The organism is Orientia tsutsugamushi str. Boryong, assembly GCF_000063545.1.
Lineage (GTDB): Bacteria > Pseudomonadota > Alphaproteobacteria > Rickettsiales > Rickettsiaceae > Orientia > Orientia tsutsugamushi_C.
On record NC_009488.1, the window covers coordinates 519,044 to 576,714 of the forward strand.

General features: G+C 30.0%; 45 protein-coding genes, 2 tRNA genes and 9 pseudogenes (2 of these 56 running past the window's edge). 18 read left to right on the forward strand and 38 right to left on the reverse strand.

Translation table 11 applies throughout. From position 1 onward, the window contains the following. The 4 genes from OTBS_RS02540 to rpsF form a co-directional block, all read right to left on the reverse strand. Positions 1 to 117, reverse strand: partial view of an Npt1/Npt2 family nucleotide transporter gene (locus tag OTBS_RS02540; protein ID WP_041621135.1) — the beginning only. It extends 1,359 nt beyond the left edge of the window; 117 of the gene's 1,476 nt are visible here — the first part of the coding sequence; the start codon lies at positions 115 to 117; its stop codon lies off the left edge, out of view. 153 nt (positions 118 to 270) lie between these two features. Next, entirely contained in the window at positions 271 to 798 is a 528-nt protein-coding gene (gene rplI, locus OTBS_RS02545) for a 50S ribosomal protein L9 (protein WP_011944535.1), read from the reverse strand. 42 nt (positions 799 to 840) lie between these two features. Then, positions 841 to 1,149: a 30S ribosomal protein S18 gene (rpsR, locus tag OTBS_RS02550; RefSeq protein WP_011944536.1), complete on the reverse strand. Its 309-nt coding sequence runs from the start codon at positions 1,147 to 1,149 to the stop codon at positions 841 to 843. Positions 1,150 to 1,196: 47 nt separating this feature from the next. Next, the gene (gene rpsF, locus OTBS_RS02555) at positions 1,197 to 1,553 is read right to left on the reverse strand and encodes a 30S ribosomal protein S6 (protein ID WP_011944537.1); all 357 of its coding nucleotides are present in this window, start codon (positions 1,551 to 1,553) and stop codon (positions 1,197 to 1,199) included. A 292-nt stretch (positions 1,554 to 1,845) separates the two neighbouring features. Here rpsF and OTBS_RS02560 point away from each other — a divergent pair, with 292 nt between their 5' ends. From OTBS_RS02560 to OTBS_RS15970, 3 genes and pseudogenes are all read left to right on the forward strand, one after another. After that, positions 1,846 to 2,595 carry a winged helix-turn-helix domain-containing protein gene (locus OTBS_RS02560; RefSeq protein ID WP_011944538.1) on the forward strand — a complete coding sequence of 250 codons (750 nt, stop codon included), beginning with the start codon at positions 1,846 to 1,848 and terminating at the stop codon, positions 2,593 to 2,595. 105 nt (positions 2,596 to 2,700) lie between these two features. Beyond that, complete coding sequence (locus tag OTBS_RS02565) at positions 2,701 to 4,371, forward strand: ABC transporter ATP-binding protein (RefSeq protein WP_011944539.1); 1,671 nt, start codon at positions 2,701 to 2,703, stop codon at positions 4,369 to 4,371. Between the two features lie 132 nt (positions 4,372 to 4,503). Further along, a pseudogene (locus OTBS_RS15970) lies at positions 4,504 to 4,674 on the forward strand (IS110 family transposase); the annotation flags it as partial. A gap of 197 nt (positions 4,675 to 4,871) precedes the next feature. Here OTBS_RS15970 and tig read toward each other — a convergent pair. From tig to htpG, 4 genes are all read right to left on the reverse strand, one after another. Further along, the gene (tig, locus tag OTBS_RS02575) at positions 4,872 to 6,362 is read right to left on the reverse strand and encodes a trigger factor (RefSeq protein ID WP_011944540.1); all 1,491 of its coding nucleotides are present in this window, start codon (positions 6,360 to 6,362) and stop codon (positions 4,872 to 4,874) included. Positions 6,363 to 6,411: 49 nt separating this feature from the next. Continuing rightward, positions 6,412 to 6,496, reverse strand: a tRNA-Leu gene (locus tag OTBS_RS02580). A gap of 17 nt (positions 6,497 to 6,513) precedes the next feature. Continuing rightward, complete coding sequence (gene dapE, locus OTBS_RS02585; protein WP_011944541.1) at positions 6,514 to 7,680, reverse strand: succinyl-diaminopimelate desuccinylase; 1,167 nt, start codon at positions 7,678 to 7,680, stop codon at positions 6,514 to 6,516. 162 nt (positions 7,681 to 7,842) lie between these two features. Further along, positions 7,843 to 9,735, reverse strand: a complete 1,893-nt coding sequence (gene htpG / locus OTBS_RS02590; RefSeq protein WP_011944542.1) for a molecular chaperone HtpG — start codon at positions 9,733 to 9,735, stop codon at positions 7,843 to 7,845. Between the two features lie 445 nt (positions 9,736 to 10,180). Here htpG and rpmI point away from each other — a divergent pair, with 445 nt between their 5' ends. Together rpmI and rplT are read left to right on the forward strand one after the other, a co-directional pair. Continuing rightward, complete coding sequence (rpmI, locus tag OTBS_RS02595; RefSeq protein ID WP_011944543.1) at positions 10,181 to 10,387, forward strand: 50S ribosomal protein L35; 207 nt, start codon at positions 10,181 to 10,183, stop codon at positions 10,385 to 10,387. 19 nt (positions 10,388 to 10,406) lie between these two features. Continuing rightward, positions 10,407 to 10,772, forward strand: coding sequence for a 50S ribosomal protein L20 (gene rplT, locus OTBS_RS02600; RefSeq protein WP_011944544.1), 366 nt, complete (start codon positions 10,407 to 10,409; stop codon positions 10,770 to 10,772). A gap of 507 nt (positions 10,773 to 11,279) precedes the next feature. Here rplT and OTBS_RS13875 read toward each other — a convergent pair. The 4 genes and pseudogenes from OTBS_RS13875 to OTBS_RS02615 form a co-directional block, all read right to left on the reverse strand. After that, positions 11,280 to 11,426: a hypothetical protein gene (locus tag OTBS_RS13875; protein ID WP_157866321.1), complete on the reverse strand. Its 147-nt coding sequence runs from the start codon at positions 11,424 to 11,426 to the stop codon at positions 11,280 to 11,282. Between the two features lie 1,219 nt (positions 11,427 to 12,645). Further along, positions 12,646 to 13,001, reverse strand: a pseudogene (locus OTBS_RS11375) (transposase); the annotation flags it as partial. 30 nt (positions 13,002 to 13,031) lie between these two features. Continuing rightward, positions 13,032 to 13,855, reverse strand: a protein-coding gene (locus OTBS_RS11380; protein WP_157866281.1) for an IS5-like element ISOt6 family transposase whose coding sequence is annotated in 2 segments (ribosomal slippage) — positions 13,032 to 13,468 and positions 13,468 to 13,855 — 825 coding nt in all. Because the reading frame shifts where the segments join, the coding sequence is not laid out codon by codon here. 77 nt (positions 13,856 to 13,932) lie between these two features. After that, positions 13,933 to 14,325 (reverse strand): annotated as a pseudogene (locus OTBS_RS02615) (transposase family protein); the annotation flags it as partial. A 70-nt stretch (positions 14,326 to 14,395) separates the two neighbouring features. Between OTBS_RS02615 and OTBS_RS15975 the strand changes: the two are divergent. Beyond that, positions 14,396 to 14,569: a transposase gene (locus OTBS_RS15975; protein ID WP_269763929.1), complete on the forward strand. Its 174-nt coding sequence runs from the start codon at positions 14,396 to 14,398 to the stop codon at positions 14,567 to 14,569. Positions 14,570 to 16,589: 2,020 nt separating this feature from the next. Here the strand turns inward: OTBS_RS15975 and OTBS_RS02630 are convergent. The 4 genes from OTBS_RS02630 to OTBS_RS02645 form a co-directional block, all read right to left on the reverse strand. Beyond that, positions 16,590 to 16,664 (reverse strand) — tRNA-Thr (locus tag OTBS_RS02630). Positions 16,665 to 16,769: 105 nt separating this feature from the next. Further along, positions 16,770 to 17,096, reverse strand: coding sequence for a 30S ribosomal protein S16 (gene rpsP / locus OTBS_RS02635; RefSeq protein WP_011944546.1), 327 nt, complete (start codon positions 17,094 to 17,096; stop codon positions 16,770 to 16,772). Positions 17,097 to 17,104: 8 nt separating this feature from the next. Beyond that, entirely contained in the window at positions 17,105 to 17,272 is a 168-nt protein-coding gene (gene rpmG / locus OTBS_RS02640; RefSeq protein ID WP_011944547.1) for a 50S ribosomal protein L33, read from the reverse strand. An 890-nt stretch (positions 17,273 to 18,162) separates the two neighbouring features. Next, on the reverse strand, positions 18,163 to 19,329 hold the full coding sequence (locus tag OTBS_RS02645; RefSeq protein ID WP_080571808.1) for a reverse transcriptase domain-containing protein: 1,167 nt from the start codon (positions 19,327 to 19,329) through the stop codon (positions 18,163 to 18,165). A 1,110-nt stretch (positions 19,330 to 20,439) separates the two neighbouring features. Between OTBS_RS02645 and OTBS_RS02650 the strand changes: the two genes are divergently transcribed. Next, on the forward strand, positions 20,440 to 21,201 hold the full coding sequence (locus tag OTBS_RS02650) for an IS982 family transposase (protein ID WP_011944548.1): 762 nt from the start codon (positions 20,440 to 20,442) through the stop codon (positions 21,199 to 21,201). A 204-nt stretch (positions 21,202 to 21,405) separates the two neighbouring features. Here the strand turns inward: OTBS_RS02650 and OTBS_RS02655 are convergent, their stop codons facing one another. Both OTBS_RS02655 and argS read right to left on the reverse strand, forming a co-directional pair. Beyond that, positions 21,406 to 22,185, reverse strand: a complete 780-nt coding sequence (locus OTBS_RS02655; protein ID WP_011944549.1) for an SPOR domain-containing protein — start codon at positions 22,183 to 22,185, stop codon at positions 21,406 to 21,408. Further along, positions 22,182 to 23,954, reverse strand: coding sequence for an arginine--tRNA ligase (gene argS, locus OTBS_RS02660; RefSeq protein ID WP_011944550.1), 1,773 nt, complete (start codon positions 23,952 to 23,954; stop codon positions 22,182 to 22,184). The genes OTBS_RS02655 and argS overlap by 4 nt, the downstream gene beginning before the upstream one ends. Positions 23,955 to 24,119: 165 nt before the next feature. Between argS and OTBS_RS02665 the strand changes: the two genes are divergently transcribed. After that, entirely contained in the window at positions 24,120 to 24,464 is a 345-nt protein-coding gene (locus OTBS_RS02665) for a HesB/IscA family protein (protein WP_011944551.1), read from the forward strand. Here the strand turns inward: OTBS_RS02665 and gltX are convergent, their stop codons facing one another. Next, positions 24,465 to 25,901, reverse strand: coding sequence for a glutamate--tRNA ligase (gltX, locus tag OTBS_RS02670; RefSeq protein WP_041621140.1), 1,437 nt, complete (start codon positions 25,899 to 25,901; stop codon positions 24,465 to 24,467). It lies immediately after the preceding gene. Positions 25,902 to 26,240: 339 nt separating this feature from the next. Continuing rightward, the gene (alaS, locus tag OTBS_RS02675; RefSeq protein ID WP_041621141.1) at positions 26,241 to 28,910 is read right to left on the reverse strand and encodes an alanine--tRNA ligase; all 2,670 of its coding nucleotides are present in this window, start codon (positions 28,908 to 28,910) and stop codon (positions 26,241 to 26,243) included. A gap of 261 nt (positions 28,911 to 29,171) precedes the next feature. Here alaS and OTBS_RS02680 point away from each other — a divergent pair, with 261 nt between their 5' ends. Together OTBS_RS02680 and OTBS_RS02685 are read left to right on the forward strand one after the other, a co-directional pair. Then, a complete protein-coding gene (locus OTBS_RS02680) occupies positions 29,172 to 30,656 on the forward strand; it encodes a hypothetical protein (protein ID WP_232488876.1) in 1,485 nt (494 codons plus the stop codon). Between the two features lies 1 nt (position 30,657). Continuing rightward, positions 30,658 to 31,287, forward strand: a complete 630-nt coding sequence (locus OTBS_RS02685; RefSeq protein WP_011944555.1) for a hypothetical protein — start codon at positions 30,658 to 30,660, stop codon at positions 31,285 to 31,287. A gap of 10 nt (positions 31,288 to 31,297) precedes the next feature. Here the strand turns inward: OTBS_RS02685 and OTBS_RS02690 are convergent, their stop codons facing one another. The 4 genes from OTBS_RS02690 to dut all read right to left on the reverse strand — a co-directional run bounded on the left by OTBS_RS02690 (position 31,298) and on the right by dut (position 34,870). Then, positions 31,298 to 32,188, reverse strand: coding sequence for a F0F1 ATP synthase subunit gamma (locus tag OTBS_RS02690; protein WP_041621142.1), 891 nt, complete (start codon positions 32,186 to 32,188; stop codon positions 31,298 to 31,300). A gap of 14 nt (positions 32,189 to 32,202) precedes the next feature. Continuing rightward, positions 32,203 to 33,741, reverse strand: a complete 1,539-nt coding sequence (atpA, locus tag OTBS_RS02695) for a F0F1 ATP synthase subunit alpha (RefSeq protein WP_011944557.1) — start codon at positions 33,739 to 33,741, stop codon at positions 32,203 to 32,205. 42 nt (positions 33,742 to 33,783) lie between these two features. Beyond that, entirely contained in the window at positions 33,784 to 34,329 is a 546-nt protein-coding gene (atpH, locus tag OTBS_RS02700) for an ATP synthase F1 subunit delta (protein ID WP_011944558.1), read from the reverse strand. Positions 34,330 to 34,423: 94 nt separating this feature from the next. Beyond that, entirely contained in the window at positions 34,424 to 34,870 is a 447-nt protein-coding gene (gene dut / locus OTBS_RS02705; protein ID WP_011944559.1) for a dUTP diphosphatase, read from the reverse strand. Between the two features lie 99 nt (positions 34,871 to 34,969). Here dut and OTBS_RS13885 point away from each other — a divergent pair. Continuing rightward, positions 34,970 to 35,065, forward strand: a pseudogene (locus OTBS_RS13885) (IS5/IS1182 family transposase); the annotation flags it as partial. A gap of 117 nt (positions 35,066 to 35,182) precedes the next feature. On the opposite strand, the gene infC reads toward OTBS_RS13885, so the two are convergent. Together infC and thrS are read right to left on the reverse strand one after the other, a co-directional pair. Further along, positions 35,183 to 35,725 (reverse strand): translation initiation factor IF-3, encoded by a 543-nt coding sequence (infC, locus tag OTBS_RS02710; RefSeq protein ID WP_011944560.1) that lies wholly within the window; start codon positions 35,723 to 35,725, stop codon positions 35,183 to 35,185. A gap of 13 nt (positions 35,726 to 35,738) precedes the next feature. Next, complete coding sequence (gene thrS / locus OTBS_RS02715) at positions 35,739 to 37,685, reverse strand: threonine--tRNA ligase (RefSeq protein ID WP_011944561.1); 1,947 nt, start codon at positions 37,683 to 37,685, stop codon at positions 35,739 to 35,741. 259 nt (positions 37,686 to 37,944) lie between these two features. Here thrS and OTBS_RS02720 point away from each other — a divergent pair, with 259 nt between their 5' ends. Next, positions 37,945 to 39,276: a bifunctional folylpolyglutamate synthase/dihydrofolate synthase gene (locus OTBS_RS02720; protein WP_410517949.1), complete on the forward strand. Its 1,332-nt coding sequence runs from the start codon at positions 37,945 to 37,947 to the stop codon at positions 39,274 to 39,276. A gap of 102 nt (positions 39,277 to 39,378) precedes the next feature. Here OTBS_RS02720 and OTBS_RS02725 read toward each other — a convergent pair whose 3' ends face one another. Then, a complete protein-coding gene (locus OTBS_RS02725) occupies positions 39,379 to 40,410 on the reverse strand; it encodes a peptidylprolyl isomerase (protein WP_011944563.1) in 1,032 nt (343 codons plus the stop codon). A gap of 248 nt (positions 40,411 to 40,658) precedes the next feature. Here OTBS_RS02725 and secA point away from each other — a divergent pair, with 248 nt between their 5' ends. Then, positions 40,659 to 43,298: a preprotein translocase subunit SecA gene (gene secA / locus OTBS_RS02730; protein ID WP_041621143.1), complete on the forward strand. Its 2,640-nt coding sequence runs from the start codon at positions 40,659 to 40,661 to the stop codon at positions 43,296 to 43,298. A gap of 365 nt (positions 43,299 to 43,663) precedes the next feature. Beyond that, entirely contained in the window at positions 43,664 to 43,810 is a 147-nt protein-coding gene (locus OTBS_RS17840) for a hypothetical protein (RefSeq protein ID WP_080571810.1), read from the forward strand. A gap of 809 nt (positions 43,811 to 44,619) precedes the next feature. Here OTBS_RS17840 and OTBS_RS02735 read toward each other — a convergent pair. Continuing rightward, positions 44,620 to 46,851, reverse strand: coding sequence for an ATP-dependent RecD-like DNA helicase (locus OTBS_RS02735; RefSeq protein ID WP_050897513.1), 2,232 nt, complete (start codon positions 46,849 to 46,851; stop codon positions 44,620 to 44,622). A gap of 1,017 nt (positions 46,852 to 47,868) precedes the next feature. Between OTBS_RS02735 and OTBS_RS11405 the strand changes: the two are divergent. Further along, positions 47,869 to 48,009: pseudogene (locus OTBS_RS11405) on the forward strand (transposase); the annotation flags it as partial. 243 nt (positions 48,010 to 48,252) lie between these two features. Here OTBS_RS11405 and OTBS_RS02740 read toward each other — a convergent pair. Beyond that, a complete protein-coding gene (locus OTBS_RS02740; protein ID WP_011944565.1) occupies positions 48,253 to 48,738 on the reverse strand; it encodes an RNA pyrophosphohydrolase in 486 nt (161 codons plus the stop codon). 368 nt (positions 48,739 to 49,106) lie between these two features. Here OTBS_RS02740 and OTBS_RS02745 point away from each other — a divergent pair, with 368 nt between their 5' ends. Together OTBS_RS02745 and OTBS_RS13890 are read left to right on the forward strand one after the other, a co-directional pair. Further along, positions 49,107 to 49,508, forward strand: coding sequence for a hypothetical protein (locus tag OTBS_RS02745; protein WP_041621144.1), 402 nt, complete (start codon positions 49,107 to 49,109; stop codon positions 49,506 to 49,508). 359 nt (positions 49,509 to 49,867) lie between these two features. After that, positions 49,868 to 49,963, forward strand: a pseudogene (locus tag OTBS_RS13890) (IS5/IS1182 family transposase); the annotation flags it as partial. On the opposite strand, the pseudogene OTBS_RS11410 reads toward OTBS_RS13890, so the two are convergent. From OTBS_RS11410 to OTBS_RS18220, 5 genes and pseudogenes are all read right to left on the reverse strand, one after another. Beyond that, a pseudogene (locus OTBS_RS11410) lies at positions 49,950 to 50,673 on the reverse strand (IS5 family transposase); the annotation flags it as partial. The pseudogenes OTBS_RS13890 and OTBS_RS11410 sit on opposite strands and share 14 nt — an antisense overlap. A 302-nt stretch (positions 50,674 to 50,975) precedes the next feature. Continuing rightward, positions 50,976 to 52,142 (reverse strand): annotated as a pseudogene (locus OTBS_RS02755) (reverse transcriptase domain-containing protein). Between the two features lie 486 nt (positions 52,143 to 52,628). Continuing rightward, positions 52,629 to 52,742 (reverse strand): annotated as a pseudogene (locus tag OTBS_RS13895) (IS5/IS1182 family transposase); the annotation flags it as partial. Positions 52,743 to 52,770: 28 nt separating this feature from the next. Further along, the gene (locus OTBS_RS18215) at positions 52,771 to 52,920 is read right to left on the reverse strand and encodes a hypothetical protein (RefSeq protein ID WP_410517950.1); all 150 of its coding nucleotides are present in this window, start codon (positions 52,918 to 52,920) and stop codon (positions 52,771 to 52,773) included. A 297-nt stretch (positions 52,921 to 53,217) separates the two neighbouring features. Continuing rightward, a complete protein-coding gene (locus OTBS_RS18220; RefSeq protein WP_410517961.1) occupies positions 53,218 to 53,382 on the reverse strand; it encodes a conjugal transfer protein TraH in 165 nt (54 codons plus the stop codon). Positions 53,383 to 53,434: 52 nt separating this feature from the next. Between OTBS_RS18220 and OTBS_RS11425 the strand changes: the two genes are divergently transcribed. Then, positions 53,435 to 53,836, forward strand: coding sequence for a transposase (locus OTBS_RS11425; protein ID WP_080571919.1), 402 nt, complete (start codon positions 53,435 to 53,437; stop codon positions 53,834 to 53,836). Positions 53,837 to 54,001: 165 nt separating this feature from the next. Here the strand turns inward: OTBS_RS11425 and recF are convergent, their stop codons facing one another. The 4 genes in view from recF to murB are tightly spaced (at most 17 nt apart) and all read right to left on the reverse strand, a layout consistent with a single transcriptional unit that may run on beyond the window. Next, entirely contained in the window at positions 54,002 to 55,141 is a 1,140-nt protein-coding gene (gene recF, locus OTBS_RS02765) for a DNA replication/repair protein RecF (RefSeq protein ID WP_041621146.1), read from the reverse strand. Between the two features lie 17 nt (positions 55,142 to 55,158). Beyond that, on the reverse strand, positions 55,159 to 55,989 hold the full coding sequence (locus OTBS_RS02770; protein ID WP_232488877.1) for a cell division protein FtsQ/DivIB: 831 nt from the start codon (positions 55,987 to 55,989) through the stop codon (positions 55,159 to 55,161). Continuing rightward, positions 55,982 to 56,956 (reverse strand): D-alanine--D-alanine ligase, encoded by a 975-nt coding sequence (locus OTBS_RS02775; RefSeq protein WP_080571811.1) that lies wholly within the window; start codon positions 56,954 to 56,956, stop codon positions 55,982 to 55,984. The genes OTBS_RS02770 and OTBS_RS02775 overlap by 8 nt, the downstream gene beginning before the upstream one ends. Further along, a protein-coding gene (gene murB / locus OTBS_RS02780) for a UDP-N-acetylmuramate dehydrogenase (RefSeq protein ID WP_011944569.1) crosses the window boundary here: on the reverse strand, positions 56,934 to 57,671 show its 3' portion. 174 nt of this gene lie beyond the right edge of the window; 738 of the gene's 912 nt are visible here — the last part of the coding sequence; its start codon lies off the right edge, out of view; it ends in the stop codon at positions 56,934 to 56,936. The genes OTBS_RS02775 and murB overlap by 23 nt, the downstream gene beginning before the upstream one ends.

A 57,671-nucleotide genomic window follows, 5' to 3' on the forward strand; every position in this document is an offset into this window, starting at 1 on the left:
ATAGTTAAATAGTATAAAAAACATCATTAGTGCCATAGGCAAAAATTTCTTGTTTTCATGATATTCAATAGGCCAAAAAATTTGGCGAAGCTTATTAAATGTTTGATTTGTATTCATTCCTGGTATCAATTTAAATTTAACTTTTTTGCAATGAAGATATAACAATTAACAAAATAGAACAACAATAACCATTGTTACTTAGTGTTAAATATAATAGTAACTCCTTTTTTCTGAGAATCAAACTATAGAATTAAATTAAAGAATTAAATTCTATGATATACTACTATTTTTTTCTACAAGTACATTATTATTTGTATCCTGTAGAGATGTATTAAATTTTTTTAAATATTCTTGAGCTTCTGTATTTGAACGAGCAACATTAATAAAAATTTTGCAATGTACCTCAGCATGGAGTGAAACTTCAACTTCATGAATTCCTGCAGTTTTAATTGGCTTAATATCAATATAAGCTTTGATATCAGAGCTTATTTGTAATTTCTTAATAATCTCTTTAGCAGTAATTGATCCAAATAATTTTCCATCATCGCTTGTCTGGCAAATAAACGTGATGAAGCTTCTATCAATTTTTTGCATTACTGCCTGTGCTGCAGCAATACCTTTTTGATTTTTTTCATTAAGTTGTTGTACAGTTGATTTAACTATTTCTAGATTAGCATTAGTTGCTCTAATGGCGTAATTACGAGGCAGTAAATAGTTACGACCAAATCCATTAGCCACATCAACTATATCCATTATTTTACCAAGCTTTTTAACTGGCTTTATTAAAATTAATTTCATATACCTGCTTTATTTAACATTCAAGAATATATTTTACTAAATTTACTGATGATATACAAAAGGTAAAAGAGCAAGCTCTCTAGCAATTTTAATTGCTTTTGTTAATTCTCTTTGTTTAGACCTGCATACATTAGTTACCCTGGCTGGTAAAACCCTGCCACATTCTGAAATAAATTTTGATAAAAGATCAGGATCTTTATAAGTTATAATCGGAGCTGTGCCATCTGGGGCTGATAATGGGCAACCTTTTCTTCTTCTAAAAAACACTTCCTTATTAGCTCTGTTAGCTGTACGCTTTAGAGTTTTATTTTTTATGGCATCTATGTTTGCAGTATCAATATTTTCTGTCATAACTTTTTATAAATATTCTGTATTTCTGTTAATATTCTTTTAATGGCTTAGCTAGTTACATCTATTGCAGTCTGTTCAAAACTTTGATTTTTTAAAATTGGAGAAGTAGTTTGGCTAATTTCTTTTACTTTAATAAAGCGAGACCGTATAATTTCTAAGTTATTCTTTATTTTATTTTTTAACTTTTGCAAAATATTGTTATTAGCTGAAATAGCAAGCATAATATAATGAGCTCTCTGGTTGCGATTAATTTTGTATGCTAAAGACCGCATACCCCAATACTCATGTTTTACTAACTTTCCTTCATAGTTACTAATAATACTAGTCAACTCATCAGTTAATTTATCAATTTCTGTACTAGATAATTCTGGCCGTACAATTAAAACCAACTCATATAAACGCATAATTTTTTTTATTAAAATCCAAAAAGATGTCTTTATTAAACTACAATTAAATATATCAAGTTATATTAGCAATTCAAGAGCAATGTTTAGCAATTGAAAATTGATCATAAAATAAAGTTAGCAAAGCAATATTTATTATTTATTTATAATTATTTAAAATTTTTAAATAATTATAAACTCAGTTATAATTAAGTATCTTTAAAAGTACTTTAAAAGTACTTGATTTTTTAATCAAGGGTTGTATTATAATGACCTTATTGCAATAATTGTTTAATAATTTGGTATAATACTTATGTCTGCTTCTGAAAAGTTACCACCGCAAGTTTTGGTAATCGAGCTAGATGAGATACAACGAATTGCTATTTGTAATATCATAGAAAGGTCACTATTTAATGTTATTAGATTAAGCAATATTAATGATATCGAAACAAGCAGCATCAACGCAGTGCTTATATTTGCTCCAAATGTAATTATTGTTAGCACCTCTATCAAAGATGTTGTTCCAATTGATACATTTATTCAAAAGCTTAGAAGTACCGCACAAAAATCTCATCGAATAGAAATACCTATAATTATTATTCTTAATCAAAACGATAATGTAGAAAATTATCAAAAATTTGATAATGGTTTGATAGAAATTGTACAATATCCTTATACTGATTCTGAAATTATATTAGCAGTAAAGTCTTTGTTACGCAGGTCTAGACCAATATTAAAAAACAGGCTGCTTAGATATAAAGACTTAACAATGGATCTGTCCAATTATAAAGTATATCGTGGTAATAAACCAATTCGTTTAGGTCCAACTGAATTTAAAATATTGCAGCTCTTATTAGAATCACCTAAAGTTATACTTTCACGTGAGAAAATTATAGATTATGTATGGGGTCATGGACATAAAATTGAGCTTAGAACAGTTGATGTACATGTTAATAGATTAAGGAATGTTATCAAAAACAGTAAATTTGAACCAGCTTTAATTAAAACTGTTCGAGCTTCAGGATATTGTTTAAAATTACCAGGAGAATCAGATTACGCTTGACAATACTGTAGTATATATAAATACATACTTTATATTATTTTATATAAATAATATAAGTTATTCATAAGTGTATTTATTGTAATGTAACATAATAGGAATCAGGCGTTGAAAAAGCATGACTTATATACCAATGCTATAACAATCAAAAGGTTATTATGCAATCATATCAGCATATACAATAAGTTGATATGTATAGCATCCGTATCTATGATTACAACAGCAATAGCATCAGTATTAATTATTAAATTGTCTCAATTAATTGTTGATGAAATATTTGTCACCAAAAGAAATTCAATATTAATTATTGTATTGTTAATGATTGTTGTCTTTGTTATAAAAGGCATTGCTCAATATTATCAAAGCTATCTTACTAAATCTATAGGACAAAATATTCTACGAGATTTTCATATTCAAATGTATAAGCACTTAATTTTTGCAGATTTAGAATTTTTACAAAAATTCTCATCAGGCAAAATAGTATCAAGTTTTACCAATGATATAATGCTTATGTGCAATTCTATTTCTAGCTGCATTAGTACAGCTCGCTATTTTTTTTCAGTTGTTTTTCTAACTGGATACATGTTTATTTTTTTAGACCCATTTTTGTCTTTAATAGCAGTAACAGTATTTCTTATTGCTATTTATATTACGCAAAAATTAGGTTATTTAATACATGAATATACCTATTCTAATCAAGAAATTTTTAGTAATTACATTTCAAAATTAGATGAAACATTTCGAGGTATTAAAGTAGTAAAATCTTATTTAGCAGAAGATTATGAAATTTTAATGGCAAAGGAAAAAATTCAAGAAATATCAAAATCTTTTAGTAAAATTGCCAAGATTTCTGCCTTAATTTCTCCAGCAATGGAGCTGTTAAATGGCATTGCTATAGGATGTATTATTTGGTATGGTGGATCATTAGGTATTAGAGGTCAAATAACTCCAGGGGAATTAATAGGTTTTATATCTGCTTTTGCTGCAGCTTATCGTCCTTTAGTAAGCTTATTGTCTCTTAATGCTAATTTCCAAGAAGGGCTATCAGCAGCAAAGAGAATATTCAAAATACTAGATACCAAACCTAAAATTATAAATAAAAATGATGATGTAGTTGTTAATTCAAAAACTTCAAATAAAATAGACTTTGTAAATGTTTCTCTATCATTAAATGACAGATCAATCTTACACAATATTAACTTTTCTTTATTAGACGGAGAAACTGTGGCATTAGTTGGTAAATCTGGCAGTGGTAAAACTTCTATTGCTAATTTGATGATGAGATTCTATGATCCATCTACTGGTAGTATAAAATTAAATAATCAAGAATTAAATGATATTCCTATTCAATTGTTAAGAGAAAAAATAACTTTAGTTACTCAAGAAACTATGCTATTTAATGCCTCTATTGTTGAAAATATTGCTTATAGTTGTACTAATGCTACCATAGAGCAGGTCATTGATGCCGCTAAAAAATCTTTAGCTCATGAGTTTATTATGAATATGCCACATGGGTATAATACTACTATTGGGCCTCAAGGTAGTGAATTGTCAGGAGGCCAAAAGCAGCGAATATCTATTGCTAGAGCATTGTTAAAAAATTCACCAATACTTATTTTAGATGAAGCTACAACTGCATTAGATCAAAATACAGAATCGGCTATTTACGAATCAATAAAAAAATATCGTAAGGATAAAATTAACATAATAATAACTTATAGGATTCATACTATCAATTTCGATAAAATTATTACTCTTAAAAATGGATCAATTGTTTAAGTCAATTATTGCTTAGAAGAAGTAACAGAAAGAAATATAAACAAACCCGAGTTAGATATAAAATTAAGAGATCAGAGATGTGGTAAAGAAATGGAAAGATGATTTAAACTTGAAAAAGCAATAGAAATTTTGTTAGGTTTAAAAATAGAAGCTATAGTTCTTGCTTTTTTTAATATTGAGAAATTCAATTTTGCTAAACAAGTTGTAGCTTTTGTAGGTCTTAATCTTAAGCATAGTCAATCTTATACTTTTATACATTGTGCTAGTAGAATCTCTAGAACTTGTAATGTAAACCTACCTAAAAAGGTTCTTATATGTCTATGATATGTCTACCTTAAACCACTCCCCTTGCTGTTCTGTCAACAGCAAGATCACATAAGCTTTGTCTCATGTGCACAAACACTATACCTTCACCTCTTATTCTTACTATATTTTGTTCTTTTACTTATATCGAACTGTAATTTATATAACACCATCTAGCTTATATTACTTGGATGGTATTAATCAACTGTAACATCTCTCTTAACATCATTATTAATATTTTCGCTTATAGCATTATCAGTAAAACTTAACCCCATATCTTTACTTATTTCATCTGCGAAACCTTCTATTTCATCAGATGTACAAGGTTCTTCTACAATTTGAACTTCATTTTCAAGAATATGATTAATTACCTTAATTTCCTTAGCTTCCATAGCTATGCTATTTGATAGCCATCTAAGGTTATTATTATATGCATGCATAATTGCATTTGCTTCTTCTTTACCTTTATTTAAATATTGCAGTAAAATCATATTTTTTTCTTCGTCAGTAACAGTAATATTTTTCTTATCAGCATAATGTAATACAAATAAACCTGTTCTTACTCTTCTAGTAGCTATAAATTGACAATATTGTTCAATATCATGATCAGAACTTTTATCTAAAGCAACCTTAATACCATTATTATTATTATCCTTCAATGCAGCCAAAACATTCTGCCTAACCACATTATATTCTGATTTTAATAGTAGCTTAGGCAGATCATAATCTAGCATCTTATCCAATTGATTCAAAAGCCTGGCTCTTAGTAATATTTGACTAAGCCCCATAAATTCCTTATTCTGAAGTTCTTTTACTTTGACTTTCAGCTCATCTATACTCGTAACTTTATATTTATCTAATATTTGTTGCTCAGTAATAAGTACAGGTTGTTGAATCTTTTTTACTGTAACTCTTAAATTGGCCAACTTACCTGCAGCTTTACTATCATGATAATTATCTGGCAAAGTTGTACTTATGTCCAGCTGAGATCCTACTATACTGTCAGTAAATCTTTCCTCTATATCTTTACTAATTAACTTTCCACTTCCTAATATAAATTCTATATCTTCTTTATTATGATCTTCTATTCCATCACCAGTAATAGCAATATCTATAACTAACTTACTTCCCTTAATAGCTTTCTCTTGCTCTGAGCAATCCTTATATTCATATACTTCATTGCGTAACCCATTAATAAACTCATTTACAGATTCTTCTGTGCACTGTATTATATGTTTCTTAAGTGTAATTTGACTAAAATCAGGAATTTTAATTTCAGGATATACAGTAAATTTTACATCTACTCTAATATCTTTTTCTTCTGCATTTGAATTTTGTTCTGAATTAACTTCAATACTAGAATCATCATTAATCTTGATACTAGGATCACCAATTAGTGAAAAATTATTAGACTTGATTAAACTTTTTACCGCAGCAACAATAACATCATTTTGAACATCATTTCTTATTGATGCTTCATACTGTCTTCGAATCTGCAACTGCTTTACTTGCATTGCCTTTGAAGTAATGTGAGATCCCGACTTAAACTTTCTAAATCCAGGCACATTTGCCCTTGCAGTTAAAGATATAACCTTTTGATCAGTCTTATCTTTTATTACACTTGCAGGAATAGAAATTTGAAAATGCTTTTCAAGGCCTTCACTCTGCAACTCGATGATTTGAGACATAAATAATTAAATCTTTCGTATTTTGTAAATTACATTCTTTTAAGCTTGCTGGTACGGGTGGAGGGAATTGAACCCCCATGCCTTTCAGCGCCAGAACCTAAATCTGGTACGTCTACCAATTTCGCCACACCCGCTTTAAATTAATTATACTTTAATTTGTTCTAAATTTGCTATTGCTCATTAGAAACAAGCATAAAGCATTATAATACACTCTACATAAAGTTTGTAAATCATTAATTAAACAATACTCATTAATTTTGTGAGCCATAGTATTTAATAATCCAAATTCTACAATAGGAGAATAATCTTTAAAAAAATAAGCATCAGATGTGCCTCCTGAAGTTGAAAATTCTGGCTTTATTTTTGTTACTTTATGTACTAATTCTTTAAAACTGAAAATATAAGGAGACATTTTTGCTAAAAATGGTCTTGACCTGCAACTTGATTGTAAGTCATAGTTTGTAGTAAATTGTTCAATAGTTTTTTTAACAATCTCTAACAACCGCTCATTAGTATGAATATCATTAAACCTGATATTAAACTTTGATTTAGCTATTTCAGGTATAATATTTGTAATATTATTGTTTGTATCTATTGAAACAATTTCTAAATTAGATGGTGCAAAAAATTCATTGCCTTCATCTATCTTATAAGCAATCAACCTATTCAAAATCTTCACAATTAAATGATTTGGATTAATAGCCAAATGTGGATAAGCTACATGACCTTGCTTGCCAAAGACTTTTAAATCAAAATTTATACTACCACGTCTGCCAATCTTTATAGTATCACCAATTTTGTCTGTACATGTCGGTTCGCCTAAAATAGTAAAATCTATTTTATGCCCTTGCCTGTAAATCCACTCCAACATTTTTTTGGTACCAAATAATGCTTCACCTTCCTCATCAGCTGTAATTAAAAAACTAATTGTTCCATTAAAATCATGATTGTTATCAATAAAACAGAATACTGAAGATAACATTGCAGATATTGCCCCTTTCATATCTACAACACCTCTACCATAAATTTTATCTTTATACTGAGTAGCGCAAAAAGGAGGATATTTCCATTGTTCAATAAATCCGGCAGGTACTACATCAATGTGACCAGCAAAACATATATTTGGCTGCCCATTACCAAAATATCCATAAAGATTTTTAACTTTATATTCCTGACCAAACTCCTTTACATAAACCTTAAACCCTTGTTTTACAAGTAAATTAGTAATAAAGTCTATTGCACCATTATCATTTGGTGTAACAGACTTAAAGCTTATTAACTGTTTTAATAGCTCAATAATTAATTTTTTACTTATCACTCAGTTAATTTTTAATATTCAATTTTATAGCTATAGCTAAAAAGCCTCTAGAAACTTAGGTAACAACTGCCTTTCAGCTGCATTATATTAGTATAAGCGCTTCATCAAGCAAAAACTTATAACAAGATGTTATAAAGAATTGAAAGATGAACGCTTTAAGACTTAATTTACTGATTTTTCAATAAAGAAATTTATACGATTACAATAATCCTGTAGATCAGGAATCGGTTGTCCCTCTATCAAGTAAGATTGATCCAATAAAGTCATTACAAGCTGTTTATTTACATCTAAATTTTGATTAAGCTTAATATTTTCATTAATCTTTTTAATAATTGTGTGATTAGGATTAATTTCCAAAATTTTGCTAGAATGGCTACTTAATTGCTTTTGCTCTATTAAAAACCTTTCAGTCCTAATATCCATACTTCCTTCTGGTACTGTTAAACATACTGGACTGCGAGTGAGTTTTTTAGATACTTCTACTGATTTAACTTTATCTCCTAATACTTCTTTAAAATATTTGATTAATTGCTCACAATTTTGGTCATCAGAAGATGAAGTATCATCTTTACCATCGTTATTGGTATCACTTGATTTAGCTGTTTTAGTATCACAATTGTCAATTTCAATATTAGCTGAAGTTACTGACTTCAATACATAGTCATTATACTTTCTAGTCACCATAACCCAGAACTTATCAACATCGTCTGTAAGTAGTAAAACATCAATATTTCTACTTAATAAACCTTCAATTTGTGGACTAGATTTAAGAGCTTCTAAATCATCTCCAGTAATATAATAAATGTTTTTTTGTTCTGATTTTAAATTAGCAATATATTCATCAAGTGAAATAAACTTATCTTGTAATGCACTCCTAAACAAACAGATTTTTAATAATTTATCAACATCTGCTGTACCTTCACATAATCCTTCTTTTAGAACTGCTCCAAAATTATTCCAAAATGTTTCATATTCGCCTTGATCTTTAGTTTTTTGTTTTTCTAGTTCTGTAATAACTCTTTTGGTTATAGATGCCTGGATTTTATCAATCAAAGGACTATGTTGCAAGGTTTCACGGCTAATATTTAGCGACAAATCTTCTGAATCTACTACTCCTCTTAAAAATCTCATATATTTTGGAATTAAAGCGACATTCTCATCAGTAATAAATACCTTCTTTATATAAAGTTTTACTCTGCTTTTTCTATCAGGATGAAATAAATCAAAAGTTTTTGATGAAGGAATAAATAATAAGTTTGTAAATTCTATTACTCCTTCAGATTTATTATGAATAGTAACCCACGGCTTATCTATAGCATATGCAATATTTCGATAAAATTCCTCATATTGTTCATCAGTTATATCACTTTTAGATCTAGTCCATAATGCTGATGATGAGTTAACTTGTTGCTCTTTACCATCCACTCCAACATAGTATATTGGAACTGAGATATGATCAGAGTAAGTTTTAATAATATCTTTAATTTGAAAATGATCTAAGTAGTTATCATATTCTGGTTTAATATGTAAAGTAATTTTTGTACCTCTAATAAAATCAGCTTCACAATCTTCAATATAATACTCACCCTCACCTTTAGAAGACCACTGATAAGCTTGTGCTTCACCAGCCTTCTTAGATATTACTTTGACCTCATCTGCTACCATATATGATGAATAGAACCCCACTCCAAATTGCCCTATCAACATGTTATCCTTTTTAGCATCATTGCCTAACTGCTCCAAAAATTTTTGAGTGCCAGAACTAGCTATCGTTCCTAAATTCTGTGTTAGGTCTTCTTTATTCATTCCAATACCGTTATCTTGTAAAATTATATAACGTTTTTCCTTATCCATTGAGACAGTAATTTTAAAATCACTTTCTCCTTGCAGCAGTTCAGCATTACTTTGACTAAGATAACGTAGCTTATCACAAGCATCAGAGGCATTTGAAATTAATTCTCGTAAAAAAATCTTCTTATTGGTATATAATGTGTGAATTACCAAATGAAGTACTTTGCCTACTTCTGCATCAAATTTATAAGTTTCTACTGACATTTTTTAAACTATTTTTTAGTGAATTAAACAATATTACATTTTGTATACAAAATTTAGACAGTTCAAGATACAGTAGCAATACAGCTGCTATATCTTCAGATTATAAAAAATTAAGTATTATAACTTAATTAATAACTACATATGCTTACATTAATTAATTACTTGTAATTTGTTACTCAAAACTCAATTAAGAGCTTAATTGCTAAATCTACAAAACATGGTATATCATAGTATATATGTATAGATATTATTTTTTAAATAGCATATTTAAGTAAATTATTGGTTAATAAACTATAAAAATACTTGTGAATTATTCTCACATATGATAAACTAAGCGCCCTGAAGTTAAGTTATTGACACTACAAATTTAATACTGCTAGGAGTACTGTAGTTTCAAAAATAAAGTATATAATTTATAAAAAATATCTTATAGGATAATATTATCATGCCTAAGCTTAAAACTAAATCAGCAGTTAAAAAGCGCTTTAGCCTATCCTCAAGTGGTAAGCTGAAAGTAACACAAGCAGGAAAGCGGCATTTTATGCGCCGTAGAACTAAGAAGCAATTGAGAAATTTAAGAAGTACAACAACTCTTATAGGACAAGATGCTAAAAATATTATTAAGTATCTTATGCCTTATGGTGTTCAATAAATTTATAAGGGATTTTTAAATGTCACGCGCAAGATCAGGGAAAGTTAATAAAAATCGTCATAAAAAAATCTTAAAATTAGCTAAAGGTTATCGTGGTAGAGCTAAAAATTGTTTTAGAATTGCTATTCAAAAAGTAGAAAAAGCACTTCAGTATAGCTACCGCGACAGACGTAATCGCAAGCGCCAGTTTAGAGCGTTATGGATTCAAAGAATTAATGCTGCTGTAAGACAATATGATATGACTTATTCACAGTTTATTAATGGACTCAAACAAGCAAATATTACTGTAGATCGTAAAGTCATGGCCAATTTAGCAGTTCATAATGCTGATTCTTTTGTACATTTAGTAGAGCTTACTAAGAAATCACTAGCTAAAACTGCATGATTAATATGCACCTTAGTCGTAAAAAAGGCGCGCTTGTATTAACTTTGAACTATCAGGCTTTGCTATATTGAGGTTAAGTGTATAAATTTTCCAAATGTCATATTAGCCTAAGAGTTCTATATAATAACTCTGCTAAGATACAGAAAGAATTAAGAATTAATTTTTTACAATTATGTATAGACTTTAAGCATGTTCTTTATACATCTTTGTTCAAAATATTTGTAAAGTTATCTATTATGTAAAAAATCGTTACAGTTCTTCTTGTGTATTAGAGTATTTTTGTTGTTTTTATCTATCTTCATTTATTTCATTTTTTATATCATACTATTGCGGTAATCCTTAACTTCACATACCAAAGTCAGATATAACGAAAAAGCAAAAGATAGAAAAAAGAAACATGTAAAAGAAAAAGAAACAAACATTTTGTTAGGCTTAAAAACATAAGTATAAAAAAATACAGCAAGGATATTAGTTTGAAAATTCATAACAGATATGTAATGAGAATGCTTAATATGAAAAGGAAGCTTTAACTTTGCCATTAATAGTAGATTTAAGCTGCAATATTGCTTGATCGTCGTGTAATAACAAGGTGTTACCAAATTTTACATCCACTAAGGGTTGGGGCAAGTGAAGGCGCGGTAGTTTTGTTATCACAGTTTCCATCACCTACTACATTAAACGTAATGTAAGGATTTCCTATATTGTGCTTTCCTGATAACTTCATATCATTGCCTATAGAGCATATCGTAAGTTATTCTTTCAAAGATCTATAATATCGAATTTAGTAATCATTATATAATTCTATTCTACCTTTTCCAGCTGAAGCATTTCAATTACTTTTTCAGCTTTAGCTTTGATATATATTTTCCTTCTCAGGTCTTATAATTCTAATGAAAAAGTAATTAGTATGATATATTCTATAGGTTTTCGAAAAAAAGTGCCAGACATAAAAACAAGAGAGAAAACCAGTTTTGAAAAGATATCAAAACGTTTTGAGATAGGAAAGAATATAGTATTTGTGTGGAGTAAAAACATATCGTAATTAAAAAACAGAAACAGATCTTCAACAAAAATCTCTATTGATAAACTAAAAGAAGATGTGTCGCAATGTAGTGATGCATCTCAATATGGAAGAGCTAGACTGCTAGGAATAAGCAATGCGAATATACAAAAAAAGCATTAAAGAGATTAAATATTACATATAAAAAAAGCTTTAAAACGCCAGTTTAGGATAAGAGAAAGCAGGGAAGTCATAATACAAAAGGTCTACAAGAGATAATGTGCAATTATAATTATGTGATATATTAAATATAGTTTTAATTAATAGCCATTTATTTATTGCTCGCATGTTTGCACATGCAAATTTAGAATAAGAAACAGTTAGAAAGAGATATATATACAAGTATTACAATGGTCAATGTTCAGGTTATTAAGTATAGTATTATGAACTAATACTTGTAGAAATATGAGCAATAAATAAACTGTTATTAATTGAAATTATATTTAAATATATCGCATAATTTAATTGTGCATTATCTCTCGTAGACCTTTTACATTATGCTTTCCCTGCTTTTTCTTATCCTAAACTGGCGTTTAAAACATCCAAAAGCAAAAAAGAAGAGAGATTAAAATTTCAGAATAAGATAAAAAGGTATACAGACAAAGGAAAAGTTATTATCTTTACTGGTGAGAGCAGTTTTGTTCATAGTATCACACTAGAACTCACGTATTTGCACAAGATACATAAGATGTTGGTGTTTATAATTTGCATTCATCAAAGAGGAACTAATGTTATATGAGATTAGTAGATAAATCTCTGCTAACTGTATCAATTTTGACTGCAATGTTAATACTAGACCTCTTTCGAAACTGGTTAACGTAGTTCAAAATTATAAATGCCAGAGATCAAATTAAATCTAATGCCTAATCTTTTACGTCTATTTCGATATTTATCAGCAATAATTTTGAACCGTTTTAGCATACCAATAACGTTTTTAGTTAAAGGATTTTTTTGCTTTTTTTCTTTGGTAATTCAGAATTATTGTGAATTTTTTGTATACCTTGATATCCTGTATCAGTAATCGCTTTAACCTTATGATGGATAAGAATTTTGGATTCCTTAAATAATCTAAAGCCATGTTTTTTACCGTTAGAAAAATCTGTACATATTACTTGGTGTGTTTTCTTGTCTAGGGCTATTTGAGTTTTTAGTATATGCCTTTTCTTCTTTCATGAATAATAGACCTCTTTCGAAACTGGTTAAGGTAGTTCAAAATTATAAATGCCAGAGATCAAATTAAATCTAAGACCAAATCTTTTACGTCTATTTCGATATTTGTCAGCAATAATTTTGAACCGTTTTAGCATACCAATAACGTTTTCATTGACAACTCTTTCTCCTGCTAACCTACGATTATTCTTTTTATCATTTTTAGTTAAAGGATTTTTCTTGCTTTTTTTCTTTGGTAATGCAGAATTATTGTGAATTTTTTGTATACCTTGATATCCTGTATCAGTAATCGCTTTAATCTTAGGATGGATAAGAATTTTGGATTCCTTAAATAATCTAAAGTCATGTTTTTTACCGTTAGAAAAATCTGTACATATTACTTGGTGTGTTTTCTTGTCTACCACTATTTGAGTCTTTAGTGTATGCCTTTTCTTCTTTCCTGAATAATAGAATTTTTGTTTTTTTTGGGTCTTTCTATTGGACTCTCAGTAGCATCAATCAAGACTACTTCATAATTCATATCGCTATTCATTAGAGCTTTACGACCTGGAAGAGCAAAGTTTGGGTGTTTAACTAAGGTGTCTTCTACCCATTTTACAGCTTTATATGCTGAACTTTCACTAATCCCATAGTTCTGACCTATATGAAAATAAGTACGGTATTCTCTAAGGTATTCTAAGGCCATCAATAACTGTTCCTCCAAATTGAGCTTATTTTTACGCCCTCCTTTTGATTTCTTAACACCATCAGCTTTCCTCAAAATATCCACCATCTTTGAGAATGTTCCCTTCCTTACTACTGTTAATCGACGAAATTTTTCATCCTTTAACTCTTTAATCTGATCTAATTTCATTATTACTTCAAATCAGATTTTTATAACACCATTTTACATCATTGTATAGTTTCGAAAGAAGTCTAATAGAATTTTTATTTTTTTAGGCTTTCTATAGGACTCTCAGTAGCATCAACTAAGACTACTTCATAATTCATATCACTCTTCATTATAGCTTTACGGCCTGGAAGAGCAAAGTTTGGGTGTTTAACTAGGGTGTCTTCCACCCATTTTACAGCTTTATATGCTGAACTTTCACTAATCCCATAGTTCTGACCTATATGAAAATAAGTACGGTATTCTCTAAGGTATTCTAAGGCCATCAATAACTGTTCCTCCAAATTGAGCTTATTTTTACGCCCTACTTTTGATTTCTTAACACCATCAGCTTTCCTCAAAATATCCACCATCTTTGAGAATGTTCCCTTCCTTACTACTGTTAATCGACGAAATTTTTCATTCTCTAACTCTTTAATCTGTTCGAATTTAATTATTACTTCAAATCAGATATTTATAACACCATTCTACATCATTGTATACTTTCGAAAGAAGTCTACTGTTATTTTTAACTGTTTGATAGAACAGGATTTAATTCAGAAGTTACCTAATAATTCTGTAGTCATAATGGATAATGCAAGTTTTCATAAAGGCCATCATTTAAAAACTATGATAAAAAAAGATGGGCATATATTAGAGTATGTACTGACTTATTCTCCTGATTTAAATCCTATTTAGAAAAAATGTTTTCAAGCCAAATCAAGCAGAATAAAATATCACTGTAACTTAGATACGCTTTTTGAAAAGTATATAACATAACTGTTTTATGCTAGTTTAACTATAGCACTGATTGAGAGAAAGTATTGTACTCCTCAGATTGGAGTAGCTAGTCCTTTGTTGACAAATATTTTTATGCATCATGCCATTTGATAAATGAATGAGAAGGTACTTTTCAGAACTAAGATTTGAGCTTTTCGAAGATGATATTTTAGCGCATTATAGTCACGCAACAGCAGACTACAAAAACTGGATCAGCTATGTATTCATTCTTGCACAAGATGGAGCATTTTCTAACACGTGGGGTAATTAAAAAATACAAAAGAATTCAACAGTTATAAGTAATAGGCAAGACGCTAGTTAAAATGTGAGTGAAAGTGCGCGAAGCAGAATTTTTTGTTCATCGAAGCTTAGGTTTTAAATCAATAGTTAGATAATGGTAGTTATATGAGTGTAGACATTTGCAGTTCTGCTATGCTAGCAGCTCTTGCTGAAGTTTCTACCTCTTTCTAACTTACCAAAAGAAAATTAAATCAGCCTTGTAAACAGACTGGAAAAAACAAGCTTCAACTTAACAAAGAAAAGACCAAAGTGATAAAGTATTCAAATAAGAAGCAAAGACAAGAAATAGGGCATGAACAGTTTGATTTTTATGTTTTACTGTTTATCTAAGAAAGTCTAAGAAGAATAAACAATACGAAATGTTAAAAGTATAGTAGAAAAAGTTAAACAAAGTTAATGACTAATGCAAAGATGTTAGGAACAAATATAGTTACAGGTTATATTGGCAAGTTTTTACAGCAAGTTAAGATGATATATAAATATTATAAAAAATAAAGTATTGACAATATAATTGTTCAGTTTTGGATGTATGATGCTTATAGTAACCTATAATGAGGTTTGAGCATAGAAAGAAGCGATAAAATAGTTAAAAAATCTGTTGGTTGTAAAGTTATTTTTCCGCTTCCGCCACCTTATTCTCTAGATTTAAATCAGATGGGAAAGTTTTGTTCTAATATGAAGATGTGGATTAGAGATCAAATTACTCAATTTGGTAAATTTTATGAATCTATTATTGCCTTTTTCTATGCTCAAACCTTATTGTAAATGACTATATAGATATTGATGAACAGAAATGAAATAATGTAAATGGTTAAATACTGTTATGTAAATTGCTTAGGCTGTAAGATCATTAAAGCATTGCCACAGCATACAGTAAAGAGGTTTATATTAAAAATAATATTCAAGAGGGATATAAACGTAGCCAAAAGCTGTCATGTAAGCATTTTAGACTTTTTATTATTATACGATATTTATTACCTAAAGTAAAAGTATATCGTGCGTTATGGTAATATGAGTAGTGTAAATGTTTGCTAGATAATATTCCAACGAATAAACCTATTCTAAAGAAATAGTTAAAAAAATTAACCATTAAAGGCATTAAAATTATATTTTCTAAATAATAACACGACTTTTATTCGAGGCTTATACAAAGATTTAGAGTAATATATTCAAGTCACAATGATAGCGAGATTATGTTGAACGAATGAATCATAACTAGCTATAAAGCGAACTAATTTAAATGAAACTACTTAATTTTTTAATGTATACCCTATTATTGTGTGTATGTTATTTCAATAATCATTTCTTTAAAAAATTTGTATAGTAAATAACAATGCATAAAGTAAGCTACTATATAAATTAAACATAAATTACTATGTATAGTTTATAAATCAATTCAAAATAATAGTTTAACTTAGCTAAGTAATATTGAAGATATCTGTTTGATATCTTTTTCCAAGTAAATAGATATCCATATTTGCTTTTCCTGAACTATGACACTACTTATTTTCTACAGTTAACTTATACACTTTTGTGTACATATTAACTTAATCTTAACATAGTTAAATAATCATACATAACGCCATATAGTGCAAATTAAAGCACATTATACCATATCATAAATAAGGTCAGATATATATGGTGCCGAATGTCGGATTTGAACTGACGACCTACCGCTTACAAGGCGGTTGCTCTACCACTGAGCTAATTCGGCATAATAAATAGATATCTAATTATTAATCAATACATATACAAATTACAGACTACTTAAGCTATTAATTGTATACTCAGCTTTATAGCTTATAAGCCCATTAACTACTTACTTACTTTTTTTAGAAGGTTTAGCTACATAATTTTTAAGTTTTATGTTGTGTTTTTTTTGTATTGCTAACGGCAATGTAATACTAAACTGCTGTAGAAAATTTATTACCTTTTCTGTTGGTTGAGCGCCATGAGACAACCAATGCTCTATTCTATCAGTTTTTAATATTACTCTTTCATGATTATCCTTAGGTAACATAGGATTATAGTGCCCTACTTTTTCAATAAAAGCCCCATCTCTTGGAGAACAATTATTAGCTATAACAATTTTAAAATAAGCACATTTTTTTGCGCCTGACCTAGCCAAGCGAATCTTAACCGCCATAACTTCCCTTATTTAATCTTTGCTTCTGTAAATTGAACATGCTTTCTAACTTTTGGATCATATTTTCTAAATGATAGCTTTTCAGTTTGAGTCTTAGGATTACGCTGCTTAACCCAAAAAACACCTGTTCCAGCACTACTAACTAATTTAACTAAAACCTTTTTTTTTCTAGACACTGTATTAAATACCTAAATTTATATTTTATAGCTGTATATTTGCTCTAAAGTATTATACATGACATATAATAATATCTAACAAATTTATACATAACTTTGATTTGAGTCAAGCCTTAAATTAGTGCTATAGAATAAAAGATACCATATTAAAAATCAATATATATCTTTATGAAACTTAAAAATTCAAGTTGCACTGTCTTAAAATCATAGCTGAGAAGTATATAAACAGAAGAAAGAGATGTAGACTTATATAGTTAAGCTACTATAAAATAGTTATATTATATACGTTTTGAAAAGTGTGTTTAGGTCATAGCGACAGCAAATTATTATAAAATAGTTATAATAATTTGCTATACTAGTAGTATAATCTCTCTCTCACGATTCTGATTCAATTTCAAGCCTGGCTGTCCTGATAGCTTCATATATAAAATCACTTCATTGCATATACCAGCAAGCTTCTGTTGGTAGAACAACATTGATAATCTATTTTCATATCAAATGATAATAAAATACATTGACACATTAGACCTCTTTCGAAACTGGTTAAGGTAGATCAAAATTATAAATGTCAGAGATCAAATTAAAACTATGTGAGTAGACCTAACCAATTGCTCAATTAGGCCCCTCCTCAGAACCGGACTTGCAGAATTACCGCATCCGGCTCTCAAAAATAAGATAAGCATTATGCCTTATTTGTTGTCTAGAACATTGAGACAATCTTTCCAATTTTAGGAAAATTTACTCTTTTAAGTATCTCGGTTAGTCTTTTCCAATTCATCTTACGTTTTCCTCCCATTCTATTAAACCAGTTATATATTGCCCGTTTACTTTGGTTGATAAATGAACTTACTCGTCTTTTATTATCAGATATACCATGATAGTTGATCCATTCACCTAATAACTCTAATGACTTGTGATAATGTTTGTGTTTTATCTTGCTTGTTTAGCTGACTACGCAAATATTTTCTCAGTCCTTTCAGTTTCTCAGTAAAACGATCTCTCCTTGAGGTATATTTTAGTCTCCATGTTATGCCAAATCTTGATTTTCTCCAATAGCAAGTAAATCCAAGAAAATTATAACTTGCGATCTTCCTGCATTGTTGGGCTAAATTTGCAGCATGGTCTCTACCAGATTTTATCATTTGTGATTTAGCTTCATTGATATTTAGCCCATACTTATTTAACCTTTTAGGCAAAACATCATAAAACCTTTTCGCATCTGCTTCCCTTTCAAAGACAAATACCATATCGTCGCAGTACCTCACCATTCCTGTTTGTCCCATTAAGTTTTCTTTGCTGATTTTTGCAAACCAGCTATCTATAACATAATGCAGAAAGACATTTGCCAGAATTGGTGAAACTATTGATCCTTGACGACAACCTTCTTTGTTAGTAACTATAGTACCATTTTCTATGATTGGTGTTTCAATCAGTTTCATAACTAGTCTTAGAAATTTCTTGTCAGATATTCTCTTTCTTAGAAATTCCATCAACTCACAATGCTTGATTGTATTGAAACACTTTGTTATATCAATCTCTACTATAGCCCCTTTATTGAAGTTATACGTAAGTCTATTTAACTCCCTTAAAGCGTCGTGTGCATTTAATTTAGGTCGAAATCCATATGAATACTTTAAGAATATTTGCTCAAACACAGAGTTTAATATCTTGCTTACTGTAGACTCGATTATCTTATCTTCAAAACATGATATTATCAAAGGTCTTTTGCCTCCATCTTCTTTTGGAATTTCCGTTATTCGTGCAGGTTTAGCCTGATATTTCCCATTGCAAATTCTAGTAAGAAGCGAGAGCAGATTTGCTTTCAACTTCTTACCATAATCCTCTTTGGTTATACCATCTATTCCTATCGCTTTCTTGCTATCGAGTTCCTTATATTGTTCTTCTAATATCTTTAAATCAATGATATGTCCAAGATTATTAAACTTTATGTCTTGATTTAGATTATTAAACTTTATGTCTTGATTTTTCGATGATAGCAACTTTATACGCTCAAGTTTCGTTAACCATGTATTTCTGTCTATGCTGTGTACAGCCATTGTTTCCCTCTTGCATTCTTACTTTTCTGCTAACCCTTTGCTCCACCCACATTACTAGGTTTCATCACTACTATGGCTAACTCAGCCATCCTTACACCATCTCCAAAGCCTTATGTTTCATCACTTGTACTTTGAATACTTACTTAATTACGTAAGAGTTATAAGGACTTCTCAAGTTGTGTCATTAATCTTTACAAACTCGCTGACGCCTGCGACCCCGGTGGTTGAAAATTTTTGGGTTTTTTTTTACTAGTTTGACCTCCAATCTTCTTTTGCCTACTATGTAGTCTAACATATCGGCTTCCACTATATAAGCCTTTCGGGGATATCACGTTCACCATTTGGTTTCGGCTCGAATGTTTCACTGTCTACGCTTTACTACTGTCGTTACCTTCAGCAGCACAAGACTCGCTATACGGTGGATCTAGCTTCTCCTTCCATAACTGGACTTTCACCAGTAAGATTAATTCACCTTTTCTTGACGCACAGACCGAATCTTTTACGTCTATTTCGATATTTATCAGCAATAATTTTGAACTACGTTAACCAGTTTCGAAAGAGGTCTATTATAAACTGGAAGAAATGTAATAAGTTGTTAGAAGTCATCAAATGCATATCACAAAGCTAATATAGGACAACATATGGAACAAAGTGAAAGCTTTGCAACATTTGCCTACCAATTCTTTTAGCGATAAGGTAACTGCAATTAGAAGCGTGATTGAAGACTGAAGAACAAGAACGGCATGAGTAGATGGGAGAAACTGGTTTACTCCTGATCTTAAATCTTATGCTTAGGCACAATGGTTATAATCCATCTTGTCTTAGAAGGATTTATAGTCATTTATAATGAGGTTTGAAAATAGAAAAAAAAGCGATAATAGATTCATAACACCAGATTAGGATAAGTGGAAATATGAAATGTAGAGAATAAAAGGTATACAAAGAGAGAATGTTGAGTTATAAAAAAATTTAAATAAACAAGGAATAACCCAACATGAAAAATGTATTATAACAGTATACTATTTAATAGATAATTTTTGCAAGATATATCAAGAGTGGGAAAGAAAGAGATTAATACCAAGTAGTAATCAAAGGAACAGAGATGGAAAGTTGTCCTTAGCTGAGTTATTAACAATAACGATATATTTTTATTTATCTCCATGCAAGGATTTTAAAAATTATTATCTATATTACTTGCGTTATAAGTATAAAGGATACTTTTGTTTACCAAGCTATAGTAGGATAATACAACTGTGGCATAGAATGTTGCTACCATTAGCCATATTAATGCATTATCTTGAAAGGAGAAGAGACTGGTATATATTATATATCGATTCTACAAGGTTAGCAATTTGTCATAACAAACGTATTTCCAGCAATAGAGTTTTTAACAGATTTTCTAAAATTGGTAAGAGTAGCTATGGCTGGTTCTTAGGTTTTAAGCTACATCTCGTAATTAATAATAAAGGTGAATTAATGTTAGTTAAAATTACTAAAGGCAATAAAAGTGATCTATCTGTAGCTTCAGTTATTTCTAAAGGTTTATCTGGTAAATTGTTTGCTGATAAAGCTTACATCTCTAAAGAGTTATTTCATCAACTGTTGACCAATGGTCTACGTTTATTTACTAATCTTCGTAAAGATATGAAAACATATTTATTGGACATAGATGATAAGCGTTTATTAAATAAACGTTCACTAATTGAGTCTGTCTTTAATGTACTAAAAAAACATATGCACTTAGAGCATACTCGACATCGCTCTCCTATTCATTTCTTTGTTCATATAATTGCTTCTCTTGCTAGTTATTCTATCTCCAAACTTAATCCCTACCTTATCTCCTCTTCTTTTTCTTCATTCAACTTATCCTAATCTAGCGTTAGAAATAATTAGAAATTCTATTAAAAATTCTAATAACTATAAGAAATGCTTAAAAAAACAAAAATTTTATTATCCATGAAAGAAGAAAAGTTAACTCAAATAGCTGTAGACGATAGATTCATACAAGGTTATTATACTTTTTACTATGTTAACCATGCAATGGCACTATAAGATGATAAAAAATCAAAAACTAATTCAATATTGTACTACTAAACAATTTTGCTGGTTAGAAATTAATTTTTTACATAATGCAAATGCACTACTAAAATTAGAGAATTCACCAGCCAAAATATTGTATATTACTTTATCATTATCAACAACCATTGCATCTATGATATAATTATAGCCTTTTAATATCTTACTATTACTTTCAAAAATTTGTTGCCACATCGCTTCTGCAAGATCAGCATTATAACTAGAATCAAGATATAGCCTATATTTCTGTATTGTACGTTTTTTTGCTGGAGAATGCAAAAGCAAATATTTTAATCTATTATCAAACTGCTCCAATGTTATAATTTTCAAATCTTGCTGTGAGTATGCGCAAGAATCGCTTATGCTATTTGGTTCCACTGTTACATTTGCAGGACTTTGTGGCTCTTTTTTTACGATACCATCATCATTTCTTCTAATTTTTAAAGGTTGCTCTGGTAAAGGTAAAATTTTAACTTGATTATTTGCACTAGTACCATCATTTTTTATTTTTTCATATATAGTTTTATCAGAGTTTAGTATCTTGATTCCACCAACAATCTTTGGCTTAATTTTATGTGGAAGGTTATCATTTTCTATTATTGGAATATCTACAGATAGATAATAAAAAACGACATAGTATAAACATAAAAGTTCTATAAGAAGTATTAGTAGCATCAAAATAACATATGCAAAATATTGACCATAAGTAACTTTATTATTTATGACTAAATAAGATATAAAACGTTTTACAAGCATAGTTTTTATTCTTACATTACTCACATTACTTCAACACAAGTAATTCCAATAATCTTTAATCCTTCTCTAATAATCTCTCTAACTGCTGTAGCTAATGCAAGACGAGCTGCAGTTAAATTATTATCATTTAAAACTATAAATCTGTAATCTAAGTCATTACTTTTTAAATTCCATAAAGCGTGAAACTCTGCTGCCAACTTTTGTAAATAAATAGCTATACGGTGAGGTTCAAAGTTTTTCACTGCTCCATCTAGCATGTGAGACCAAACTGCTAAAATTTTGATCAAATTAAGTTCTTCTTTTGTTGAGAGCAGACTAAAATCTGATTTATTAGTAGAAAAAATTTCATATGCTATATTTGCATTATCCTTAGCCTTTCTAAGGATTGAACCTGCTCTAACATAAGCATATTGCACATAAAATACAGGATTGTCACGTGATTGTTCTTGTAATTTTACTAAATCAAAATCCAGCACAGCATTATTTTTTCTAGTTAACATAAAGAATCTTATTACATCTTTTCCTACAATTTCATATACATCTCTTATAGTAGTAAAACTGCCTGAGCGCTTAGACATTTTTACTGCTACACCGTTTTCAATGAGTTTTACAAGCTGACAAATTTTGATATCTAAGGTTATATCTTGATTAAAATCAAGTGCCTGTATAATAGCTTTAATACGACTAACATAACCAATATGGTCAGCTCCAAGAATAAAAATCACATAATCAAATCCACGTTTTATCTTATTATCAGCATAAGCAATATCACTGGCAAAATAACTCCAACTACCATCTTCTTTCTGTAATGGTCTATCTTGATTATCGCCAAAAATGGTAGACTTAAATAATAGCTGACTTCTTGGCTGCCAATTATCACTACTTTGCCCTTTAGGTTGTGATAATTCACCAGTATAAACTAATTTCTTGACTGATAATAAATCAATTACCTTACTTATTACATTACTATCATGTAGCTTCTTTTCTGAAAAAAAAACATCATGCCGAACTCCAATTAAAGCTAAATCAGCTTTAATTGATTGAAGCAGGTTATTAACAGCAACATCTTTAATAATATTTAAATATTCTGGTTCACTAAGAGTTAATAACTTGTCTCCATATTCTTTAGCTAGCTTTGTTCCAACTGAAATTAAATACTCACCTGGATAGAGTCCCTTCGGTATATCAGCTACTTGACCAGTTATTACTTGTTTATACCTTAAATATACTGACTTAGCTAAATTATCAATTTGTACTCCAGTATCATTAACATAATACTCTCTAGTAACTTGGTATCCTGTACATTGTAATAATGCAGCTAAAACATCTCCATATACAGCTGCTCTAGCATGTCCAATATGTAGTGGTCCAGTTGGATTAGCAGAAACATACTCTATATTTACTTTTTTATTATTACCGATGCTACTATATTCTTTTCTGTAACTACCATCTAATATTATAGCTAAATAGTTTGTCCATTCTTCCTGCAAGATAACAAAATTAATGAATCCAGGGCCAGCTATTGTAATATTATCAATATATGGATAATGACTAAGTTTTTTTTTAAATAAATTAGCTAGTGTAATTGAATTCTGATTCATCTTTTTAGCAATAAGCATTGCAATATTAGTTGAAATATCATAGCTATTTACATCTTTGGAGGATTCTAGTACAATTGGTATTGTATCATTTAAGCTATCAAATTCTTTACTATCGCTAGTAGATTTAAGTTTGTTAATAATACTGGTAGCTACTACATCAATATCTTGCTTAAGTCTTTTATAAATGTTCATTATAATATTATTTAATTCATTTTGGACTGTAAATAAACTTTACTCTGAATAATTTGAAAGTTATATATAAACAAAGCTACCACTATTATTAAAAAATAACATTATTAATCTTTATATCAATACAAAATTAACTATAATAATTGCCAACATAAAACAATAGAAAGAATGAGTAACTCGAAATTTAATATCACAATAAGTGATACAGTATATAAGAGAATTCATGAATTAAACGAAGAAGCAAATGAACAACAGCCTCTTATGTTAAGAATTAGAGTTGATGCGGGTGGATGTTCAGGTTTTATTTATGAGTATGATCTTGTTATGGAATATGAACCAGGGGATTTTATAGCTGAGAAAGATAATGCTATAGTAGTAATTGATTCATTATCACAAAATTTTATTAATGGTGCTATTATTGAGTATATAGAAGAGTTAGGACGCTCATATTTTAAAATTACTAATCCAGCAGCTCAAGCTAAATGTGGCTGTGGTAACTCTTTTGCACTGTAATTACACTAAAGTTTGATTATTTGATTTTATAGCTTTGATACCAGCTAAACGTTTAATTGTATGTATTTTACCTAATATTGGAATAACTTCAAATATACTAGGTGATTTAGTATTACCAGTTAATAATGCTCGAATTGGATCCATTAACTGCCCTAATTTCATCTTTTTTGTCTTAGCAAATTCTGTAAGAGCTTGTTTAACTGATTCACAGTTCAATTCCTGTAAATTATTAATAATATCAATAACTTCTGTAATTAACATAGAAGGAGTTTTTTGAATAATATTTAAAGCTTCATTGATAAAAGTTAACTGGCTTTCCAAAACATATATTTTGGCATTTTCAGCAAGATCTGTCAGTAAATTAGCTCTGCTTTTTAAGCCTGACATTCCTTTTTGAATCAAATTACAACTTTCATTACTAAGAATATATTGCTTAGATAGTATCTCGATTACTAGTTTTGCTAGTATAGAATTATCAGTGCTACGAATATAATAGCCGTTTAAATACAACATTTTATCAAAATCTAATCTGGCTGCAGACTTACCTCCTAGTCCATCTATATCAAACAGCTTTATAGCACGCTCATGAGATATTATCTCTTCATCTTGGTAGCTCCACCCTAATCTTAATAAATAATTGCATAAAGCTTCAGGTAAATAGCCCATTTTTTGATATGCATCAACACCAATAGCGCCATGCCTTTTAGATAATTTAGTTCCATCAGGCCCATAAATCAATGGTATATGAACCATAGCTGGTGCTGCCCAACCTAAAGCGTCATATAATGCTATTTGTTTAGCTGCGTTAGTAAGATGATCGTCTCCACGGATAATATGTGTAATACCCATATCATGATCATCTACTACTACTGCTAACATGTAAGTTGGTGTACCATCACTTCGTACTAAAATCATATCATCAATCTGTTGATTTTGAAATACTACCTCACCTTGTACGTGGTCATTAATTATAGTAGTACCATAATCTGGAGCTTTAAAACGAATAACATATGCTTTATTATTATTTTTTAATGATAATGAAGAAGGAATGTTATTGCGCCATGGACTCCTAAAGATAAAACTTTGCTTCTGAGTAATAGCTAATTGTCTTTGGAGATCAATTTCTTCTGGAGAAGTAAAACAATAGTAAGCTTTACCACTCTTTACTAGTTCTAAAGCTATATTTACATGCCTTTGTAGATTTGCAGACTGATAAAAAATATCATTATCCCAATTTATTTTTAACCATTTTAAGCTATCTATGATACTGATTTTATATTCTTCAGTTGATCTAGCAGCATCAGTATCCTCAATACGAAGCAGAAACTTGCCTTTATGGTGTCTAGCAAATAAATAATTAAAAAGAGCAGTACGAGCTCCTCCAATATGTAAAAAACCAGTTGGTGAAGGAGCAAATCTTGTTACTATATTTGTCATAATATTACTATAAGTTAGATACACTAAGATTTAATGTTATCTGTAACACAAGTTCGATATAATATCTATTCTGCAAAATGCAAGATATAAAAAAATATCTGATATACTAGATGATAGTTAGGAAAAAAACTATTATATTAAGAATCATAACAGTTCTTCTTGTTTCTTTAGAAGATATTCTAGCAGGCATTATACTACTTTTTCATGCCTATATTTTTTCTATTCTTAGCTGTTGAGCAATGTCTATAATCCTTATTCTCTGCATATCTTAGCATATTCATTATATCAAACTCATGTTATACTCGTGTTATAATAGACTAATTATACTCTATTGTTAGGCTATGTAGCTAACAACTTACAAATTATATTTTTTAAATCTAGAAGTTTGCAAGTATACTGGCAACCAATTTGAGCAAGAGTAGCACTTCCTCCTCCACTACCACCTAGATAATTTATAATTTCTTTTACTAAGTTATTAGCCTGTATCTTATTAGTAATATTATCACTAACTCCAATTATAATTGTATTTTTTTTATCATTGTTACTTATAACAACCATAACTAAGTTCTTAATATTTTTCGTTGTATTACTTACAGCTTTTCTAACAATTTGAAGATCATAATCTTCAATATTTTTGTAAACTAATTTTATTGTTCCAATATCATCAGCAATATTTTGTATATCTTTTTCACACAAAATAAGTTGATTATATTTTAATTGATGCAACTGTTTTTTTAATAAATTATTCTCTTCTATAATGCCATCAATTTTAGACATTATGGTTTGCTTAGTAACGCTAAATTTTTCTGCAATTAGATCAAGTAGTTCACTATTCCGCCTAGCTTGTTTAATGACATGCTTGCCAGCAATCGCCTCTACTCTTCTAACTCCAGCAGCAATAGCGCTTTCTGATAAAATTCTAAATGCTCCAATATCTCCAGTGTATTTCACATGAGTTCCACCACATAATTCAAAGGAGTAATATCTAGCATCAGATGTTTCTCCTATAGATATTGCTCTAACTTCATCACCATATTTTTCTTCAAACAAAGCAACTGCTCCATGAGCTATCGCTTGATCAAATGGCATTATCATAAGTTTAACTGCAGTATTGTTAAGAATTATTTCATTAACTCTATTTTCAATTTTAGTTAAAATCTCTCTACTAATAGATGTTGGATGCGAAACATCAAAACGTAGATAGTCGTAAGCTACTAATGATCCTTTTTGGATGATATGATTACCTAAAATTTCTCTTAAAGCTGCATGCAAAATATGTGTTGCTGAATGATGAATTTGCAATTGAGTACGATATTGTTTATCAATTGCCATATGTACTACAGCATTAATATTAATTTTACCTGATACTATTTTACAAATATGAACGTGAGTACAACCAAAAAGCTTTATAGTATCAGTTACATGAATTGTACATTCATTATTTTTAATTATTCCTATATCTCCCATTTGTCCACCAGACTGACCATAAAATGGAGTCTGATTAGTTATAAGCCAAAATTCTTTATTGTTGTCATCAACTTGATTTATATCAATATATTCTACGTATTGATTGTCTTGAATGAGAGATATTACAATTCCTTCAGCTTGATAAAGACTATAGCCTACAAATTCTGTAGCTCTAAATTCTTCTTTTAATTTTTCCAATAATAGCTGCTCTTTATTACTACCCTGCCCTTTCCACAATTGCCTTGCCCGATTTTGTTGTTCAAGCATGTTTTGGTCAAATTCTGTTTTATTAATTGAAATGCTTCTCTTTTTTAGAATATCTTGAGTTAGGTCAAAAGGAAATCCATATGTATCATAAAGCTTGAATGCAATGTGCCCAGAAAGCTGACTTCCAGATGTTAGGTTCTTACTTTCTTCCTCAAGTAACTTTAATCCCTTGGATAAAGTAGTCTTAAATTTTTCCTCTTCATTTCTTAACAAGTAAGTAATGAGTTCTTGCCTAATTCTTAATTCCTTATAAAAATCACCCATTTCATTAATTAAACCTGGAACTAGCTGATGCATAACAGGTTCTTTACAGCCCAGTTGATGAATCTGATTCATAGCTCTTCTCATTATTCTTCTTAAAACATATCCTCTGCCGTCATTAGAAGGCATTACTCCATCTGCAATTAAAAAAGCGCTAGCTCTTAAATGATCAGCAATTATTCGATGAGAAAAATTAGCTTCTCCAACTGACTTAATTTTTGTTAAATGTTCAATATTTGCAATCAAATTTTTGAACAAATCAATATCGTAATTATCATACACTCCTTGCAATACTGTTGCTATCCGTTCTAATCCAGCTCCAGTATCTATACAACGCTTTGCTAGTTCAACTCTAGTTGATTCGTTAAGTTGTTCATACTGCATGAAAACTATGTTCCATATTTCAACATAACGTCCACCATTTTCATCTTTGGTTCCAGGCAGTCCGCCTGGTATCTTGTCTCCATGATCATAAAAAATTTCTGTACATGGTCCACATGGACCAACAGGCCCCATTGACCAAAAATTATCATCTGTTTTTATACGAATAATTCTACTATCGTCTAATCCTGCAATTGACCGCCATAGTTTTGCAGTTTCATGATCAGTATGGTACACTGTAACAATAAGACGATCTTCATCAATAAACAATTCTTTAGTTAAAAAACTCCATATAAGCTGCATAAAATCTGCTTTAGCATTATCTTCACCAAATGAAAAATTGCCTAGCATTTCAAAAAAAGTATGATGGCGTGCTGTATAGCCAACACTTTCTAAATCATTATGCTTACCACCAGCTCTTACACATTTTTGACAAGTTACTACTCTACTATACTTGCTTGTTTCAGGTGCTCTAACATAGTCTTTAAATTGTACAATACCAGCATTCACAAAAAATAAACTTGGATCATTACCTGGAACTAAAGAACTCGAACTAGCATAATGATGACCATATTTCTTGAAAAATTCTATAAAGGTTGTACGAATTTGATTAATATTTAAAAATGTTGTCATTTGCAATTTTAAGATGATACACGCGCTTTGTTATTATTTTTTAGGCTAGTTGCTATAAGTTCGAAAAACATAGTATAATGTACAATATATACTGTTCTAATAGCTTATGCTACATTTTTATAGTTGCGATTAATGAATATATTGCTACTAAAATTTAAACAATTGATATCTCGCGTTATATTTAAATCCTCTATAATAATATATTTAGGAAAGATTGGGGCTTCTATTGTAGTAATATCTAACAATAGCATCATTGAAGACATGTTTTTAACATATGATACTGATGGAGTACATAAATTCAATAAGTTTCAAGAATTACTTAGCAGATACGCTGGTTATAGTGTATCTATACTAATTGATTTGCCAGAAATAAAGTTACAGCAAGAATTTTTGATTGCTATAGAAACTGGAATAAAAAAAAATCCAGTTGATAACTATATTAAGCAACATTTTGGCTCAAACAGTATAATTGGCTATTATATACTTAATATTACTTATAATGGCAGTGAACTATGGCAAGCACAAATTGCTTCAATAGAATTAAATCACATTATCAAAACATTTGTTGATGAAATTATTGTACGTTCAGAAATAACATTTTCTGGATTATTTTTGTGTCCTTTAGAAATTCCTAAAATTATACATACTTTATTAAAGTCAAATATTAAAACTATATGTAATATTATGGAACATATAGCTAACTCCACAGTGTTTCAAATAACAAAAACACAATATATATCCCTTCAACAAACTAATTATCTTACTACTAAAACAAAGCTGTTCAAAAAAGCTTATGAAAATAATATAATTCTGATAGTATGTATTACTAAAGCAAATGGTATTACATTTTGTTTATTCAATCAGCAGAATATTATTTTTAGTAACACAATACCATATTGCGCTACTAAAAGCCCTGAGTATATATATGGTATACTAAAGTATGAATCTAATGAGATATTATCATCATTTAAGTTATATATTCTAGAATCAAATAAAAAAGTAATAATTCACTACTTAGTTGATGAACAAATTCAAAAATTTATAGAAAACGATTCTAATAGTTACACTGATACTATCATTACAACTATTCCAAATACTTATTCTGACCAATTAATATCTCAGTTATTTAATTACTGTTCTATACGCTGTGCTTATAACAAATATCTAGATGAATTCAATAAGTTAAGAAAATTTAATTCAGTATTTTTACGATTTGTATTGATAGCAGTAATAATATTATGCTCTATCCTAATTAGATTATGGTATAAAGTATTTATTCAAAAAAAAGCTCTAGCTAATTTTTATGAACAAATTAATACAATTAGTGCAAATCAACGCAAAGCTGAACTTGAGTTAGCAGCTTCTTATAATATATCATCAGATATTATTGAAAGTTATTACCTTGATAAGCACATTAATTCTAAGCATTATCCTATAGCTTTAGATGCATTAAAGTTATTATTGCATAACCCAAATATAGAAATACAAAAAATAACATATACACTTAATGATCAACTACTTAGAAATGAGTTAATCATGTCTATTGAAGTAAAATTCTATTATTTAAATAATACTACTGTAAACCAAGAAGATTGTTTAATTAAATTAGAAAAATATAATGCTAATATTATCGAGATGTTCAAAAATTATCAAGTTAATTTAACATCGTTAGGACAAGAAATATGTAGCAATTCTAATGTATCAAGAAAATTGCTAACCATGTCTATTAGTAGGATAGTTAATTAATATGATAAACCAACGAATTCTTTATCTCAAAAACCTAATATGTTTCAAGATAGTGCTATATGGTATAATAATATTATTATGCCATATTTATAGTTCATATTTACACAACCATTTCGAAATACTAAATACAAAAATTCAAAAAAACAAGGAGCATCTGGAAATTTTACAAAACAAATATAATTCAGCCATAGAATTACTAAATAATTCAGCTTTGCAAAAAAAAATAAAGCCAATACTCCAACAAAAGCTATCACAACCTTATGATAGAAATAAGTTAATTGAGCATTATACTAATATTAGTAAAAAATGGAAATTATATAATTTTAATGTTAGTGTTTCATCACCATATCAATTGCAACCAAATAATTATTATAATAGAAAAATATCTATCGAAAACAGAGATGTTTTCTTAAGCTTCTACATTCCAGAATTTTCTGATTTGATGCCATTAATTACGGATATTTATAATCTTACTCAACATACAACAATAGAAAAATTGCAAGCACTTTACCATACTCCAATGTGCTTAAACAATTTACATGATATATGTACTGATAAATTACATATATTTGTAAAAATGAAACTCAACCTATCACAGGTAAAAAAAATTGATATACAATCTAAACATTAAATAGGATATGCTAAGTTATAGCTTCAGCGCTAGATATAACTTCTATCAATTCTTTAGTAACTGCCGCTTGTCTCGATCGATTAAGTTGTATAGTTAATTTTGCAATAACATCATCTGCATTAGTGGTTGCAGCCTCCATAGCAACTATACGAGCTCTTTCTTCACTAGCTTTGTGCAAAGTGATAATGTGAAATAACTTCGCTATTAGGTACCAGTCTATTATCTGGCTAATAATGTTTCGGCCCTCTAATTCATAAGAAAATTTAGCTTTTTTTAAATTCCAATCTTTAATCGGAAATAGAGTAAGTATATCTAGCTTTTGATTTACTATATTAATAAACTTGTTATAGTATACTTTACACATTATAATATTAGCATTATCAACAGTAAATTTCTGAATTTCTTGTTGAAAATTTACTACAGTAGAAATTTCAATATTGTGTAAACTATTATAACTAATAATTTTACTATCAAAGTCAGGCAGTAAATTATCATAAGCTCTTTTTCCAAATATAATCAGTCTAAAATCATACCCTTGAAGCTGTATATTGTGAATATCATGCCTTAACTCTTTTAATATGTTGCTATTAAAACTGCCGCATAATCCTTGCTCAGAAGATAGTACTATTAACAAAATTATTGCTGTTTTATTATCGAGTTGAGAATCTTGTTTAGCAATGCCAAGCATAAGCTGTTCCCTAGTGCCTAGACTGCTATAGTCATCGCTACTTAATCCACCAGCTAACATTTCTGTAATTATCTGTAGATAATTTTCAGCTTCAAGAATAATACTTCCAAGCTTTCTAAATCTCGAGCTAGCGATTAACTGCATTGCTTTAGTAACTTTTTGAGTAGATCTAACAGCTTTAATTCTATCTCTCAATTGTTTAAGAACTGTCATTCAAGCTTTTGCTCCTAACTACACTGTTCAATAGATTTTACAAATTCTTGCAAAATCTGGTGTAATTTACTACTAATAATTTCAGTAATTTTTTTTGTGTTGATAATTTCATTCATAATATCTGGATTGTGTATTCTAAAATATTCCAACATATTATTCTCAAATTCTTTCACTTTACTTACTGCTATCTTATCCAAATAACCATTTATTCCTGCAAACAATACAATAATTTGTTCTTCGACAGGGAATGGGCAATATTGCGACTGCTTTAGCAATTCACTTAACCTTCGTCCCCTATTTATTAATTGCATACTACTAGAATCAAGATCTGCTCCAAACTGAGAAAAAGCTTCCATTTCATGATATTGCGCAAGCTCCAGCTTAACACTGCTAGCTATATCCTTCATGGCCTTAATTTGAGCTGCGGCTCCAACTCTGCTAACAGAGATACCAACATTTAATGCTGGTTTTATACCTTTATAAAATAATTCACTCTCTAAGAAAATTTGTCCATCAGTAATAGAAATAATATTAGTAGGAATATAAGCTGACACATCGCTATTTTGGGTTTCAACAATAGGTAATGCAGTTAATGACCCCTCCCCCTTAGCTTTATTCAATTTTGCTGCTCTTTCTAACAATCTTGAATGAAGATAAAATACATCACCAGGATAAGCTTCCCGAGCTGGAGGCCTTCTTAATAACAACGATATTTGTCGATAAGCTATAGCATGCTTACTTAAATCATCATAAATAACTAAAGCATGCATACAGTTATCTCTAAAATATTCTCCAATAGCACAACCAGTATAAGGAGCTAAATATTGTAATGAAGCAGCATCTGATGCGCTAGATAATACAACTGTAGTGTAAGCCATTGCGCCTGTTTCTTGTAATTTTTTAACTAACTGAGCAACAGTTGAACGTTTTTGCCCAATTGCTACATATATACAATAAACCTTTTCTTTTTCCTGATCTGAAAGATGAAATCTTTTTTGGTTAAGAATGATATCGATAGCTATAGCAGTTTTGCCTGTTTGCCTATCTCCAATAATTAATTCCCTTTGCCCTTTACCAATAGGTATTAAAGCATCAATAGCCTTAATACCAGTATACATAGGCTCATTAACACTATCCCTACACATAACACTTGGAGCTTTTACTTCAACATCTAAATATGTAGGATTAATAAACTCTCCTTTACCATCTATAGGATTACCAATAGCATCAACTACTCGTCCTAGTAACTCTTTTCCAGTAGGTACTTTTAAAGATGTTTGAGTGCGCTTTACTTGACTTCCTTGCTTAATCTGATCACCACTACCAATAACTACTACTTCTATCAAATTATCTTTTAAACTAAAAACTATACCTTTAGTTCCTGTAGAAAACTGTAAAATCTCACCTGAGTAAGCGTTACTAAGACCATAAACTTTAGCTATTCCATCACCAATAGATATTACATATCCTACTTCAGATAATTCTGATAACTCATCAAAATCTTCTAACTGTTGTTTTAACGCTTCGTAAACCTCTGAGGCTTTTAGTTGCATTTCATACCTATTCTTTATTAAAATAACTTTTTTTGTACTAATCTAATAATTTAACTTAATACGAGATTTAAACCTATTGATAGCTCCTAGCATAGAAAGATCATACTCGTAATCTTCATATCTCAATATTATTCCACCTACAATAGATTTATCTACTATATTAGATATAATTAACTTTCTATTAAGCTTGCGTTCAAATATATCTTTAATCTCCTTGATTGCAGACTTTGACCATTTTTTGGTAGTAATAAGATATCCTAAAGTAACACCTTGATAATTCCTAACTTGTGCATCAAATGCTATAATTATATGTGATAAATAAGTAAGCCTATTATTTTTTTGGAGAAGCTTTAGAAAATTATAAGTTAAATGATTCAGTCCATATGTACTTGATAGGTAATCCATCAAGTTTATTTTATTTTTCATCAAAGCAATAAGCTGCAATGACATATTTTGTTTCGCTAAAAATTTACAGAATTGTTTTAATGCTTTTAAGTCTTGCTTTACTTTACTAACAATATTAAGCTTTATTGCCTGTTTAAATAAAATTTTTGCATAAAGTACAGCAACATTATTTAGTTTATGCATTTAATCATTACCTAGATAAACTACTAACTTCTAATAAATTAATATTGCGATTGAAAAAACCTTGGCCAAATTAGCTATACAACAGCAGTATTTATTACTTTAAGCCACTAGAACCAAACCCATTTTTACCTCTTTCTGTTTCATCTAAATCATCTACTAGTTCCCAACTAACAACCTCATATTTAGCTATTACCATTTGAGCAATACGCATAGCTGGAGTCAGTTGAAAATCTTTTTGCCCTAAATTGATCATAATAATCTTCAATTCCCCTCGATAATCCGAGTCAATAGTACCTGGAGAGTTTAAAACTATTACACCAAATTTACTAGCAAGCCCTGATCTGGAACGTATTTGCGCTTCATATCCGTAAGGCAAAGAAATTGCAATACCAGCAGGCACAAGAGCAGTTTCATGAGGCTTAATTATCATAGGACTAGCTATCGCAGCATATAAGTCCATACCAGCACTGCCATTAGTAGAATACGCAGGCAGAGATGATGCCCCCTCAAATTGATAAATTTGTTTAATTTTTACTTTCATTACTCCTTTATACCACTACCTTATCTTTTAGTCAATAAACTTTATCAAAGCTTAATTAGCACGAGTTCAATAGACCTCTTTCGAAACTGGTTAAAGTAGTTCAAAATTATTGCTGATAAATATCTAAATAGACGTAAAAGATTCGGTCTTAGATTTAATTTGATCTCTGGCATTTATAATTTTGATCTACCTTAACCAGTTTCGAAAGAGGTCTAATATAAAAAATATGTCAAACTATAGAGAGCAAAAACATTAGATATAAATAGTAAATCAGATGATTGAATCAATCGCTTTTTTTAATTAAATCAAATCCTAGGTTTTAATAATATTAGGTGACATAGTCATTGTAATAACCTGCCCCTGCATTTTGGGTGGAGAGTCAATTTTTCCTTCTACTTGGCATACATCAATAATATTATCCAGTATTTGTTTTCCAAATTCAGCATGTACTATTTCTCTTCCCTTAAATATTACACTTATGTTAACCTTATTATTTTTGCTTAAAAATTGCTTGATACTTTTTATCTTAATCGCAAGATCCCCATCAGCAATGTTAGGACGCAACTTAATTTCTTTTACAGTAACTTTCGTTTGCTTCTTTTTTGCTTGCTGAGCCTTTTTTTTAATTTCGTATTTGTACTTACTATAGTCTAAGATTTTACATAATGGCAAATCTGATTGTGAAAACTCAACTAAATCTAATCCTGCCATCTCTGCTTTACTAATAGCTTCTGACAATGATGTTATACCAATCATATTGCCACTTTCATCAATTAGCCTAACTTGCTTAGCCTTAATTTCGCCATTTACCTTCAAATAGCCGCTACTTTTATTTGTGGAAATAAAACTTCTCATCAATTAGTTAATCTTATTTTTTGTTTTTTCTTATATGAGCAATTAATTCACTACTACTTATAACCTGTTGTTCTTGACTTCCTAGTGTTCTTATAGCAATTTTCCCGGACTCTGATTCTTTTTTACCAAGAATAGCAATTAAAGGAACCTTAGCTGTAAAAAAATTACGTATTTTATAATTAATTTTCTGATTAGAAATGTCAAGTGTAGATCTAATATTGTTATCAATTAATTCTTGATGTAGCTGTTTTGCATAGTTGACTGCTTCGTCTGTAATTGATACTACTGCGACTTGTATTGGAGCTAACCATATTGGCAACCTACCAGAGTAGTGCTCTATTAATATGCCAATAAATCTTTCAAATGACCCTAATATTGCTCGATGCAATATTACTGGACGCTTTTTACTTCCTTCAGAACTAATATAGCTAGCATTAAGTCGCTCTGGTAAAACGAAATCTACCTGTAAAGTACCACATTGCCATTCACGTCCAATTGCATCTGTTAATATAAACTCAAGCTTAGGGCCATAGAAAGCCCCTTCACCTCGATTAATAGTATATTCCTCACCTAATGTTTGAATTGCATGAATTAAAGCTTGCTCAGCTTTATCCCATATTTTATCTGTACCAGCCCGTTTTTCAGGTCTGTCTGAAAACTTAATCTTTACTTCTGGAAATCCAAAATCTTGGTATACTTGTTTTAATAGATGGCAAAATTTTATTGTTTCATCGGTAATTTGATCTTCTGTACAAAAAATATGCGCATCATCTTGCACAAAGCTTCTCACTCTCATCAACCCATATAATGCTCCTGAAGGTTCATAACGATGACAAGATCCAAACTCAGCCATACGCAGTGGTAAATCTCGATAGCTTTTTATTGTATAATTAAAAATCTGTATGTGCCCAGGACAATTCATTGGCTTTAATGCAAGAGCGCATTTTGTTTCTATACTATCTTTAATTAAATTATGATCTTTCTCGGCAACGTTGGTATCTAAAGTAAACATATTTTCTCTAAATTTTTCCCAGTGACCAGATTTTTCCCATAGCTTTTGACTTAGCACCATAGGAGTATTAACTTCAATATAGCCAGCTCGTTGAATTTGGCAACTAATATAGTTTTTAATAATTTTAAAAATAGTCCACCCTTTATCATGCCAAAATGGCATACCTTGTGCTTCATCCTGAAAATGAAATAATTCAAGTTCACGGCCAAGCTTTCTATGATCTCGCTTTTGAGCTTCAGATAGTCTATGCAAGTAAGAGTCAAGATCTGATTTTTTTTCCCAAGCCGTACCATAAATTCGTTGTAAAACCTCATTTTTACTATTACCACGCCAATATGCTCCTGATACTTTAGTTAGCTTAAAATACTTTGTGCAGTAACCTGTGCTTGGTGAATGAGGTCCACGACACAAATCTACAAAGTTTCCTTGTCTGTATATACTTATTTCTTCAGACTCAGGAATTTCTTCAATAAGCTTGACCTTATAAAACTCTTTTTGCTGCTTAAAAAACTCTATTGCTTTAGCACGTAACCATACTTCTCGTTGAATTAAATCATTTTTGGCAATAATATCTTGCATTTCTTGCTCAATAACTTCTAAATCTTTGTTAGTAAAAGGTTTATCACGAGCAAAATCATAGTAAAATCCATCTTTAATCACAGGTCCAATAACAACTTGAGTATCTGGAAATAATTTTTTAACTGCCTGAGCTAGAATGTGAGCAGTATCATGACGAAGAATTTCAATTCCTTGCACACTATCTATGGTAATAGCTTTTACTGTTGCAGTATTAATAATTGGTATGTAAAGATCAATTAACTCATTATTTATTTCAACAGCAATAGTTTTTTTGAATAAAGAAATCGACAATGACTGTATGATTTCTTGGCCAGTAACTCCTATCTTATATTGTTTAACTGATCCATCAGGCAGAATAATATCAATCATATATACCTAAATATCTCTAGAATTTTTTAATTGTTTTTGAAAGCGCAATGCTTTATATTGGAAGTTGTTGATAATCACTTGCTAAAGATATTATATACTTATAAAATCACTTGTTTAAGTATTATAAGTCAAAAAATCAACTAGTCAAAGAAACTATTTACTAACAATCAAAATTGATAAGATTTGTATAATACAATCTAATAATACTAAAATTCCTCAAAATTAATTTTATTAAGAATATAATATTAATATGGTTAAAATGCCGCATTGGCCAATTCCTTGGTGCAATCATATAAAACATGACCTAACTAGAATTAAATTATTACTATCAGCTTTACAAAATCCGCATCTAAAAGTACCGCCAGTAATTCATGTTGCTGGAACTAATGGGAAAGGATCTACTAGTGCTTATTTAAGAGCAATATTTGAGACTGCTGGTTATAAAGTACATGGTTATACTTCTCCACATTTACTGCATTTTAATGAAAGGATTACAATTGCATCTGAGTATATTGATGATAGATATCTATTTAACATTATTGAAAAAACTAGAACTACAGCAGCTAAAGTAAATATAACACCTACTTTTTTTGAAGGTACTACTGCCGCAGCATTTCTAGCATTTGCAGAAAATAAGGCAGATATTTTACTATTGGAAACTGGAATGGGCGGAAGACTAGATGCAACTAACGTAATAGATAATCCTATTGCAACAATAATTACCCCAATTTCATATGATCACATGGAATACTTGGGCCCTACCCTAACTACTATTGCCTCTGAAAAAGCAGGCATTATTAAAGCTAATGCCCAATGCATTATTAGTTGTCAAGCGCAACAAGTATATGATCTTCTAATAGATTATGCTATACGAGTAAAAGCTATACCTATAGTATATGAATATGACTTCGGTATTCAAAAACAAAATGATAGTTTCAAATTTTTATCTCATAATTTTACTTATCATTTTTCTCTGCCATCTTTACCAGGTAACCACCAAATTGTTAATGCTGCCACTGCTATAGCAACATGTAAAGCTATAACTAAGCATTTTAATTTTAGTACTAATGATATTCAAAAAGGTATAAGTAATACTGTTTTGCCAGCAAGGTTAGAAAAAATTGATCTATTACAATATGATAAAATTTTTAACATAATTATGAAGCATTTATACAAAAGAAACATTGATGTACCACATAATATACCACAAATTTGGCTCGACGGTGCTCATAATACTGGCGGAGCTCAGTCATTATCTAATTTTATTAGAGAAAATCTAACACCACCAATATATTTAATTCTAGGGATGACAAGCAACAGAGAAGTTAAACCTTTTTTATCATATTTTACAGATATTGTTACTCAAATTTTTACAGTGAGTGTAATATCTGAACCTGCTAGCTATGATGCTGAAAAGCTAGCAGCATATGCTAACATTTCTGGGATCATATCGATTCCTACTGAATCATTAACAGATGCTATAATTTCAGCTATTAAATCAAATCAAGCTTTTGTACAACAAAATGGCAACATAATCATTACTGGCTCACTATTTTTAATGGCTGATTTTTATAATCTAATTAGAGGCTAATATAGATTATTTAGTATAAAATAAATACTCTATATAAAATAACCTCTATAAAAAAAAGAAAAACTAAAAAAAATTGCAACAAGTGTGTTTATAAAGCTCTATTTACTTTTTCTTCAGATTCGATTTTGCTTGAAGCTTTTTAATATCACTTTTCTTTTTTATATCAGTATGTTCAGTTGTGCTAGCAACTTTTCCTAAATCAGAGCCATTCTTTACATCCGAATCCACTACTTGCTTATTATCAGTACTAGCTATTGGTTTATTTTCTTGACTTTCTTCTAGTAGCTTTAAAGCATCAGTCATTATTTTAACATTTGCAGCATCATACAAAGCAGCTGCATATTTTTCAGCTCTAAGGTTAAATGTATACTCGTTAATTTCTTCTTTGCTTGGTATATGCGGAACTTTGCTATTTAATTTTATAAGTTGCCATGCTGTTTTAGATAACTGCATAGGTTCAGATACTCCACCTTCTTGCATTGCAAAAATAGGTTCTGGCAAATCTCCTTGAAAAAACCACTGTTCAACTAAACCACCATTTTCTTTTGTCTCTTTGTCCAATGATTCCTCTTTAGCAAGCTTTTCAAAAGATTCACCTTTGCTTAATTTATCTTTTACTTCTTTTGCTTTTTCTTGGCTACTTAGTAAAATATGGCTAATCTTAATTTTTTCACTAGCGAACTGTTTTTGATAAAATGGATACTCATCCTCTTTTAAAGCTGGCACATTTTTCTTGAATAACACTTGTATTGCCAAACTACGTTTTAGTACTTTTAATGCTTCTTGAAAAGTTAAATCATTTTCAATATCTGACTTTTTAACTTGATCCTCAAGTAACTTATCAATAACATAAGCTTTAATTAAAGCTTGCTGCTGCTGCAAAGAATACGAATAGAAGCTTTTTATATCCTGATTAATATATGCTGCTACATCTGATGCAGTAACTTCTTTATTGTTATAAATTACAACAACCTTATTTTTTACAACATTATTCTCATGACCATTTAATGCGTTCATTTTGTTCTTGCCATTAACGACTGAAATCTTACTTTGATCATTATTTTGAGCTTGACATGAAATAGCAAACAACAATGTAGTAGCAATTGAAATTTTCGTAACCAGATTTTTAATCATAATTATTTTACTTTATATAATGTAAACCTTATTAAGATCTTTTTTAAAGATTAAAGCAATATTAGTCAACTAAATTTACAGCAATCATATTATGAATACTTTTAAAAGTACATATTTTGTTGTATGTATATCTAATAATAAGCGCAATGATTTAATATAAGCTACCAATAACAACTAACTCTTTACTTTCGATTCTATCGCTTATAATTAAAAAGTAAAATAATCCTAAATCGACATATTTAAGAATGATGTTAAAATTTATAAAAAGTATATTTAAAACGCCTAGCGATAGAATTATCGCAAATCTTAAATCAAAAATTCAACAAGTCCATAGCGCAGAAAGCAGCCTAGCTAAACTTAGTAATATCGAGCTAAGAAACAAAACTAGTGAATTTAAAGCTCGCCTAGCTAACAATGAACCTATCGACAATATACAATATGAGGCTTTTGCAGTAGTAAGAGAAGCAGCAAAAAGAACTATAGGAATACAACATTATGACGAACAACTAATTGGAGGAATATTGTTGCATCAAGGCAAAGTTATAGAAATGAGCACAGGGGAAGGAAAAACGTTAGTAGCAACACTACCATCCTATTTAAATGCTCTTATGGGTAAAGGAGTTCACGTTGTTACAGTAAATGACTATTTAGCTCAAAGAGATAGTGATTGGATGGGCACAATTCACAGATTCTTAGATATAACAGTAGGCTGTATTACTAGCAATACCAATGAGCACGCAAGAAAAATTGCTTATAATAGTGATATTACCTACATAACTAATAATGAGCTAGGATTTGACTTTTTACGAGATAACATGCAATTTACTAATCAATCAAAAGTTCAGAGAGGTTGTAACTATGCAATTATTGATGAAATAGACTCAATTTTGATTGATGAAGCTAGAACTCCTCTAATTATTTCTGGCCCTGTAAGTGACAATACATCATTATATCCAATAATTAACAAACTAATAACAAAACTTAATAAAGATGACTATGAAATGGATGAAAAACTACGTAATGTCACTCTCACAGATCTAGGAATTAATAAATTAGAAACAATGCTTGCTGAAATCAACATACTAGCTCCTAATAGCAATAGCTTGTACGATTTTGAAAATATGCACCTAATTCATTATATTAACCAATCTCTAAAAGCACATACACTTTTTCGCCGTAATGTTGATTATCTAGTTAAGAATGGAAAGGTTATTATCATTGACGAATTTACTGGCAGAACAATGGACAGCAGAAGATATTCTGAGGGACTACACCAAGCATTAGAAGCTAAAGAAAAAGTTGAAATTCAAAACGAGAATCAGACATTAGCTTCAATTACCTTTCAAAACTACTTTAGAATGTATACAAAACTATCCGGTATGACTGGTACTGCTATGACAGAAGCCACAGAGCTGAAAGAAATATATGATTTAGATGTCGTTACTGTTCCTACTCATAATCCAGTGCAGAGAATAGATTACGATGATGAAATATATAGTACCAAGAAAGACAAATATAGTGCTATAATTCAACTAATTCAAGAATGCTATTCTAAAGGGCAACCAGTACTTGTTGGAACTGTCAGCATTGAAAAATCTGAAGAATTATCTAAGCTTTTACATAGCAAAAAGATTCCTCATAATGTTCTGAACGCTAAACATCACGATAAAGAAGCTTCAATTATTGCTCAAGCAGGTAGAATAAAAGCAATCACCATCGCAACAAACATGGCAGGCCGTGGTACAGATATAATGTTAGGCGGAAATGCTGAAATGCTAGTAGATCAGTCTAATTTAACTGAAGAAGAATATCAAGAAAAGTTAAAAATAACTAAGATGCAGATAGAACAAGAAAAAGAGCAAGTCATTAATGCTGGAGGGCTTTTTGTGATCGGAACTGAGAGACATGAAAGCAGAAGAATAGATAATCAGTTACGAGGAAGATGCGGACGACAAGGTGATCCAGGACAAACAAAATTTTTTCTATCTTTAGAAGATGATTTAATGCGAATTTTTGCTTCTGATAGAGTAACAAACATTTTACGTACAATAGGATTAAAAGATGGAGAGGCTATTCATCACCCTTTAATTAATAGATCTTTAGCAACTGCTCAACAAAAAATCGAAGCCCAAAATTACGAAATTAGAAAAAATTTATTAAAATACGACAATGTGATGAACGATCAGAGAAAAGTGATATATGAACAACGAAATGAAGCAATCAGCTCTGATAATGTTAATGAAATACTACATAATTTAACTGAAGAACTAATTGTAGAAACTGTACATAAATTTATTCCACCAAAATCTTACAAAGAAGATTGGAATATTCATGGATTAGTTAAAGAATACCATCATATATTTAATGTTAAGCTGCAACTAGATTCTATTGAAGCTACAGATAGTTCATTAAAAGTCATAGAATATCTTACTAAGACTGCTTTTGATATATACAAACAACAAGAGCAAGATTATTCAGCTAAATCAGCAAATGAAGCTATTAAACATATTTTCATTAAAACTTTAGATCAGACCTGGAAGGAACATTTATACACATTGGACCACTTAAAACAAGGAATATCTTTAAGAGCATATGGACAAAAAGATCCTCTTAACGAATATAAAAGAGAGGCATTTGATTTGTTTAAACAAATGCTATTGCACTTAAAATACCTTTTTATTCAAAGAGTAGCTCGGTTACATATTGATTTAGCTTCTTCGCCAAAAAGTACTAGTTCTTTATTAGAGACCTCAGATAATAACCTTAAAAGCAAAATTATTACTGAAAATTCTATGGCCCATAAATATTTTGGGAAAATATCTCGTAATCAATTATGCCCATGCAATTCAGGAAAAAAGTTCAAACATTGCCATGGCGCATTAAAGTAATAAAAGTTTGATCTAATAAGTCATATGCAAGAATACAAGAAGCAAAAGAGAATGGTTATTCAAATAAAGATAATAAAAACATATACGATAAGAATTTATTAAATAGACCTTCATTCATTAATTGAGTCTGTATTTATAGTAAAACCACTATAAAACAATTATAATAATAAGATGTAATGAAAAAGTAATTAGTATAACATATTCTATAGATCTTCAGAAGAAAGTGCTGACAATAAAGTCAAGATAGAAAATTAGTTTTGAAGTAGGAAAAAAATACAGTATTTGTATGGACTAAAAACATATTGCGAAAAAAAACATAAACAAAGCCCAATAAAAATCTCTATTGATAAACTCTAAAAGAAGATGTGACACAATATAGTAACGCATATCAATGCGAAAGATCTGAACGGCTAGGAGTAAGCAAGTCTAGTATACAGAGAGCATTAAAGAGATTAAATATTACATATAAAAAAGCTTTAAAACATCCGAATGCAAAAAAGAAGAGAGATTAAAATCTCATAATAAGATAAAAAGGTAAAGACAAAGGAAAAGTTATTGTCTTTACAGATGAAAGCAGTTTTGTTCATAGCGCACCTAGAACTCACTGATATGCAGTAAAAAGCATGAGATGTTACAGCGTTTATGATTAGCGTTTATTACAGAGAACTAATGTTATAGGAGCGCTAGTAGATAAATCTCTGCTAAATCAATTTTTGACTACAATGCTAATACTGCTATTTTTAACTGTTGAATAGAACAGTATTTAATTCCGAAATTACCTATATAGTCATTATATAGTCTTTACAATGAGGTTTGAGCATAGAAAAAAGAGATAAAAGAGTTAATAGAGTCTGTTGGTTGCAAAGTTATTTTTCTGATACTTTATTCTCCAGATTTAAATCTCAATTAGAGAAGTTTTAGAATAATATGAAGGTATGGACTAGAAATCAAATTACTCAATTTGTGCTAAATCTTATGAATCAATTATCGCTTCTTTCTATGCTCAAACCTCATTACAAATGACTATAATAATTCTGTAATTAGGATAAACAATCCAAATTTTCATAAAAGTCCACATTTAAAAACTATAGCTAAGCTACTATAAAACGGTTATATTGTATATTTCTTGAAAAGCATATCTAGATCATAGTAATAGCTAAACTATTATGACTGTTTTATAGTGACTTAGCTATATTATCAATGATATTATCAGTTTTAGTTTTTAATTGTTCAGCATTTTGATCAAAAGCTGCTTGTAGTTCTTGTTTAGTCTAACTACTAGTAGCGTAAATGTCCCTCCATTTTGCATCTACTACACTGTTTAGTGTATGTTTTGATATTCCGCTCTTACTAATTTAATGACTTCAGGTATCACAAGCTCCTTAACAGCTATCGTACCTTTATTTTTTAGCATTTCGTTAAAATTTTTATCTTCTAAAGGCATTACAATACTAGTGATTGCTCCTTTTCTTTCTAATACTTGCGCTGCCTCATTTATAGTGCTTATATATTTTTTATTTTGTTTATCATTATTTGCAGCTATAAGAATCTTTTCTCCTCGAAATGGTTGATAGTGCTTCAAATCACTTACAGTTGAGCTATATACCATTCTGCTATCGATGCCTACATTCTGCAGACTTAATATTACTTCTTCTTGTGATAGAATCGTTACATCGTAATCGTACCATCTTTGCTCTTTTATTTGCGTAAATGATGGAGTAGCAATATCTTTGGCAGCCAGTCGTTTTATGCTATTCTCTTGCTGTACTCTTTCTACTTTAGCTGATTGCTCTGGTTTAGGAGTAAATTGGTAATATTCTGCATTAACATTAGATCTATCATTGATATCAGTTACTACAGACTTAACCCAATTGCAGATTTTACTAAAAACATTCGGTTTTTTCTGTTTCTGCTCTTGTTTCAAATCTTTAGCAGTTTTCAATGTTATGCTCGCTGATTTATCATTTGGATTGCTGATCTGATATATTAAACTGTTAAAACTTTCAGTAGCTTGCTTATTGCAATATAAACGTAATTTCTCTAAATGCCTTGTCATAGCTGTATATGAGCTACTTATGTTACTTACACCATTATGAAGAATATATACATCTTTTATGGAAGCTCCATGTGCCTTATAAACAGTACTTGCATAACCATGTTTAAAATTGATTTTACTTGGATCAAAGCTAACATCTTTTCCTGTATCTGTCTTAGCTACAAACTTATTTTTATTAACTGATACTAGAGTTGCAAATTCACTATTTTCAATTTGTAAGTCTTTATCACTTGTTTGAAATACGATTCTGTCTCCAGTCATATAAGACTCTTGTCTTTCAGCAATTAAACGGCTATATTCAGGACCTTTTAACGTACTATTAGCTTTTAACAAGCTTCTGATATTCAAATTAAGTTTATCAACGTCCTTGTTACGTACTGTAATTATTAATTTTTCTTGTAGCTTACACTTGCCATGACTCCAGTCATATATTAACTTATTCATTGAGTCCTGCAATGTATCAGCAAACTCTATACAGTTGTTTTGTTTCAGTAATGTTATGCCGCTTAAAATATTACCTTCAGCAAACTTTTCAGCTACTTCCCTGCTCCAATTTTCACTTTGCTTTCTAACATCTGTTAAAACATGTGAATCATAGGTATTAGCTAGTATCTCAAACATTCCCCCTCTTTCTACTGAAGCTAGCTGCCTTTCATCTCCAACAAGTATTAGTTGACAATTATTGTTTCTAACTACCTTAAATAGCTCTGCATACTGCCTAGTACCTACCATTCCTGCTTTATCTACTACTATTAAGATGTCTTTAGTAACGGTATTTCTTTGATTATATAAAAATCCTTTTATTGTATTGCACTCCTTGTAACCTTTACTCTTCAGCTCTGACACTGCCTTATGAGTAGGAGCAAGTCCAATGATATTCTTGCCACAATTTATAGCAAGCTTGTATACTGCTGCTAAAACATGAGACTTACCTGTACCATCTCTTCCTCTGAGCACTCTAACTCCACTAGTACTCATCAGAATATGTTTTAGAGCTTGTTTTTGCTCTTCACTGACATTGGTCAGGCTTTTTATATAATTTTTAAGGTTGTAAATATCTTTGTAATAAACTTGATCATTGATTTTATTAGCCATTCTGATTATTCTTGCTTCCTCATTTCTAACCTCAGCTGTTGTAAAATATTTGCTAATCTTACCATCATCATGATATAATTCTAGTACTCTACTTGAACTAAGCACTTGTTGAACTAACATTGCTCTTTCTATTTGGTTTGGTATATCTTTGACTTCTTTTTCAACACGCTGCTTGGTAAAAATAGATTGATAATATGTTATAGAATCCGTTATTACATCAGCATCTTTAACAATTTTTAAATAATACTCTCTACGTACTTCATTATCTACTATTTCATTAATTAAACCTCTAATTATAGGTGGCCTAATCTGAGCTTGCTGTACTCTACTTATCTGATCAACTCTATTTAATAAGCTTAACTTAGCAAAATATGAATTAATTACTTCTTTAAGCTTTTTCATGAACCATCTCCAATTTTGGAACAACAAAAATTTTGCTAGCTACATCTCTCCTTGAGTGTTTAAATTTACTGATTTATCAACTAATCCTTCGCCATTCTCATCAAATTCTCTAGTAGTAACTAACATATGTACATACAAACTTTCTCTCATCTATAAGACTTATAAAGCTCTATCTAGACTATAAGACAATTTTCCACCCATTCCATCATCACCTTAATTATTGATAATTTTTATTATATTCTTTAAATTTAGCTCCTTATCGTCCTGCAAAGCTATCACGATATCCTTCAATAACTTGCTATTGCTTTTTTCTGTCCTTTCAACTTCATTCATTAACGCCTGTGCGTTTTTTGAACTTTTAATTTGTATAAGTTGGTATTAGTACTGCATAGAATATATTACCTTGCTTATGAGAAAAAATATAACCTATACTTTTTTAAGTTAGCATGTTTTTTTTTATTTGGCTAGTTTATATTGCTTTTTTTGTAACTAATCAGCTAACAAATGTTACTTTTTTTAGCAGAAATACTTTTAAGTACTAATCTGGATAGGAAATATGAGTAAGATAAAGTTAAAATTGGTTAAACAAAATAAATCTTCGTATTGGAAATATCATAGATACGGAATCAGATACTCCAGATAAAATCTTATATCGATAAAGCTGAAAAGCTTAGTCGTAAGAAGGAATACGCAACCTTCTTTAAAAATATAAGTTTAACGGTATACAGAATGTAGCCAAACTAATATAAAACAATTATAACACCAGATTAGGATAAAGGAAAGCATGAAAAGCATAATGTAAAAGGTCTACAAGAAATAATGTACAATTATAATTATGCAATATATTTAAATATAATTTCAATTAATAACTGTTTATTTATTGCTCATATTTCTACAAGTATTAGTTCATAATACTATACTTAATAACCTTAACATTGACCATTATAACACTTGTATATTATCTCTTTCTAACTGTTTCTTATTCTAAATTTGCATTTACAGACATGCTAGCGCGGTATTCTATTCTTACCTACATATAGTCCAGATTTAAATCCTATAGAACATTATTGGTTTAAGATTAAGAACGAAATAAGAAAAGTTACTCCTCAATTCAAAGATATTAGCATGTCTGTAGAACACTTAATGAAGTTTATCTGATTGTACCTATTTCCTACGTTATTGCTATATCTACCAACTTATTATCCTAATTTAATCTTATTAAGAAAAAATTGTTTCAAGCTAAATCAAGAAGCGCGAAATATCACTGTAACGTAGATACACTTTTCAAAAAGTATATAACATAACTATTTTATAAAGGTTTAGCTATATTAAGTTAGCTATTTGTTAACAGCTTCTAAAATTATGTTATAGTTGCAATTGATAAAATATTAAAAAGAGCAATTATAATAAAAATATGTGAAATTCATTGATTACTGCTTTATAAAGCTTTCTTTTAAATGGCAACGCATTATTTATCAGTTGGTTACTATTCATCCACTTCCATTGACTAAATTCTGGGTATATTGTATTTATATTAATGTCTTCATCCTTTCCAAGGAATTTTATCAGAAACCACTTTTGTTTTTGCCCCTTAAAGTTGCTATTCCACAATTTATGCACAAGAAATTTTGGAATGTGATAACTGTACCAATTTCTACTTTCTGCCATTATAATAGCTTTATTGCAACCAATTTCCTCCTTCATTTCTCTTAATACAGCTTTACTATATGTTTCTCCCAAAATGATCCCTCCTTGTGGCATTTGCCAGTATTGACGTGCTGAATCTATTCTTTGACCTGTAAAAATTTCTTTCTTCTGATTAATAATCACCATACCTACACCTATTCGATATGGTAAGTTATTGTAATTTTTTATTTTATCATCCATGATGTATAAAGGCTTTAATTTGTACTATTATTAACTACAGTTCAATATAGAAAATAGAAAAACATAGATCTGAATTTTGCACTAATCAAGTCTTCGCGTTAACAACAGATATCATAAGTTCTAATAAAAGAAAAAATAATTAATTCTGTAAAAACGCTAGTTCTTAATAAAAAAGATAACTAAAAATGAGTTAGCATAAGTACTAAAGCAACAACTTTCTTTCCTGTAAAGATATAAATACTGCTATTAAAGTTTATTATCTCATTTGTAATTTCAAGCTTAACTGTAGCTAAATTTGTATTTTTTGTCAATGTAAGTAACTACTCTTACAACAAAAAAATTACAAAATATTACATGAGGTACGAGCTGTGCATAGCAACGATATTGAGCAGTTACAAGTTATACCATTTGATGAATCAAAACAAGTTACTAATAGCACAACGGAGTATCAAAAAACAACAGTTGTACAGCAACAAATAAGTGATGAAGATTACCTTTCAGAACTTAGTAAAGAGCTAGGTTCTAACTCTATATTGTTCAAAGTACGAAAATACATACTTCAATATTACAAATATGAGCAAGTTATTGATAAAATATGGTTTAGTGAATTAGAAATTGTAAATGAAGATAATGTTAATAAAAAAATATTCATTAAGGCTCTAACAAGCTTTGAAGATAGCTATATCAAATCAAATTACAAGCCCATTCTAGAGCATGCTTTTGAAGCTCAAGGGTTTTCGTTTGAATTAGTTAAGTTTGTAGCTAGTTAGGGTAATGATTAATAGCAGTGAAATACAAAGTTCTACTCAGAATAAAATCATAGTGCTTTATTTTTTTATATTAGACCTCTTTCGAAACTGGTTAAGGTAGTTCAAAATTAGACCTCTTTCGAAACTAGTTAAGGTAGTTCAAAATTAGACCTCTTTCGAAACTAGTTAAGGTAGTTCAAAATTAGACCTCTTTCGAAACTAGTTAAGGTAGTTCAAAATTAGACCTCTTTCGAAACTAGTTAAGGTAGTTCAAAATTAGACCTCTTTCGAAACTAGTTAAGGTAGTTCAAAATTAGACCTCTTTCGAAACTAGTTAAGGTAGTTCAAAATTAGACCTCTTTCGAAACTAGTTAAGGTAGTTCAAAATTATTGCTGACAAATATCGAAATGGACGTAAAAGATTCGGTCTTAGATTTAATTTGATCTCTGGCATTTATAATTTTAAACTACCTTAACCAGTTTCGAAAGAGGTCTATTATAAATGCTAGAGATCAAATTAAATCTAAGACCGAATCTTTTACGTCCATTTCGATATTTGTCAGCAATAATTTTGAACCGTTTTAGCATAGCAATAACGTTTTCATATACAACTTTTTCTCCTGCTAACTACGATTATTTTTTTATCATTTTTAGTTAAAGGATTTTTCTTGCTTTTTTTCTTTGGTAATTCAGAATTATTGTAAATTTTTTGTATAACTTGATATTCTATATCAGTAATCGCTTTAACCTTAGGATGAATAAGAATTTTGGATTTTTTAAATAATCTACAGTCATGTTTTTTACTGTTAGAAAAATCTGTACATATTACTTGGTGCGTTTTCTTGTATACCACTATTTGAGTTTTTAGTGTATGCCTTTTCTTCTTTCCTGAATAATAGAATTTTTGTTTTTTTTGTCTTTCTATAGGACTCTCAGTAGCATCAATCAAGACTACTTTATAATTCATATCACTCTTCATTAGAGCTTTACGACCTGGAAGAGCAAAGTTTGGGTGTTTAACTAGGGTATCTTCTACCAATTTAACAGATTTATATCCTGAACTTTCACTAATCCCATAGTTCTAACATATATAGAAATAAGTACAGTATTCTCTAAGGTATTCTAAGGCCATCAGCAACTGTTCCTCTAAATTAAGCTTATTTTTACGCCCACCTTTTGATTTCTTATGTGAGTAGACCTAACCAATTGCTCAATTAGGCCCCTCCTCAGAACCGGACTTGCAGAATTACCGCATCCGGCTCTCAAAAATAAGATAGGCATTATGCCTTATTTGTTGTTTAGAACATTGAGATAATCTTTCCAATTTTAGGAAAATTTATTCTTTTAAGTATCTCGGTTAGTCTTTTACAATTTACCTTACGTTTTCCTCCCATTCTATTAAACCAGTTATATATTGCCCGTTTACTTTGGTTGATAAATGAACTTACTCGTCTTTTGTTATCCGATATACCATGATAGTTGATCCATTCACCTAATAACTCTAATGACTTGTGATAATGTTTGTGTTTTATCTTGCTTGTTTAGCTGACTACGCAAATATTTTCTCAGTCCTTTCAGTTTCTCAGTAAAACGATCTCTCCTTGAGGTATATTTTAGTCTCCATGTTATGCCAAATCTTGATTTTCTCCAATAGCAAGTAAATCCAAGAAAATTATAACTTGCGATCTTCCTGCATTGTTGGGCTAAATTTGCAGCATGGTCTCTACCAGATTTTATCATTTGTGATTTAGCTTCATTGATATTTAGCCCATACTTATTTAACCTTTTAGGCAAAACATCATAAAACCTTTTCGCATCTGCTTCCCTTTCAAAGACAAATACCATATCGTCGCAGTACCTCACCATTCCTGTTTGTCCCATTAAGTTTTCTTTGCTGATTTTTGCAAACCAGCTATCTATAACATAATGCAGAAAGACATTTGCCAGAATTGGTGAAACTATTGATCCTTGACGACAACCTTCTTTGTTAGTAACTATAGTACCATTTTCTATGATTGGTGTTTCAATCAGTTTCATAACTAGTCTTAGAAATTTCTTGTCAGATATTCTCTTTCTTAGAAATTACATCAACTCACAATGCTTGATTGTATTGAAACACTTTGTTATATCAATCTCTACTATAGCCCCTTTATTGAAGTTATACGTAAGTCTATTTAACTCCCTTAAAGCGTCGTGTGCATTTAATTTAGGTCGAAATCCATATGAATACTTTAAGAATATTGGCTCAAACACAGAGTTTAATATCTTGCTTACTGTAGACTCGATTATCTTATCTTCAAAACATGATATTATCAAAGGTCTTTTGCCTCCATCTTCTTTTGGAATTTCTGTTATTCGTGCAGGTTTAGCCTGATATTTCCCATTGCAAATTCTAGTAAGAAGCGAGAGCAGATTTGCTTTCAACTTCTTACCATAATCCTCTTTGGTTATACCATCTATTCCTATCGCTTTCTTGCTATCGAGTTCCTTATATTGTTCTTCTAATATCTTTAAATCAATGATATGTCCAAGATTATTAAACTTTATGTCTTGATTTAGATTATTAAACTTTATGTCTTGATTTTTCGATGATAGCAACTTTATACGCTCAAGTTTCGTTAACCATGTATTTCTGTCTATGCTGTGTACAGCCATTGTTTCCCTCTTGCATTCTTACTTTTCTGCTAACCCTTTGCTCCACCCACATTACTAGGTTTCATCACTACTATGGCTAACTCAGCCATCCTTACACCATCTCCAAAGCCTTATGTTTCATCACTTGTACTTTGAATACTTACTTAATTACGTAAGAGTTATAAGGACTTCTCAAGTTGTGTCATTAATCTTTACAAACTCGCTGACGCCTGCGACCCCGGTGGTTGAAAATTTTTGGGTTTTTTTTTACTAGTTTGACCTCCAATCTTCTTTTGCCTACTATGTAGTCTAACATATCGGCTTCCACTATATAAGCCTTTCGGGGATATCACGTTCACCATTTGGTTTCGGCTCGAATGTTTCACTGTCTACGCTTTACTACTGTCGTTACCTTCAGCAGCACAAGACTCGCTATATGGTGGATCTAGCTTCTCCTTCCATAACTGGACTTTCACCAGTAAGATTAATTCACCTTTTCTTGACGCACAGACCATCAGCTTTACTTAAAATATCCACCATCTTTGAAAATGTTCCCTTCCTTACTCCTGTTAATCGACGAAATTTTTCATCTTTTAACTCTTTAATCTGTTCGAATTTCATTATTACCTCAAATCAGATCTTTATAGCACTATTCTACATCATTCTCTAGTGTCGAAAGAAGTCTATTATTGTTTGTAACTACGATAGTGCCAGTCATAGACATGATTGAATCACGCATATTTGATGGTATTCCAATCTTCGCTGCTGCTTTAGTGAAGATGTTATAATAATCAAGCATTAGCTCTGAATCTTTATTTTATGCTTGTCACAGAGCTTGTTTTTGATCTAAATCATTACGACATTTTTTACCAGCCGCAAAATAATCAAAACAGCTTTGTAATTGTATATCGCAGCAGATAGCTTCTCTCATTGCCAAGTTGCTTGGTGAAGCTGTAGCAAATAAAGCTTTCGTTAATTCGCAATCTCCTTTTGCAAATTAATTCATCTCCATTGCTAGATTATGTAAGTCCTTAAGAGCATTCTCAATTTGAGGAGCAAAGGTTTTTAATCCTAATGAAAATGCATAAACTTTAGCTTAAGAACCAATATTTTTCATTAGTTGAACTAATTCTTCTCCAGAAATAACAGAGAAGCTACCAAGATAGGCATCAATACCGCTACAGCTCATGTTTAAAGATGGTGGAGTTATAGCAAATGGCTGAAAGGATGTTTGGCTTGTTCGAGTTGAAAAAATTTTTATGCCAAACCTATATAAATCTTCATACTGATACTATCTCTGCCATAGAAGACAAATGTTCCCTATAGATAATGTTATAATTAATAATAAAAGCAACATATCTGTAGCTTCAGTTATTTCTAAAGGCTTATTTGGTAAATTGTTTTGTGATAAATCTTACATATCTAAAGACTTATTTCATCAACTGTTGGCCAATGGTCTACGTTTATTTACTAATCTTCGTAAAGATATGAAAACATATTTATTGGACATAGATGATAAGCATTTATTAAATAAACATTCCTTAATTGAAGATGTCTTTAATGTACTAAAAAAACATATCCATTTAGAGCATACTAGACATTACTCTCTTATTAATTTCTTTGTTCATATAAATTGCTTCTCTTGCAACTTTTCTATCTCAAAACTCAATTCCTATCTTATTTCCTCCTCTTTTTCTTCACTCAACTTATCCTAATCTAGCGTTATGATGCTAGAGAACTTAAGTACTGTTTTATAGTAGTTTAGCTATCTATGCGAGAAAAAAGATAACCTAGAAACCAAAAGCTTTTGTAGCTTGTTACATTATATTATACCTTTCTAACTTGCTATTATCATAATTTAGAGTTATATCAAACTATGGTTAATGAAGATTAACTATATCGCAATTATTACTAAATAGATTTGCATCATCTGGCTCTGTTGATGAAATCCAACATTGAACTGGAAATTGAGTTAAAAATTTTGCTAAATATTGCCTTTTTTCTATGTCTAAGTGAATAAATAATTCATCTAATAGCAGTATTGGAAACCTATTATAATTCTTTCTAGATTGTAACATCTGTGCGATCAGTAGTGAAATTAATAAAGCTTTTTGCTCGCCAGTAGAACAAAATTGAGCTAGCTGGTTTTTGACACTATGAATTACTTTAAAATCACTACGATGAACTCCAAAGTTGCTTTTTCCAGAGTTACCATCGATTGTACGAGAATTACAAAATCTACTATTAATCAACTCTAATAGTTTTGGCGATTGCTGCAAACATAGCTCTGCTATCTGGCATTGAATATCGAGTTTAACTTTAGGAAACGGAGCATCAATTTCATCAAGATACAGTTGCAATTGCTTAATAGCATTATAGCGACATGAAGCAATTTCTACTGATATACTTGCTAAACAATTTTCTATCACATTAATCCATCTAGTTTGGCTAGAATTACTTCTTAGTAAAATCATTCTTTCTCGCAAGTAATACTCATATTTATTAACACGCTCAGCATGTTTATAGTCAAATAAATAAACTATTCTATCAAGTAATTTTCTGCGTTGAGTAGCCCCATTAAGAAAAACGCTTTCCATTTGTGGAGTAATACAGATCATATTTACAAGCTCCAACAACTTATGGCTTGTAATTGTATTATCATTAAGCTTTATATTACGCTTAGTAGTATTTTGATAGTAATTAGTCGAGATTTTTACAATATTAATAGCCGTTTGTAATGTGATTTCAGCTATCCATTGACTATAAGTATTATGACAATTACTACTACTACTTGATGAGTTTGCTTCCTTTCTTAAAATATCACTATATTTAGCTCCACGTAAGCCTCTCCCAGGAGCAAATAATGATATTGATTCTAACAAATTTGTTTTACCGCTACCATTTTTACCAATAATTAATATTTTATCACATTTGGGAGATACTGTTAATTCAGTTAAATTGCGGTAATTATGTAGTACCAACTTTGTTATTCTACATATTGAATTCGTACCTAATATCATTATTATGTACAATTGTGTTAATTATGATATTCAATATAATATTTTGATGAGTCTCGTAAATCTAAGACCTTATATTTTTGATTAAAAAACTTATCAGATTGAAATAATTTAACTAAATATTGCCAAGCTTGATTAAAATCAGATTCTGGCATTTTAACTACGATATTTTCTTGAAATATCAAATTCCATCTTCGATTGCCATACCTTACTGCAGAAACAATTTTTGAAGCTAAATTAGGCTCTGAACTAATAGTAAGAATTAATTGGTTAGCATGTAAGTTAGCACCTTGCCCAACTAGATGTAGTAGGGAAGAAAATGCTGAAACTTTATCTGTATGCAGCACTATTCCTTCGTTATCAATGAGATATAACTGCTTATTTAGTTGCCAAATTGCTATTGGCTTTCTTTCTAAAATACCAACATATATCGTATTTGGTAGTCTTCTTTCTATAACAACATTACGTATCCAGCTGTTTTGTTCAAGTCGTTCCTTAACTGCATGAATATCAATATCAAATATTGGAGTACCAGTATCAGCATTAATTGCAGCAATAACTTTATCTGTTGTAACATTTTGTTGTCCATCAATTATTACCTTTTTAAGCCTAAAACCAAAGTCACTAGCTACTTCAATCAATTTATTAGCTATATCACTTTTTATAAAGTTAAGTTTATTGGTAAATAGTAACATAAATATTAGTATTACTACTACAACTTTGACAGCTAATACAACTTTAGTATAATAGTTAATAATAGATCTCCTTAAAGGAATATTGATTCTTTTAACTTTTTTTGTTTGATTTATTATAGTAGTACTTTTGTTGTACATTTTATTTAATTCAATCACATTTGGCTGTAATTAATATTCTTTCCACTAATTCATTGAAGCTAATACCATAATATTGTGCAATTTCAGGATAACTTGATAAGGATGTCATGCCAGGATGAGTATTTAATTCTATAACATAAACTTCATTGTCAATATCAGATAATATGCATTCCAATCTACATGGCCCCCTACAGTCAAAAATTTTATACACTTTTTCTGCAATGTTCATAATTTGATTGACAGTATTAACAGGAAGCCTAGGTGGAATAATATGCTCAGCAAATCCAGGGCTATATTTACTTTGATAATCATAAAAGATTTTATCTTTAAGCATTTTAATTTCTAATATTCCAACTACTTTACCATCTAGTAAAGCAACCTGTAGCTCTCTACCCTTGATATATTGCTCAACTAAAACCTTATTACCAAATTGAAATTTATAATCCTTAAATAGAAATTTATCTTCTAAATGTACAATTTTTACACCTATACTTGACCCCTGCTGTAGTGGCTTTATAACATATGGTCTTAAAATAGGATCATTTATTACATTATCATTACTATTGATAGTTATACTGGCAGGAGTTTTAATCTTATAGCATTGTAATATAGTTTTAGCAATTTGTTTATCAAATGCAGCAGCAGAAGTTTTTACACCAGAATGAGTATATGGTATATTCATAATATTTAATAAACCAGGAATACATCCATCCTCTCCATATGTACCAACTAGACAATTAAATACTGTATATGGTGGTGTAATTTCAGATAGTTTAACTGCAATATCTTGCCCAACATCTATACGAGTCACCTGATATCCATTAGAGATAAGAGCAGCTTGTACATTATCATTAGACATCAATGATACTTCTCTTTCTGCTGACATACCACCATATAAGATTACTACATGCTTTTTGCCTGAACTAGTTATACTTTCAACAACAGAATTGCGTCTTTGAACACTATAGGCTTTTTTTACCAACAATTTTAATCTCCCATTCTAATGTTATACCAGTATGGTCAAAAACATTTTTACGAATCAACTCCCCTAGATTTTCAATATCGCTAGCTGTAGCATTTCCATTATTAATTAAAAAATTGCAATGTAGATTTGACACTTGAGCACCACCAATACTATGCCCACGTAATCCTACCTTATCTATCAACTGCCAAGCTTTATAGTTGTTAGTATTACGAAAAGCGCTACCAGCAGTTTTTTGGTTAATTGGCTGCGTTAATTTACGAACTGTTTGTATTTTTTGTAGCTTTTGACTAATACTTGTTTTACTGTCATTATAACAAATGAGATTAGTTTTTGTAAAGATTAAAAAGCCATTCACGATACATTGCCTATATTCAAAGTTTAAATCTTTAGATAAAAATATATGCTTATTACCTAATCTATCTAAAGCCTCAACAGAATAAACAACATCTTTAAATTCCTGTCCATAAGCTCCAGCATTCATAGCAATCCCCCCACCTATTGTGCCAGGTATTCCTACTAAAAATTCTAAACCACCTAAGTTATGTTGTAGACAAAATTTTGCAACATCATAGTTTAAAGTTCCAGCTCCAACACTAATAATATTATAGTGATTATTTTTAACAAAATTAATCTCATTGAAACTTCTACCTAATTTAATTGTTACACCATCAATACCATTATCTCTGATAAGTAAATTTGATCCTGCTCCTAATAC

Bases quoted from the DNA above. Each gene is read 5' to 3' on its own strand.
- rpmI (WP_011944543.1), top strand. From the start codon at position 10,181: ATGCCTAAGCTTAAAACTAAATCAGCAGTTAAAAAGCGCTTTAGCCTA.
- OTBS_RS02735 (WP_050897513.1), bottom strand. From the start codon at position 46,851: ATGAAAAAGCTTAAAGAAGTAATTAATTCATATTTTGCTAAGTTAAGC.
- OTBS_RS02685 (WP_011944555.1), top strand. From the start codon at position 30,658: ATGATAAACCAACGAATTCTTTATCTCAAAAACCTAATATGTTTCAAG.
- OTBS_RS02690 (WP_041621142.1), bottom strand. From the start codon at position 32,188: ATGACAGTTCTTAAACAATTGAGAGATAGAATTAAAGCTGTTAGATCT.
- thrS (WP_011944561.1), bottom strand. From the start codon at position 37,685: ATGATTGATATTATTCTGCCTGATGGATCAGTTAAACAATATAAGATA.
- OTBS_RS02725 (WP_011944563.1), bottom strand. From the start codon at position 40,410: ATGATTAAAAATCTGGTTACGAAAATTTCAATTGCTACTACATTGTTG.
- gltX (WP_041621140.1), bottom strand. From the start codon at position 25,901: ATGACAAATATAGTAACAAGATTTGCTCCTTCACCAACTGGTTTTTTA.
- rpsF (WP_011944537.1), bottom strand. From the start codon at position 1,553: ATGCGTTTATATGAGTTGGTTTTAATTGTACGGCCAGAATTATCTAGT.
- atpA (WP_011944557.1), bottom strand. From the start codon at position 33,741: ATGCAACTAAAAGCCTCAGAGGTTTACGAAGCGTTAAAACAACAGTTA.
- OTBS_RS02665 (WP_011944551.1), top strand. From the start codon at position 24,120: ATGAGTAACTCGAAATTTAATATCACAATAAGTGATACAGTATATAAG.
- infC (WP_011944560.1), bottom strand. From the start codon at position 35,725: ATGAGAAGTTTTATTTCCACAAATAAAAGTAGCGGCTATTTGAAGGTA.
- alaS (WP_041621141.1), bottom strand. From the start codon at position 28,910: ATGACAACATTTTTAAATATTAATCAAATTCGTACAACCTTTATAGAA.
- OTBS_RS02645 (WP_080571808.1), bottom strand. From the start codon at position 19,329: ATGGCTGTACACAGCATAGACAGAAATACATGGTTAACGAAACTTGAG.
- OTBS_RS02720 (WP_410517949.1), top strand. From the start codon at position 37,945: ATGCCGCATTGGCCAATTCCTTGGTGCAATCATATAAAACATGACCTA.
- rpsR (WP_011944536.1), bottom strand. From the start codon at position 1,149: ATGACAGAAAATATTGATACTGCAAACATAGATGCCATAAAAAATAAA.
- OTBS_RS02560 (WP_011944538.1), top strand. From the start codon at position 1,846: ATGTCTGCTTCTGAAAAGTTACCACCGCAAGTTTTGGTAATCGAGCTA.
- dut (WP_011944559.1), bottom strand. From the start codon at position 34,870: ATGAAAGTAAAAATTAAACAAATTTATCAATTTGAGGGGGCATCATCT.
- tig (WP_011944540.1), bottom strand. From the start codon at position 6,362: ATGTCTCAAATCATCGAGTTGCAGAGTGAAGGCCTTGAAAAGCATTTT.
- rpsP (WP_011944546.1), bottom strand. From the start codon at position 17,096: ATGGCGGTTAAGATTCGCTTGGCTAGGTCAGGCGCAAAAAAATGTGCT.
- recF (WP_041621146.1), bottom strand. From the start codon at position 55,141: ATGATATTAGGTACGAATTCAATATGTAGAATAACAAAGTTGGTACTA.
- atpH (WP_011944558.1), bottom strand. From the start codon at position 34,329: ATGCATAAACTAAATAATGTTGCTGTACTTTATGCAAAAATTTTATTT.
- OTBS_RS18215 (WP_410517950.1), bottom strand. From the start codon at position 52,920: ATGCTTGATTATTATAACATCTTCACTAAAGCAGCAGCGAAGATTGGA.
- rplI (WP_011944535.1), bottom strand. From the start codon at position 798: ATGAAATTAATTTTAATAAAGCCAGTTAAAAAGCTTGGTAAAATAATG.
- OTBS_RS02680 (WP_232488876.1), top strand. From the start codon at position 29,172: ATGTTTTTAACATATGATACTGATGGAGTACATAAATTCAATAAGTTT.
- OTBS_RS11425 (WP_080571919.1), top strand. From the start codon at position 53,435: ATGTTCCCTATAGATAATGTTATAATTAATAATAAAAGCAACATATCT.
- OTBS_RS02740 (WP_011944565.1), bottom strand. From the start codon at position 48,738: ATGGATGATAAAATAAAAAATTACAATAACTTACCATATCGAATAGGT.
- argS (WP_011944550.1), bottom strand. From the start codon at position 23,954: ATGAACATTTATAAAAGACTTAAGCAAGATATTGATGTAGTAGCTACC.
- rplT (WP_011944544.1), top strand. From the start codon at position 10,407: ATGTCACGCGCAAGATCAGGGAAAGTTAATAAAAATCGTCATAAAAAA.
- secA (WP_041621143.1), top strand. From the start codon at position 40,659: ATGTTAAAATTTATAAAAAGTATATTTAAAACGCCTAGCGATAGAATT.
- htpG (WP_011944542.1), bottom strand. From the start codon at position 9,735: ATGTCAGTAGAAACTTATAAATTTGATGCAGAAGTAGGCAAAGTACTT.